Annotated in this window: 49 protein-coding genes and 5 pseudogenes (1 of these 54 running past the window's edge); 34 read left to right on the top strand and 20 right to left on the bottom strand. The window is 41.8% G+C overall.

Annotated features, from left to right (window positions below):
• Together F0226_RS13430 and F0226_RS13425 are read left to right on the top strand one after the other, a co-directional pair.
• Positions 1-414, top strand: partial view of an ATP-binding protein gene (locus tag F0226_RS13430; RefSeq protein ID WP_171736120.1) — the final stretch only. The gene continues 1014 nt to the left of window position 1, outside the view; the window shows 414 of its 1428 coding nt (coding positions 1015-1428); its start codon lies beyond the left edge, outside the window; its stop codon occupies positions 412-414.
• A 29-nt stretch (positions 415-443) separates the two neighbouring features.
• Positions 444-1148, top strand: coding sequence for a response regulator (locus F0226_RS13425; protein ID WP_171736119.1), 705 nt, complete (start codon positions 444-446; stop codon positions 1146-1148).
• A gap of 465 nt (positions 1149-1613) precedes the next feature.
• Here F0226_RS13425 and F0226_RS22685 read toward each other — a convergent pair.
• From F0226_RS22685 to F0226_RS13395, 7 genes and pseudogenes are all read right to left on the bottom strand, one after another.
• Positions 1614-1697: pseudogene (locus F0226_RS22685) on the bottom strand (integrase); the annotation flags it as partial.
• 401 nt (positions 1698-2098) lie between these two features.
• The gene (locus F0226_RS13420) at positions 2099-2896 is read right to left on the bottom strand and encodes a hypothetical protein (protein ID WP_171736118.1); all 798 of its coding nucleotides are present in this window, start codon (positions 2894-2896) and stop codon (positions 2099-2101) included.
• 397 nt (positions 2897-3293) lie between these two features.
• The gene (locus F0226_RS13415; protein ID WP_171736117.1) at positions 3294-4184 is read right to left on the bottom strand and encodes a LysR family transcriptional regulator; all 891 of its coding nucleotides are present in this window, start codon (positions 4182-4184) and stop codon (positions 3294-3296) included.
• A 155-nt stretch (positions 4185-4339) separates the two neighbouring features.
• Entirely contained in the window at positions 4340-5704 is a 1365-nt protein-coding gene (locus tag F0226_RS13410; protein WP_171736116.1) for a serine hydrolase domain-containing protein, read from the bottom strand.
• A 179-nt stretch (positions 5705-5883) separates the two neighbouring features.
• Positions 5884-7044 (bottom strand): acetyl-CoA C-acyltransferase FadA, encoded by a 1161-nt coding sequence (fadA, locus tag F0226_RS13405; RefSeq protein ID WP_171736115.1) that lies wholly within the window; start codon positions 7042-7044, stop codon positions 5884-5886.
• 15 nt (positions 7045-7059) lie between these two features.
• Positions 7060-9216 carry a fatty acid oxidation complex subunit alpha FadB gene (fadB, locus tag F0226_RS13400; protein WP_171736114.1) on the bottom strand — a complete coding sequence of 719 codons (2157 nt, stop codon included), beginning with the start codon at positions 9214-9216 and terminating at the stop codon, positions 7060-7062.
• A 12-nt stretch (positions 9217-9228) separates the two neighbouring features.
• Entirely contained in the window at positions 9229-10536 is a 1308-nt protein-coding gene (locus tag F0226_RS13395) for an acetyl-CoA hydrolase/transferase C-terminal domain-containing protein (protein ID WP_171736113.1), read from the bottom strand.
• 233 nt (positions 10537-10769) lie between these two features.
• Between F0226_RS13395 and F0226_RS13390 the strand changes: the two genes are divergently transcribed.
• Positions 10770-11792 carry a helix-turn-helix transcriptional regulator gene (locus tag F0226_RS13390; RefSeq protein WP_171736112.1) on the top strand — a complete coding sequence of 341 codons (1023 nt, stop codon included), beginning with the start codon at positions 10770-10772 and terminating at the stop codon, positions 11790-11792.
• Between the two features lie 149 nt (positions 11793-11941).
• Positions 11942-13963, top strand: a complete 2022-nt coding sequence (locus F0226_RS13385; RefSeq protein WP_171736111.1) for an FAD-dependent oxidoreductase — start codon at positions 11942-11944, stop codon at positions 13961-13963.
• A gap of 30 nt (positions 13964-13993) precedes the next feature.
• On the opposite strand, the pseudogene F0226_RS13380 reads toward F0226_RS13385, so the two are convergent.
• Both F0226_RS13380 and F0226_RS13375 read right to left on the bottom strand, forming a co-directional pair.
• Positions 13994-15238, bottom strand: a pseudogene (locus F0226_RS13380) (IS3 family transposase).
• A 671-nt stretch (positions 15239-15909) separates the two neighbouring features.
• Positions 15910-16812 (bottom strand): LysR family transcriptional regulator, encoded by a 903-nt coding sequence (locus tag F0226_RS13375; protein ID WP_171736110.1) that lies wholly within the window; start codon positions 16810-16812, stop codon positions 15910-15912.
• A gap of 99 nt (positions 16813-16911) precedes the next feature.
• On the opposite strand from F0226_RS13375, the gene F0226_RS13370 reads away from it, so the two are divergent.
• The 5 genes from F0226_RS13370 (at position 16912) to F0226_RS13350 (ending at position 21625) form a co-directional block, all read left to right on the top strand.
• Positions 16912-17760, top strand: coding sequence for an NAD(P)H-binding protein (locus F0226_RS13370; protein WP_171736109.1), 849 nt, complete (start codon positions 16912-16914; stop codon positions 17758-17760).
• A gap of 187 nt (positions 17761-17947) precedes the next feature.
• Positions 17948-18820 (top strand): GyrI-like domain-containing protein, encoded by an 873-nt coding sequence (locus F0226_RS13365; RefSeq protein WP_171736108.1) that lies wholly within the window; start codon positions 17948-17950, stop codon positions 18818-18820.
• A gap of 91 nt (positions 18821-18911) precedes the next feature.
• Positions 18912-20291 (top strand): amidase, encoded by a 1380-nt coding sequence (locus tag F0226_RS13360; protein WP_171736107.1) that lies wholly within the window; start codon positions 18912-18914, stop codon positions 20289-20291.
• An 89-nt stretch (positions 20292-20380) separates the two neighbouring features.
• Positions 20381-20707, top strand: a complete 327-nt coding sequence (locus F0226_RS13355; RefSeq protein ID WP_171736106.1) for a hypothetical protein — start codon at positions 20381-20383, stop codon at positions 20705-20707.
• 261 nt (positions 20708-20968) lie between these two features.
• A complete protein-coding gene (locus F0226_RS13350) occupies positions 20969-21625 on the top strand; it encodes an SDR family oxidoreductase (RefSeq protein ID WP_216606626.1) in 657 nt (218 codons plus the stop codon).
• Positions 21626-21989: 364 nt separating this feature from the next.
• Here the strand turns inward: F0226_RS13350 and tyrS are convergent, their stop codons facing one another.
• Together tyrS and F0226_RS13340 are read right to left on the bottom strand one after the other, a co-directional pair.
• A complete protein-coding gene (gene tyrS / locus F0226_RS13345) occupies positions 21990-23246 on the bottom strand; it encodes a tyrosine--tRNA ligase (protein WP_171736105.1) in 1257 nt (418 codons plus the stop codon).
• A gap of 81 nt (positions 23247-23327) precedes the next feature.
• Positions 23328-24149: a LuxR family transcriptional regulator gene (locus F0226_RS13340; protein ID WP_171736104.1), complete on the bottom strand. Its 822-nt coding sequence runs from the start codon at positions 24147-24149 to the stop codon at positions 23328-23330.
• Positions 24150-24457: 308 nt separating this feature from the next.
• Here F0226_RS13340 and F0226_RS13335 point away from each other — a divergent pair.
• The 3 genes and pseudogenes from F0226_RS13335 (at position 24458) to F0226_RS13325 (ending at position 26670) form a co-directional block, all read left to right on the top strand.
• Positions 24458-24777, top strand: a pseudogene (locus F0226_RS13335) (IS66 family insertion sequence element accessory protein TnpB).
• Complete coding sequence (gene tnpB, locus F0226_RS13330) at positions 24774-25040, top strand: IS66 family insertion sequence element accessory protein TnpB (protein ID WP_171736103.1); 267 nt, start codon at positions 24774-24776, stop codon at positions 25038-25040. The pseudogene F0226_RS13335 and the gene tnpB overlap by 4 nt, the downstream one beginning before the upstream one ends.
• Before the next feature lie 145 nt (positions 25041-25185).
• Positions 25186-26670 (top strand): annotated as a pseudogene (locus F0226_RS13325) (IS66 family transposase).
• A 167-nt stretch (positions 26671-26837) separates the two neighbouring features.
• On the opposite strand, the gene F0226_RS13320 reads toward F0226_RS13325, so the two are convergent.
• The 5 genes from F0226_RS13320 to F0226_RS13300 all read right to left on the bottom strand — a co-directional run bounded on the left by F0226_RS13320 (position 26838) and on the right by F0226_RS13300 (position 33261).
• Positions 26838-28088, bottom strand: coding sequence for a hypothetical protein (locus F0226_RS13320; RefSeq protein ID WP_171736102.1), 1251 nt, complete (start codon positions 28086-28088; stop codon positions 26838-26840).
• Positions 28089-28694: 606 nt separating this feature from the next.
• Positions 28695-30266, bottom strand: coding sequence for a hypothetical protein (locus tag F0226_RS13315; protein ID WP_171736101.1), 1572 nt, complete (start codon positions 30264-30266; stop codon positions 28695-28697).
• Positions 30263-31189 (bottom strand): hypothetical protein, encoded by a 927-nt coding sequence (locus tag F0226_RS13310; protein ID WP_171736100.1) that lies wholly within the window; start codon positions 31187-31189, stop codon positions 30263-30265. The genes F0226_RS13315 and F0226_RS13310 overlap by 4 nt, the downstream gene beginning before the upstream one ends.
• A 446-nt stretch (positions 31190-31635) precedes the next feature.
• Positions 31636-32688, bottom strand: coding sequence for a hypothetical protein (locus F0226_RS13305; protein WP_171736099.1), 1053 nt, complete (start codon positions 32686-32688; stop codon positions 31636-31638).
• Positions 32689-32961: 273 nt separating this feature from the next.
• The gene (locus F0226_RS13300) at positions 32962-33261 is read right to left on the bottom strand and encodes a hypothetical protein (RefSeq protein WP_171736098.1); all 300 of its coding nucleotides are present in this window, start codon (positions 33259-33261) and stop codon (positions 32962-32964) included.
• 294 nt (positions 33262-33555) lie between these two features.
• On the opposite strand from F0226_RS13300, the pseudogene tdh reads away from it, so the two are divergent.
• From tdh to F0226_RS13230, 14 genes and pseudogenes are all read left to right on the top strand, one after another.
• Positions 33556-33717 (top strand): annotated as a pseudogene (gene tdh / locus F0226_RS13295) (L-threonine 3-dehydrogenase); the annotation flags it as partial.
• 214 nt (positions 33718-33931) lie between these two features.
• Positions 33932-35917 (top strand): DUF262 domain-containing protein, encoded by a 1986-nt coding sequence (locus F0226_RS13290; RefSeq protein ID WP_171736097.1) that lies wholly within the window; start codon positions 33932-33934, stop codon positions 35915-35917.
• Entirely contained in the window at positions 35914-36645 is a 732-nt protein-coding gene (locus F0226_RS13285) for a DUF262 domain-containing protein (RefSeq protein WP_171736096.1), read from the top strand. Before F0226_RS13290 ends, F0226_RS13285 begins: the two co-directional genes overlap by 4 nt.
• Positions 36646-36660: 15 nt before the next feature.
• Positions 36661-38160 (top strand): hypothetical protein, encoded by a 1500-nt coding sequence (locus F0226_RS13280; RefSeq protein WP_171736095.1) that lies wholly within the window; start codon positions 36661-36663, stop codon positions 38158-38160.
• A gap of 33 nt (positions 38161-38193) precedes the next feature.
• Positions 38194-38679, top strand: a complete 486-nt coding sequence (locus F0226_RS13275) for a GNAT family N-acetyltransferase (RefSeq protein WP_171736094.1) — start codon at positions 38194-38196, stop codon at positions 38677-38679.
• A 152-nt stretch (positions 38680-38831) separates the two neighbouring features.
• On the top strand, positions 38832-39428 hold the full coding sequence (locus tag F0226_RS13270; protein ID WP_171736093.1) for a class I SAM-dependent methyltransferase: 597 nt from the start codon (positions 38832-38834) through the stop codon (positions 39426-39428).
• Positions 39429-39470: 42 nt separating this feature from the next.
• Positions 39471-39761: a hypothetical protein gene (locus tag F0226_RS13265; protein ID WP_171736092.1), complete on the top strand. Its 291-nt coding sequence runs from the start codon at positions 39471-39473 to the stop codon at positions 39759-39761.
• A 127-nt stretch (positions 39762-39888) separates the two neighbouring features.
• A complete protein-coding gene (locus F0226_RS13260) occupies positions 39889-40098 on the top strand; it encodes a DUF6434 domain-containing protein (RefSeq protein WP_171736091.1) in 210 nt (69 codons plus the stop codon).
• A 44-nt stretch (positions 40099-40142) separates the two neighbouring features.
• On the top strand, positions 40143-40562 hold the full coding sequence (locus tag F0226_RS13255) for a gamma-glutamylcyclotransferase family protein (protein WP_171736090.1): 420 nt from the start codon (positions 40143-40145) through the stop codon (positions 40560-40562).
• Between the two features lie 173 nt (positions 40563-40735).
• Positions 40736-41212: a GNAT family N-acetyltransferase gene (locus F0226_RS13250; protein WP_171736089.1), complete on the top strand. Its 477-nt coding sequence runs from the start codon at positions 40736-40738 to the stop codon at positions 41210-41212.
• A 126-nt stretch (positions 41213-41338) separates the two neighbouring features.
• The gene (locus F0226_RS13245) at positions 41339-41671 is read left to right on the top strand and encodes a hypothetical protein (protein WP_171736088.1); all 333 of its coding nucleotides are present in this window, start codon (positions 41339-41341) and stop codon (positions 41669-41671) included.
• A 75-nt stretch (positions 41672-41746) separates the two neighbouring features.
• A complete protein-coding gene (locus F0226_RS13240) occupies positions 41747-42214 on the top strand; it encodes an RDD family protein (protein WP_171736087.1) in 468 nt (155 codons plus the stop codon).
• A gap of 306 nt (positions 42215-42520) precedes the next feature.
• Entirely contained in the window at positions 42521-42871 is a 351-nt protein-coding gene (locus F0226_RS13235; RefSeq protein WP_171736086.1) for a hypothetical protein, read from the top strand.
• 85 nt (positions 42872-42956) lie between these two features.
• Positions 42957-43985: a hypothetical protein gene (locus tag F0226_RS13230; RefSeq protein WP_171736085.1), complete on the top strand. Its 1029-nt coding sequence runs from the start codon at positions 42957-42959 to the stop codon at positions 43983-43985.
• 352 nt (positions 43986-44337) lie between these two features.
• On the opposite strand, the gene F0226_RS13225 is transcribed toward F0226_RS13230, so the two are convergent.
• The gene (locus F0226_RS13225; protein WP_171736084.1) at positions 44338-45966 is read right to left on the bottom strand and encodes a methyl-accepting chemotaxis protein; all 1629 of its coding nucleotides are present in this window, start codon (positions 45964-45966) and stop codon (positions 44338-44340) included.
• 289 nt (positions 45967-46255) lie between these two features.
• Between F0226_RS13225 and F0226_RS13220 the strand changes: the two genes are divergently transcribed.
• From F0226_RS13220 to F0226_RS13200, 5 genes are all read left to right on the top strand, one after another.
• Positions 46256-47167, top strand: coding sequence for a LysR family transcriptional regulator (locus F0226_RS13220; protein WP_171736083.1), 912 nt, complete (start codon positions 46256-46258; stop codon positions 47165-47167).
• Positions 47168-47616: 449 nt separating this feature from the next.
• The gene (locus F0226_RS13215; RefSeq protein WP_171736082.1) at positions 47617-48384 is read left to right on the top strand and encodes a helix-turn-helix transcriptional regulator; all 768 of its coding nucleotides are present in this window, start codon (positions 47617-47619) and stop codon (positions 48382-48384) included.
• Between the two features lie 26 nt (positions 48385-48410).
• Positions 48411-49142: a GGDEF domain-containing protein gene (locus tag F0226_RS13210; RefSeq protein WP_171736081.1), complete on the top strand. Its 732-nt coding sequence runs from the start codon at positions 48411-48413 to the stop codon at positions 49140-49142.
• 349 nt (positions 49143-49491) lie between these two features.
• The gene (locus tag F0226_RS13205; RefSeq protein WP_171736080.1) at positions 49492-49962 is read left to right on the top strand and encodes a GNAT family N-acetyltransferase; all 471 of its coding nucleotides are present in this window, start codon (positions 49492-49494) and stop codon (positions 49960-49962) included.
• 127 nt (positions 49963-50089) lie between these two features.
• Positions 50090-50554 (top strand): GNAT family N-acetyltransferase, encoded by a 465-nt coding sequence (locus tag F0226_RS13200; RefSeq protein WP_171736079.1) that lies wholly within the window; start codon positions 50090-50092, stop codon positions 50552-50554.
• A 95-nt stretch (positions 50555-50649) separates the two neighbouring features.
• Here F0226_RS13200 and F0226_RS13195 read toward each other — a convergent pair whose 3' ends face one another.
• The gene (locus F0226_RS13195; RefSeq protein WP_171736078.1) at positions 50650-52497 is read right to left on the bottom strand and encodes a M3 family metallopeptidase; all 1848 of its coding nucleotides are present in this window, start codon (positions 52495-52497) and stop codon (positions 50650-50652) included.
• Positions 52498-52978: 481 nt separating this feature from the next.
• Between F0226_RS13195 and F0226_RS13190 the strand changes: the two genes are divergently transcribed.
• A complete protein-coding gene (locus tag F0226_RS13190; protein WP_171736077.1) occupies positions 52979-53638 on the top strand; it encodes a hypothetical protein in 660 nt (219 codons plus the stop codon).
• A gap of 130 nt (positions 53639-53768) precedes the next feature.
• On the top strand, positions 53769-54677 hold the full coding sequence (locus F0226_RS13185) for an aldo/keto reductase family oxidoreductase (RefSeq protein WP_171736076.1): 909 nt from the start codon (positions 53769-53771) through the stop codon (positions 54675-54677).
• A 99-nt stretch (positions 54678-54776) separates the two neighbouring features.
• Here F0226_RS13185 and F0226_RS22680 read toward each other — a convergent pair whose 3' ends face one another.
• Positions 54777-55460 (bottom strand): prepilin-type N-terminal cleavage/methylation domain-containing protein, encoded by a 684-nt coding sequence (locus F0226_RS22680; protein WP_171736075.1) that lies wholly within the window; start codon positions 55458-55460, stop codon positions 54777-54779.
• Positions 55461-55657: 197 nt separating this feature from the next.
• On the opposite strand from F0226_RS22680, the gene dbpA reads away from it, so the two are divergent.
• Positions 55658-57037, top strand: a complete 1380-nt coding sequence (gene dbpA / locus F0226_RS13175) for an ATP-dependent RNA helicase DbpA (protein ID WP_171736074.1) — start codon at positions 55658-55660, stop codon at positions 57035-57037.
• 123 nt (positions 57038-57160) lie between these two features.
• On the opposite strand, the gene F0226_RS13170 is transcribed toward dbpA, so the two are convergent.
• On the bottom strand, positions 57161-57334 hold the full coding sequence (locus F0226_RS13170) for an RNA helicase (protein ID WP_137373762.1): 174 nt from the start codon (positions 57332-57334) through the stop codon (positions 57161-57163).
• Positions 57335-57671 lie beyond the last annotated feature (337 nt).

Genomic DNA, 57671 nt, shown 5'->3' with positions numbered 1-57671 from the left:
TTTGGGTTGGCATTACATTGTGAAGCGTTGTATTTGAGAGAAAATGCTGAGTGCTTCGTCATCGCAGATAGAGATCGTTTGACGCAGTTGTTTATCAATATAATGGAAAATAGTTTCCGTTATACCGATGCACCGGGAGGTATTGTTTTATCACTTCGCAAAGATAAAAATAATGTTGAGGTGATTATCGAAGATACATCGCCATCGATACCTGAAGGCGATTTCACTCAAGTATTTGAACGCTTTTATCGAGTAGAACAATCTCGCAGCCGAGAGCATGGCGGATCCGGTATTGGTTTGGCATTGTGTCAGCAAATTATCGAGGCACATCAAGGCACTATTTGCGCTAAAAAATCAGATATGGGCGGTGTTAAAATGATGATAACCCTACCAATCCATCGCCATACTACCTAACAATAAGACTTCGATAGAGGAAGAAGAGAATGAAAACGCATATTTTGATTGTGGAAGACGAAGAACACATTGCCGAAGTCTTGATTGCGTATTGCCAAAATAGCGGTTTTGAAGTGACCCATCTTGCGTCGGGTGCAGAAGTCGTGGCGACGGTGAAATCGCAGACGTTTGACTTAATGCTGCTTGATCTAATGTTGCCAGATATGGACGGTATCGAGATATGCAAACAGGTACGCCAGTTCTCTCAGTTGCCCATTATTATGGTGACCGCAAAAAGTGAAGAGATCGACCGATTGATTGGTTTAGAGCTCGGAGCCGATGATTATATTTGCAAGCCGTTTAGCCCTAGAGAGGTGATTGCGAGGATCAAAACGGTACTGCGCCGAACTTTGGCGATTCAACCGAATCCTGCCATACATAGCCCTGAGTTAGTTTTAGGACAATTTGTATTGAAGCCTGACGAGTATGAGGCTCGATTTAGCGGCTGCTTTCTCGACTTAACGCCCAAAGAATTTATGTTACTTCGTCTGTTGGTTGAGCATCCGGGGCGAGTGTATAGTCGTGACGATATTCTCAATGCGCTTTACAGTGATCTTGCGGATGTATCAGACAGAAATATTGATACCCACATTAAGAACATCCGTAAAAAAATACATGCCGTTGCACCAACAGCGAACCCTATCCGTTCGGTTTATGGGGTGGGCTACAAATTGTTGTATGAAACACTTAAATAATCTGTGTATAGCCAGTTAGCGAGATGACGATTGGGTGTGTAGTGGATGATAAAAATTGGCTACTCGATCCGAAGTTTTGCCATACCCCTGATACTTCGTCAGAAGCTAAATTAGCAAATTCACTGACACAAAAATGTCCAGGAATGTGTTTGAAGATTTATTGGTTAAAAATAAATTTTAAGCTTGCCTAGACTGGTGTGATGAAAGTAACTTTCTTACTGCTGTAGTTTGGCGAAAATGTATAATTCACAAAATTATCAACTTATGGTTGTTTTGGTCGATATCAACATATGGTTGTTTTTTGGTAACTTTCTGAAATGAAAGGAATTACATTTATCACTTTATGGTTGTTTCAACATTAAAATTTTAAGAATTGAGCCACTTTAGAGTGGCTCTTTTTTTGTCTAAAACTTGGTAAGTGGCAGCAAAGTGGCAGCAGACAAATTGTTTTTTGATGTTCATAAGCTACAGGTTGGAGATCGGATTATGCGTAATAGCTTCAGAAAGGTGGTCGGGAGCGAAGTGAGCATAGCGCATTGTCATGCTGATACCGTCGTCCCTAACATGAGCAATAATTTCCTGAAATAGCGTGACAAAATCTGTCAGTACAGGACGTTTTATGATCATGGTTTTCGTATTGTCTGTTGGATTAATTATGTTTACCTGAGTAGTGCGAGAGCAATGATGCTCAACGCTCGGACAGTAAGGTGTAAATATGGTTTAACTCGGTCTGGCTCAATTCTCTTTCAATATCGGTTGGGTTTACGGGGTGTGGAATCAGTCGGGAAAATGTAATTGGTGTTGATAGCACAAGAATAAAAACGACTAAAATGGCGATATAGGTATGGAGCATCGCTGAATGTACCTTATTGTGGAGAAAGAGTGTGACCCGAAATAAGCGCAGAGCTTTGTACACTGATCTTATTAGAGCCACTCTCTTTTGCCGCTAACTAGAAGAACCACTTCATGCCGATTTCGACACGTAGCTCAGGATCATTGTTAATTTCAGTACCATCAGGCAAAACGACATCGGCTGAGCCGTATTCAAAACGCGTCATTAACCATTGAGTACGGTCAGAGCGAGTCGGTGCGCTGACAAAGAAATTGAGCTTACTTGACTCCATAGAGACCACATCACCTTCTGCTTTGAAGTACTCTGGTGAAAACTGAATGAAGCTGCCTGAGTCGCCAATTTCTTTCGTCAGAAACATGTTTAGCATGTAACCATCTGCACTTTCACCAAACACGTTACCTGTGGTGTAAGCGATGTTCGGAAACACTTTAGCGCCAAAGGTGTAGGCAGGATTGATCAGACCGATGACACCTGCTGAAAACAACGTTGTATCTTTTAGTCCTGAATTTTTAGCGGTTCCAGCTTCGCCATTTTGGTGGATTAAATCGGTCGAGAAGCCAACGCGCGGCATTAAATGATTGTCTAGCGCATGAACTTGAAAGTATTGCACACGACCTTTTTGGTAGTCTGTACCAACCTTATGTTTCCCATCAACTTTAGCGTCATCGTTGCCAATTGTGCCTTCTGCAAAGCCAGCAAATTGAATGTCGTCAGACCATGCGCCAGACATCATTCCTGACATTCGAACGTCAGCATTGGAGTCGAGAAATACAGCGGCTTGGGTATAAACGCGTGTTAGGTCGGAAGGGTTGATGACTTCGCTTTCTTGTTCTTCGGCAATAGCGGTACTCGAAAGCATGACTAGTAACGTTGCAGCAATTGTTGTTTTCTTCATGGGTTCACCTCGGATTAATAACCTTTTTACTTCATTAATGGACAAAGGTGCTTCCTTGCATGACCAATGTTTAAATATGGAATGGTGACAGGCGTATATGAAAAATTATGGGAATAGGTTCTTACCTTCATACGCGTTGTGTCACTCAATTCGTAGGGTCATTAAAGCAAGTGAACATGTTTTTCGCTTTGCATTTTGGGTCAGTGGGTTGGCCAGCTAGGACAAAGGATAAATTGTTGATACAGGTCATATTTTCTAAAAACTCAGTTCGCGATCTACGTGGAGATAATGAAAAGGTTGAGAAAATAGTGAAGCGATTGCTGCTAAAAAGCAGGCAGGAGAGTGTTGTTGTATGGAAAAGTGCAAAAATGCCGGCTGAATGGGCCGGCATTTGTATTTACATTAAGTACGGGTGAGCATGACGATTAAAGCAATCTAGCGAAAAACGAATTTCTTCTCGATTATTGCTGGATAAGCCAAAAAAAAGACAAACTCCTCGCATGTAATTACGTGTTGCTTCATTAAGCAAGAGCGGTTGTAGAAGATTCTGTTGAACGAACGACTCTGCTAATGGGCAAGATAGCGCTATCCAACCTCCTTGAGTGAGCAGAGCACTTGCAAGAGTGAGTGAGCTGACTTTCTCAATAGTATTTGAGACGCGAAAGCAGCCCAAGTCGCCTTCTTTCGTTTGCGACAGTTCAAATTGGGTTTCGAGCCTGAGTTGCTCAATTGATACGATATCTTGTGCAGCGAGAAGTGAGTCTGGGCTGACATAGGCCCCAAGGGCTAAGTTACCAATATAGTGAGTGTCAATTCGAGCTTGAGTTCTGGGTGAGTTTTCGGTAGCCATGATTGCTATGTGGCATTCGCTCTTTTCAAGGCAGTCATAAGCATGCTTTCTTGATGCGCAGATGATGTCAATAGTCAGTTGAGGGAACTGCTGCTTAATCTCCATAATGGCAGAACTTATCCAGCCACTTGGGATCTGGTCATCATGCATTACGATCAGTTTTTCTAGTGGATCATCGAGTAAGGAGAAAGCGGTGAGCTCAAAATCTTTGGCTTGTTTGCTTAAGTTGGTTGCCCGAGAGATGAGCTGGTGGGCCGCATCGGTTGGCTTTGCTTTTCGTCCTTCAATTTGGAACAGCTCAACACCGACAATATCTTCTAAGGTAACAACTTGCTCCCTTATTGTACTGCGCTCCTTGTTTGCTGCGCGTGCCGCTGCACTGTATGAGCCATGTTGGTAAACCAGAGTAAATGCGTGAATCTGTTCAATTGAGAGCATAGAGAAACCTTGTCGAGGTATTTTTATATAAGATACTGGTTTCTTGGTGGATTGTCATGGCTACAACTCAGGCTGAAAGGGAACCCAAAATGAGTCGAAAAAAAGCCTAAACGTTTCCGCTTAGGCTTTGGTCTTATCCCGATAAATTGGTGTGCTTACTTTGCGTTAGCTAGCTGCTTTGCAACTTTGCGGAAGTAAGCTGGCGCTTTAATTTCACCGTAAGGTGTCACATAAGGTGTTGCTCCGAAGTAAACGGCTGCGAAGTCACGCGCTGGGTCAACGTAGATACCTTGACCAGTGTTACCATGTTTGTACATCGCACCGTCTTCAAAAATAAAGTCGAACTGGTACGCTCCTTTAACCGGCTTTTCTGCAAATAGCCCCATGGCTTGATTTTCTTTATGACCGCCAGCAAAAGCTTCAGCACTGCCTGCAGAGCGAATACGTTCAAGTAGATCTGGAGTTACAACTTGTTCATGTGCCACTTTGTCCCAACTTGGTGTGAACATTGTCGCGAATTTGGCGAAGTCTTCTAAGGTGGAAGATATAATGGCTAGGTTTAATGGCGTACCATCAGGGGTTAAGTGAACCATTAGCGGCATACGAGCGCCTAGTTTGCCCCAAATATTTTCTTCAGCAACATCAGTCCAACGTTTGTTTGTCACATTTTGAATAACTTGACCAAGTACATGAGTGTTAATCGAAGAGTAGCGGAAACGCTCGCCTGGCTGTTCATTTTCTAAAGGTTGAACATCTTTTAGGACATCACGCCATGTTTCGCCTGTTGCACAGCGTTCGGTTGTACCAAGTGCAGAGCTTACGAAGCGAACAAAAACGCCTTCTGGATCGAGGATGGATTGATTGTTTTCCTCGTGATCCAGACCAGCAGTGTGATTAACTAAGTCGAGAATGGTCACCTTTTCCCAAGCTGTGCCTTTAAGTTCTGGCACATACTGAGCTGCTGAAGCATTCATGTCGAGCTTGCCTTCTTCAGCTAAGATAGCGGTGATTAAGCCTGTCAGTGTTTTAGACGCCGACATCCATATATGGGAATCGGTTGGCTGCATACCAGGGTACGCTTCGTATACGACTTCACCTTTGTGAATCATCATGACACCTTGGTGGCGGAATGTTGGGTGAACGAAGTAATCATCCATCTTCAACTCGCCTTCACTGTCAGTTGTTACTGTGATATTACCGATCTCTGAGTTGATATTACGTGACAATATTTTTTGTTCTGTTGCTGGATTGACCATATCAGTGCGCATAACTGAGCTGAAGTTTGTCAGATAGTACAGAGTATGATCACCACCCATTTGAGCATGAAAGCTCTCAAAGCTGTCGTATGCACCCTGAACAAAGTTGAGATCAAACGGTTGTTTAGCAGCAGACACTGGCAAGGTTACTGTTGCGCCAGGCGCTTTAAGGTACTTAGCTAGTGGATGCTCTGCTGGTACATTTGCGTGAGCAGATGCTGATAGGAGTGCGAATGTGAGTGTGGTTAAGGTAAATTTTTTCATAATTTTCACCGAAGGTGGTTATTTATAGGAACAGAATGTTTGTTTCGATAATGATAATAACGCGAATTCCAAAACAAAAAATTCAATTATGTAGGGTCTTTCCTTCCAAGTTAACTAGTGGCGGAAAAAGAGCTCAGGGTAGGACAGAGCTCTTTGGCTTTGGTTAACTTCAGTCTTCTTTATTCAATGCGTTCAATAATGGTCGTTATGCCTTGACCCATACCAATACACATGGTCGCAAGGCCGTAGCGCCCGCCATGTTGCTCCATGATGTTGATCAGAGAGCCGACAATGCGCGCGCCAGAACAACCGAGTGGGTGACCCAGTGAAATCGCACCACCATGCAGGTTGACTTTGTCATCACGTTGTTCCCACAACCCAAGGTCTTTTAGACAAGGAATCGCTTGAGCAGCAAACGCTTCGTTGACTTCAGCAAAATCGATTTGGTCAATGTTTAATTCTGCTTTCATCAGCGCTTTTTGTGTTGCTGGAACTGGGCCATAACCCATGATCGCAGCAGGAACACCTGCGCTGGTCGCAGCAATTACGCGTGCTCTTGCTTTTAATCCAAGTTTGATGGCTTTTTCTTCGCTCATCACTAGTAGACATGACGCGCCGTCAGACAAGGCAGAGGAAGTACCCGCAGTGACTGTGCCGCGTGGGTCGAATACAGGGCGAAGAGTAGACAGTGACTCCGCCGTGGTTTCAGGTCGAATAACTTCATCGTGTTTGACTAAAATCGGCAGCCCCTCAGCATCGTGGCCTAGTGTTGGGACAATCTCGTTATCAAAGCGACCTTCAAGGGTGGCTTGATGAGCAAGACGATGAGAACGAGCGCCTAGCTCATCTTGTTCTTCACGCGATACTTTATGCATCTTGCCAAGGGCTTCTGCAGTCAGTCCCATCATCGCAGAGGCTTGCGCCATGTTGCGATTATATGGGTTCATGCTGATGCCTTTTGTCATTGGCACGTGGCCCATGTGTTCAACACCACCGACAAGCACTACATCTGAGTCGCCAGCTTTAATGGCACGTGTTGCCATGTGTAATGCATCCATTGATGATCCACACAATCTGTTGACTGTGGTTGCGGGTACTGTCTCAGGAAGGCCAGCTTGCAGAGCCGCGATGCGAGCTAGATTCGCACCTTGCTCTTCAGTTTGTTGCACACAGCCCCAAATGACGTCGTCGATAAGCGTTGCATCAAGGTTAGGTTGACGCTTAATCATGCTTTTCATGAGGTGTGCAGATAGATCGTCAGCACGGATGTGGCGGAACACACCATTTTTTGATTTACCCATAGGAGTACGGATAGCATCAACAATCACTACATTTTTCATTTTTGTTTCTCCCAATTAGGCGTAAAAGCTTTGGTTGTTGTTCGCACGTTCAAGCAGACTTTGAGGTATCGTGTAGAGTGAACCCAATGCTTCGTGTTTTTGCGCGAGTTCTACTAAGTTATCGAGACCAAGGCTGTCCATGTAGTAGAAAATGCCACCGCGGAATGGAGGGAAGCCCGTACCATAAACAAACGCGATATCGCCCTCTTGAGGAGAACTGATGATGCCTTCATCTAGACAGCGAATTGCTTCAAACATCATTGGTAGCATCATGCGCATGGTCACATCTTCATCGCTAAATACCGCAGGAGTAGCACATTCGCTATCAAGTAGTACTTGAGTATCAATGCTGAGTGCCGGCTGTAGACGACCTCTACGATCTTTTTGGTAGCTATAGAAGCCGTGTTCAGATTTTTGGCCAAGCTGTCCACTTTCACATAGCATTTCAATCAGGTTGACTTGAGGTTTACCTAGGCGAGCTGGGAAGGCTTCATCCATGACATCCATACAGTGTTTAGCTGTATCAAGGCCAATTACATCCGCGAGGTGTGCCGGACCCATTGGCCATCCAAAGCCTTTGCTCATGACTTTGTCTGCTTGCGCGACGCTGCCACCATCAACTAGTAGCTGGTTGAATGCTAGGAAGTAAGGGGTTAAACAACGGTTTACCAAGAAGCCAGCACAATCATTGACCACAACAGGCACTTTGCCTAATTGGAGAACGTAGTTGACGGCTTTGCTGATAGTTTCAGTTGACGTTTTCTCACCACGAATCACTTCGACTAGTGGCATACGGTGTACAGGGTTGAAGAAGTGGATACCACAGAAGTTTTCTGGCTTTTTCAGTGCCTGAGCTAGCCCACTGATCATCAGCGTTGATGTATTTGATGCGATGATGGCGTTAGGTGCCGTCTCTTCAAGTTGAGCCAGAACTTTCTCTTTCACCATTGGGTTTTCAACCACAGCTTCGATGACCAGGTCGTTGTCTGCCAGTGTCGCGTCGTGCAGTGTCGGCACGATGCGATTTAGGACATTACCCATCTCGAGTGGGGTTTTCTTCTTACGTTCGACTTGCTTGGTTAAAAGGTTGTTCGCTTCTGATAGACCAAGATCGAGACCTTGCTTGTTGATGTCTTTCATTACCACATCAATGCCACGGTCGGCACTCACATAGGCAATGCCGCCACCCATGATGCCTGCGCCGATCACGCCGACTTGTGCTGTTTTTTTCACATCAGACTGTTCAGCGTGCTTTTTCGCCGCCGCTTTTACCGCCATATCGCTTAGGAAAACATTCACCAGTGCATCAGCTACCCCGCTTTCTGCACAAGCCACGATGCCTTTTGCTTCAACTTTCAACGCTTCATCACGAGTGCAACGCGCGGCGTTGAATACGGTATCGAGAATAATGCCAGGGGCAGGGTAGTGAGGGCCTGCCACTTTTGCCACCATGCCACGAGCGACATTAACTGACATCGCTAGCTCTAGGTCATTGATTGGCAGGGCTTGGCGTTTTTCTGATTGACGTGCCTGCCAGTCCAGTTCACCGCGCTGCGCACGCTCGATTACGCGCAGCGCTTGCTCTACCTGATTTTCTTGGTTTGGTTCAATGATGCCGTCAACCACGTGATCACTTAGCGCTTTTTCAGCTGAGAAATTTTTGCCTGTAGTCAGCCAAGCCAGAGCTGTATCAACGCCAACGATACGTGGAAGACGCGTAACACCGCCCCAACCAGGCATAATGCCAAGTTTCACTTCTGGTAAACTGATTTTCGCATCGGCAGTTGCTAAGCGGTAGTCAGCTAATAAAGACAGCTCAACACCGCCGCCCGCCGCTACACCATTGATGATTGCTACTTTTGGGCAATCGAGATCTTCAATGCGGTTGTAGATAGAGTGTACCCAATCTAGGAAAGGTGTAATCGCCGCGTCACCGTCTTTAAATAGATCGCGGAAGGCTTTCACATCAGCACCTGCACTGAATAGCTTTTTTCCAGAACGAATGATGAGGCCTTTTGGCTTATCTTGTTCAAGAAGAGTAATACACGCTTCAAGCTCTGTTAGCGCGGCATTACGTAGTGTATTGACTGGATCTTTTTCAGCGTTGAAGACTAGTTCAACCGATTGCTTGTCGCCCAGCGTATTTAGGGTGAAAAATTGACCTTTGTACATAATCTGGGCTCCTTATTTAGCCAAACCAAGTTTTGTCGCTTGCTCTAGAAGCTCATCTCTAAACTCTGGGTGAGCAATGTTGATGAGGGTTTTCACGCGTTGTGGCGTCGTCAAACCACGTAGGTCGGCTGCGCCGTATTCGGTGACAACAACTTGCGTGTCGTTGCGAGGCGTAGTGATAGGTGTTCCTGTTGGAAGTGCAATGCGGATGTTTGACTCCAGACCTTCTTTACCATCACGTGTTGAAGATAGGGCCAGAATGCTGACGCCGCCTTTCGACATGCCTGCTGCGCGAACGAAGTCAAGTTGACCGCCAGAGCCAGAAATTTGTGAGAAGCCGACGCCTTCAGACGCGACTTGACCAACCACATCAACCATGACACAGGTGTTGATTGAAACGAAGTTGTCGTTTTTGGCTACTTCGTAAGCGTCGACCACATCGGCCATACCACCCATTTCAATGGCGTCGTTGTTGTGTAGGAAGTCCATCACTTCTTGAGGACCGGCTGCAAACGCAGTGATGATTTTGTTCGGCTTGTAGTTTTTTAGCTTGCCGCTCACCGCGCCCGCTTTACACATTTCCATTAGAGATTCGGTAAACATTTCAGTGTGGATACCCAAGTCTTTGCGGTCTCGTAGCGCCATGCCCATTGCATTAGAAATGGTGCCAATACCAATTTGTACCGTCATGCCGTCTTTAATGTATGGACTAACGTGCTCGGCGATTTGTTGCTCTAGTTCGCTTGATTCGCCCGCTTTTGGCGTGGCAACACTGTGGTGGCCTTCAATAATGAAGTCAGCGTAGTCAATATGAATAAGGTTATCCTTGTTGCCGATGAATGGCTGTTGGTCGTTCACCACGAAAAGGACTTTTTCTGCGTACTTCAGGGCTTCTTTGCTGCCAACACCGCCACACGCGCCTAGGCTTACGTAACCATCAGCATTTGGTGGAGTCACCTCAATAATGACTGTGTTTGGTTGTAGTTTTGCGAACGTTTGCTTGAAGTTTGAGAAGTGGAAGTTCATGACTTCAATGTTACCGCCATGCTGGCACTTGCGCTCTAGCGGGCCCATGAAAAGGCTGATGTGTTTGAAGTTCTCTTTATATTGAGGTTTTAGGAACTCGTATGGGTAAGTCATTAGACCTGTGTATAGCTCACAGCCTTGAAATTGGTTCAGGTGTTTGTCGAGTTCCTGTAGAAAAATAACTGGCATCGACAGCAAGCCACCAGCCCAGATTTTATCGCCCGATTCAATTTTTCCTACTGCCGACTCCAACGAGATGATTTTTTCGGCGAATTGATTTTTCCAGTCAGTCATAGTGACGCTCTCTGTTTTCGTATATTGAACTATTTGACATCGACTTCTCAACCGTGAAAATGTCCGATGTATCCTGCTCAATTTGATTTATGTAGGGAAGAAAGTCCGTTTCACTACATACAGCTTACTCTGTTGATGGAGGTCAATATTTGGCTTTTTGAGACAGCTAGTATGCAAGTTGAGACAGTATTTACCTTTGTGTATTGAGTCACAAATTTAGGGTGTTAAGTGATATGAATCATAAAAAATCAGTTTTTGACAACGCGCTTTCTGTCCATGCTGGATGGGTAAAGTTGTTGAAGCCGATAGGAGAGGAGTCGTTGATTCAAGCAATTCGTTGCAATGACGAAGCTAGGGTCAATGTGCAGGATTTACGCTCTGCGCTTTATCACGCGTATCAGAAAAATGAGACACCAATCATGTTGGCTAACATTGCCGAGACTGTAGAATCATTGACGTTTGGCAGCTTTTCGACTGCGCTATGGACGGCGCGAGATCTTGATAGCTTGCTGAGAGTGCTGCAGGAGTACGTGATCGTGTTGAGTGCGCCAGTGCGCTTGGTTTATAAACGTGATCGCCAAGGCAATGCCGAGCTTTGGGTGATGGATACGGAGTCGCTGGGTAACGATTCAAAAGTCAGTTACCTTGGGATCACCTTGTTTATCGCCGTGGTGATTAAAATCATTCACAAGGTGTTAAGCGATAGCAAAGTGATGCTGGATGTTTGCTTGATAGAGCATCGCTATCGCGAGGAAGAAAACGCGCTACTAGAGCAGGCAATGTGCTGCACAATAGTGGAAGGGTCACCGATCCGTAAGCTGGTTATACCTAAGCGTTTTCTTCATATTCCCCTCACCCATAGTGACAAAAATCTTCACTTTTCTTGTGTGAACCTATTGCGAGAAGAGGCGGAACGGCTGAAAAAAGATGATTTAATTCTTCAAATTTATCACTTCCTCAATAAACAGAGCAACTTAGTTGATGTAAATGGCCGTGTGATTGCCGATGCGCTGAATATGAACTTACGCACCTTAAATCGACACCTTTCACAGCAAAATACCAGTTATCGAGGGGTTATCGAAAAGTATAAGCTTGAAAAAGCGCTACACCTTCTTGATGCCGGAAAAGTCAATATGACCGAAATCGCCTACCAAATAGGCTTTTCAGACTTGAGCACTTTTTCGCGTGCGTTTAAGAGATGGACGGGCGTATCGCCAATGTCAATAAGGCAAGACACTAAGATGAAGGACGCCTGATTATGATTCATATCAAAAAAAATTGGGATGTCTTGAACGGTTAATAAGATGTCCTGTTTTGCCAAGTAATGAGCGTGGAGGGTTGTTTTAATACTCGCAGATTCTGTCACTAACTATTTTGGTGGCATACCAATAATGTGGAGTGTTATATGTTAAAACAACAGCACAAAATCCTTTTTGAGCCAATGCAGATTGGTTCATTAAAACTGAAAAATCGCTACTCTATGGCGCCAATGGGCACACTGGGTTGTGTCGATGGTGACGGCGCCTACAACCAGCGTGGTGTTGAATACTACGTAGCGCGCGCTCGTGGCGGCGTTGGCTTGATCATCACCGGCGTGCAAATGGTTGAAAACGAATTGGAACAGTTTCCAATGCCTTCTCTTCCTTGTCCTACCAACCACCCAACAGCGTACATTCGCAGTGCCAAAGAGATGACTGAACGTGTGCATACGTACGGTGCGAAAATCTTTGCTCAGTTGACCGCAGGTTGGGGACGCTCTTGTATCCCAGGTTTTACCCCAGAAGACAAATCTATTGCACCTTCTGATGCACCAAACCGTTTTGATCCTTCTATTCAGCATCGAGAGCTAACCACTGATGAAGTGAAGTACTTTATCGGCAAGTTTGTTGAATCGGCTGCGATTGCACAAAAAGCAGGCTTTGATGGGGTAGAAATTCATGCGGTGCATGAAGGCTACTTGCTTGATCAGTTTACGATGGAATTCTTTAATCAACGTACCGATCAATACGGCGGCAGTTTTGAAAACCGCTACCGTTTCGCAGTAGAAATCGTAAAAGGCATTAAAGCGATTTGTGGTGATGATTTCCCAGTATCACTTCGTTACTCAGTCAAAGGCAACATGAAGGGCTTTGGCCAAGGTATTCTTCCGGGTGAAGTGGCAGAGGAAGTCGGCCGCGATATGGAAGAGGGCCTGAAAGCCGCCAAGTACCTTCAAGATGCTGGCTTTGATGCGTTGAACGTGGATGCAGGCACTTATGACTCTTGGTACTGGAACCACCCGCCTAACTACTTTGCACCTGGCATGTACAAGCCTTACTGCAAGGCAGTGTCAGAGGTGGTCGATATTCCAGTCTTAATGGCAGGACGCATGGAGAATCCTGATTTAGCTGCGCATGCAGTCAACAATGGCATCTCTGATGGAATTTCACTTGGTCGCCCTCTGCTGGCAGACCCAGATACCGTTAACAAGATTCGTCGCGGTCGTTTTGAAGAGGTGCGGCCTTGTCTCTCGTGTCATTTAGGTTGTTTAGGCCGTATGGCAGAAGTGGGCAACTTGTCGTGCGCTGTGAACCCAAGCTGTGGCCGTGAAGAAGAGTTTCGCTTAGCGCCAACCCATCGTAGTCAGAACGTGGTTGTTGTTGGTGGCGGTGTCGCGGGAATGGAAGCAGCACGTATCGCTTCAGAACGAGGTCATAAAGTCACGTTACTCGAAAAGTCACAACAACTTGGTGGTAACGTGATCCCGGGTAGCCAACCACCGTTCAAACATGATGACAAGCTATTGATAGAATGGTTTTCTGGTGAGATGGAGCGTAAGAACGTGGATGTGCGTTTCGATACTACGGCAGATAAAGAGACCATTGAATCGTTCAATCCAGACAGCGTTATCTTTGCTACGGGTTCTCGTTCCGTGAAACCAAAATGGTTATCAGGTCAAGATAAGCCACATGTAATCGTTGCAGAAGACATGTTGATGAATCCTGACAAGATCACAGGAGACAAAGTCACCGTGATTGGTGGTGGTTTAGTTGGTGCTGAGGCAGCATTGTGGATGGCGCAACAGGGTAAAGCTGTGACGTTAATTGAAGCCAGTGACGACATCATCGGTGGTCCTCACGGAACTTGTTTCGCTAACTATCAAATGCTAAAAGAGCTACTGGTTAAAGAGCAAGTGACAGTGTTGACTTCAACTTTACTACAAACTATCACTGATGCAGGTGTGTTGGTTAAGAGTGACTACAAAGAGATGGAAATTCTTTCTGACCATGTAGTTTTAGCTTTAGGCTATAAGGCTGAAGATCACCTGCATGAGGCGTTGGCTAATGAGTTGGACGTGGACACTGTGTTTAACATTGGTGATAGCCAGAAAGCTCGTACCATCATGACCGCCATCTGGGATGGTTTTGAGGTTGCCAGAACACTTTAATTGTCTCGTCCTAAAATACGTTGACGATTTTTAGTAAGCCAGTAACGCAAGTTGCTGGCTTTTTTCATGCATCTCATTTGGCGTATTCATACCTAGGCTGAGATGTGGCCTCATTTCGTTATACGTATATATCGACTCTTCAACAAGCGTTTTTAACTCATTAAGATCTTTGCACTGAGTAAACAAGAACTCTTGTTTGAGGATACCATTGACTCGCTCCGCTAACGCGTTTTGATAACAGTCCTACCCATCCGTCATTGATGGGGTTATATCATGCTTTTTAAGCTTCTCTTGGTAAAGGCTAGAGCAATACTGGAGCCCTCTATCTGAATGATGGATTGTCGCATGACAATAACATCGAGTTTTTACCGTCATATCTAAAGCCTTTACAACGTCGCTCGCTTTCATTTCATTACTCACTTCATACCCCATGATTTTACGACTGAAGGCATCAGTAACCAATGACAAGTAATGAACGCCTTCGTTCGACTGAACATAAGTGATGTCACTCACTAGAACCTCTTCTGGTTTAGAAGGAACGACTTCTTTTAGTAAGTTCGGATGCTTTTTCATCCAGTGCCTACTGTTCGTTGTTTTCGTGTAACTCCGTTTCGGCTTAACGAGTAAGCGCTCCTCCCTGAGGTAATCAAACAGAGCATCACGCCCAAGTTTTATTCCCTCAGCTATCAGCTTAGGTTTCAATAAAAAATAGAGCTTACGAGTGCCTAGCCGGGCCATGAAGCGCCTTAGTTCAAGTACCATTCCTTTCACAGGAGCAAGCTCAGCCTGACGAGCTGTCTCGCGCTTTTCTCTCTGATAGACACATTGACGAGATATATCGAGTAATGAGCAAGCTTTACTTAAGCTTACTTTTCTCTCTTTTTGAAGGCTTCTTGCTCCTTCGCTATATACTTTTTTCTTAGCGATATCCCATGTTCAGCGTCAAGAATATCAACAACTCTGTTGAGAAGAAGGCATCTGAGACGTTCATCTTCGAGCTCTTTTTCAAGTCGCTTTATTTTTTGGGCGGGCGTTTCATTCGCTCTCGGTGATTTAGGCATCGTGTTCTTCCTTGGACTGGTAGTCCAATCCATTTTGCCATGCTTTCTTAACCAAGTAAGAACGGTCGAACGACCTTGTATGCCATAAATTGATTGGGCTTGTTTTATAGGTCATGTCGCCTTTTTCGATGGCATCGACAACCTGTAATTTAAAGCCTAGTGTGTAATCACGCTGAGTGCGCTTAACGTAGTGTTTATTTGGAATGGTCATCATTAGTCCTCAATGTGTAAACACATTTCAGGACGGGACAAATCATTAAATAAAAGACAGAAGCAGCACTAGGCTGCTTCTTTTTTGATTTCGAGTTCCAATTTAAGTAATGCAAGAGCCTACCTAAGCAAATCGGCTAAATAAAATTACCCATATTTGAAAGTGGCTTTCTTTCAGGTGTTGGTTGAGCAAAACTGTGCTTTCACAAAAATATCAACATATGGTTATTTTTTGGTAACTTTATGAAATTAAAGGAATTACATATCTCACTTTATGGTTGTTTCAACAGATGCTTTTGGCTGAGGGTTAAATTGCCCTCTGTTCATTTTGACTCGCTGGAAAGTAAGAAGGCAGCTGTTACCAATGCTTGATAAGCATAACCTTAAGATCGGAAGTTAAACCTCTGGGCGTTACAGTATAAGTAGGACTGAGAGGGTCTTCTTTGACAAAAAAAAGCCACTTAATGTAAAAAGTGGCTTTTTTAGTTTTCTAAAATGTACATACTATTTCTTTCTTTTACAATGTTACATGTTACATGTTACATGTTACGTGTTACGTTGAAACTTGTTCATGTATCTACTGATGATGTTCTATCAGTTATTAAAGAGTAGTCTAATTGCTAGTCTTGTCAATAAATGGACTGCACTAACAATACGAGCAGCTCTTTGCATTGATTAACGGATGCCTGGCAGTGTTTGCAGTTGCTGCTGTTTTTCGAAGATAAACTCAATAAACGTTGATAGTTTTTTTGATTTAGTTCTCGCTTCATGAAACACAAGATAAAAACCGATCCAATCCGGCCACAGCACCTTACAAACAGGCACAATTTCTTCATTGCTAATGGCTGAATTCGCATCAAAGCAAGGGACGTAAATCATTCCTAACCCGGCTTTCGCGGCTTTCACGGCCTGCTGTGGGGATTCAAGTAACAAGTCGGAATTAGGGTAAATTGCCAGCGGTTTATTATCATGGCTAACTAACCAGGGTAGCCCTTTGCCTTTCACACCAATGTTAACTACCTTATGTGTTTGTAACCACGCTAAATCGTTAGTACCACTGTGCTCTTCTAACCACGTGGGAGAGGCATAAATGCCGTATTGCAACTCGAACAATCGTCGCTGCTTCAAGTCTGAATTAGATAGTGGCCCTTGGCGAAACGCGATATCTATCCCGTCATCGTAAAAATCTAGATTTTCATTGCTACCAACCAATTCGATATTGAGTTTTGGGTAAAGGGATTTAAATTCAATGACCCAGTCACTGAGTGGCCAATCAACAAATTGTAATGGAGCGGTGATGCGTAACGTTCCAGAGACCTGTGACTGGTTATCTTGCCAATCTTTTAGGGATTGATAACCCAACTCGAGTGGCTTTGTTAGAGCTAAATACTCAGTCCCAGATTGAGTTAACTGCATACTTCGCGTGTTCCTAACCAATAATGTGACACCCAACTGAGCCTCAAGATTGGCAATACGTCGACTGACGGTACTTGTTGGCACTCCCAACACGATAGCAGCTTTCGAGAAAGAACCCGTTTTAACAACGGTTGAAAACCATAAGCTAGCTTCAAGATCCATTTTTATCCCATTTTTGGCAAGCAGATGCTTACTTTATCCTACTAATGCTTTTAATCAATGACATCTATGATTAGTGACTCATTCAGAAGGAGTATTACTATGTTCAAAACAATTGCTGTAATTGGTGCCACTGGCATGCTGGGTTTACCGGTAGCAAAAGCATTCGCTCATGCTGGTTATACGGTTCGTATCATTGCCAGAGACTTATCTAAAGCTCGTGAGTTGTTTCACGGTTCGCAATTTGAATTTATGGAAGCAGATCTATTTGATCATGATAGCTTGAGTGAAGCACTGGATCAGGTAGAAGCTATTCATATCAACCTTAGTGGTAATAGCCCTGAGACATACCGCCGTAATCACATTGAAGGAACAAAGCATATTCTTCGCGCTGTGGATAGATCGTCCATACAGTTAATCACGATGATTTCAACCGCAACAGCGTACCCCCAAAATAGTTTTAGAATCGATACGTTGGCAAAGCTAGAAGCAGAAAACTTATTAAAGAACAGTGGCATTCCTTACATGGCATATTTGCCAAGTTGGTTCTTCGAGACTCTACACTTACTGGTTGATCAAGATACAGTGACCACAATGTGCAACTCAACGAAACCAATTCATTGGTTAGGCGCAGATGATTATGCAAAGGCTGTTGTTCAAAGTTACGCATTACCTAATTTATACAATAAGCGTTTAACGCTGCTGGGGCAGGAAGCCATGACAATAATCGAGGCTGCTGATATATATGCACAATCAAAAAGCCTGGCTAGGCACCATATGCTTGAAAGTGATGCTTGGGCTTATGCCAAAGAATTGGGTGATGACACTCTACTTGATGCCGTTGATTTATTATCGTACACCGAAAAAGTTGGAGAAGAACCAGACCTTGTTACTCTGGATCATCCATTGACTGCCTCAACCAGCCTATCTGAGTGGTTAATGGTAAATTAAATTTCGGCGAAAAAGGCTCCTAACCATTAGATCTTTCATTTAGGAGCCTTCATTGTTAAATAGAAAAATTTCTTGCACCATAAACATCAATAAAGAGCTATACAGTTCATTTCCATTTTAGACATGGGTTGCTTCATTGCCCTAGCTTCATTCCATGTTTTATTCTGATTGAAGGCACTATGATTGTATGAGTGATAGAACACGAAACAAACTAGAGAAAGCTCTACTGTTTATAGAAAAAAATATAGAAGAGAAAATATCGGCAGAACAAATAGCTGAGCATGCCATGTTGTCACCTTTCCATTTTCAACGTCTCTTCAGTGCTCATTTAGGTGAGTCTGTTGGTCAGTATGTATTACACCGTCGTTTAGAATTGGCTGCAAATAGTCTATCAACACAACCAACACTTGGTGTACTCGATATTGCACTGAAATCAGGCTTTGAAACTCACAGTGCATTCTCGCGAGCATTTCGTCAGCACTTTCAGGTGAGCCCTAGTGAGTTTCGTTCTCACCCTGAGCATATTCGAATAGGGTTGGATGAATCACGTCCTTTCCTAAATACTATTGCCGCAAAGAATTTAGCACCAAAGGTTGAGCTTAAAACTTTACCGACCTTGTTTTATCAATACAGTGCAACGTCAGGAACGATCAATGGGACGTTTCTGACCCAAGCTCTACAAGATGTTTCGAAGGAATTCCAGCGATTAAGCCAAGAGTCACAGCTGTATGGTTTAGTGAGTGCTTTTCCTTCCAGCCCACAAAGTCTTAACGATGAACATGCCCAAGTCCTGTACGGAGCACTTTTTTATGAACCGAAGGATCATTTGCATACCCCATATTCAAGTCGAATTGAGCAGGGGTTATGGGCTGTGTTTGAACACATCGGTCACTACGATTACCTTTATCAGACGTGGAACCATGCTTTTCGCTCTTGGCTACCAAGCTCAGGCTATGAGCTCAGAGAAGCTCTTCCTTTCGAGCTATATTTGACCTCACCAGAAAATACGCCCCCAAAAAACTGGGTAACACACATATATGTGCCGCTAAAAGCTAGCTGAGATTAAACGGCGAAAAGATAGCAGAGATTGAACAGCGAAAAAGTGCGAATGCTGGTGCAATAGATCGTAGATAACACACAAGGGAGTATCTATGACTATTCACCATATGACGGCTAGTGAGGCTTGCAAAGCGCTAAAGAAAAGAAGTATTACCGCTCAAGAAATCAAGACACACTTACTAAGTCGAATTTCTTTACTCGATGATGAAATGGGCGCTTTTATTTATCAAGATCAAACCGCAGCGTTAGATAACACCGAGTTACTAGCCGGTCTTCCCATAAGTTTTAAAGACCAATTTCATATAGAAAACCGACCTTGTAGTTTTGGCCTTAATAAAACCATACACAGTGATATCACTGCGCCTATTGCAGAAAAGCTGTTTTCCCAAGGTGCGACTTTGCTTGGTAAAACTAGCCTTCCGCCTTTAGCCATGGATTTTCAAACGAATAACCCAATACGTGGTTTTTGTAAAAACCCATGGAACCCTGATTACACGGTTGGAGGCAGTAGTGGAGGTGGTGCTGCCGCAGTCGCAAGCGGAATGAGCTTTGTTGATATTGGTACTGATTTGTCTGGTTCGTTAAGGATACCTGCAAGCTTCTGTGGTGTTTATAGTTTATTACCGAGTGAAGGTGCAGTAAGCAGCGACGGAATGCTGTTAACCCCAACATTGTCTCTAAATCATTTTGCACGGCCAGGCCCAATTGCTAGGCAAGCAAAAGACTTAGCTTTAATGTGGCGAGCACTCAGTGGTGAACATGAATCTAGTATTCCAAAAAGTTTGAATTTGGCGTATTGGCTCGAAGCTGATGACGTGCCGCTGGATACTGATATTCAGGATCTAATCACTCAAGTGATGACCTGCTGGCAACAAAAAGGTCATCAATGCGTGAAAGCTAAACCCAAGAATTTCTGCTTCAAAAAGTCTTGGGAAACATTCGGACGTATAATGGGTGATGAGACGTCGGCACTTATGAATCCTTTTACACGATGGTTGAGCTTACTCTTCGGAAACCAGAGTCGAAAACGTTCCCCGAACTTTCTTAATAATGTAATGAAGGGTTATCGTCGAGACCCAAATGAATATACAAGCGCACTGAAAGACAGAGAAGAAACGCTTCTAGATTGTCATGATTTTTTTAAAAATATTGATGCTTGGATATTACCTGTCACCTGCTGTACCGCGTTTAAACACATGGCACCTACATCTGAGCATGGTCCTAGTCGTGATTATAGAGAACCAATAATGGTCAATGGTTTAGAGGTGAATTATTTTGATGCTCTCACCGCTTTTACTACACCAGTCAGTCTGATAGGTCATCCTGTTGTAACCATCCCAATAGGTTTAGACCGGAATGGGCTCCCCATCGGAATTCAGATTGTCGGGCGCATGAATAAAGAATCAGAATTGATATCAATTGCAGAAGAGCTATCAAAGCATACCCAAATTCCTGACTGTCCGGCCTTCTGATATGCCTTCTATTAAATAAAGGTTATTAAGAATCATGAATTCACAGTGGTGTGATTTTTATTGTTAAACAACAACTAACAGGTATTTATATGCAGTATGAGATTGATGTTCAGTCGGAACATAGCGCATTGTTTTTATTGTTGAGAAAAATACTAATTGAAGACTTTAAGCTGATCGAAATAAGAAAACCGAGAATATCCACCTATTCAGATCCTTGTGGTGGAATTTGCCATATGAGGACCACAAAAAATGGCGTTGATATCGGTTTCTTAAAAGGCATCCACATGGTTGATACCTATAATCAACTGACAGGTACTGGAAAGGTGATGCGAGTTCTACCTATCAAAACGGTGGAGCTAAAAGTAATTACTCACTACCTTACTCAAGCTATAGACATCAATAGAGCAACTCGGTGATGTTCGCTGGTTGATTAGTAATGAGCTGCTATAAGCCAAGTTATCAGCCTATGTTCATGGGGACATGCTAATGGATCTATGCTCATGGTTTGTGTGCGTAGACCAATTTCTATAGATCAGTGTTCAATGTTATAGACCTATATTTTATAGGTCTTTGAATTTTTATCACTGGCGCTGTTGAGCTAGTTTTTAGTCAGACCATTTTGTTTAGAACTAAACATCTAGACTCAGTCAGCGAGCAAGGTTGCGAATGGGAGAGGCGTGCGTTGCAATAAAAGGACGTGGGGAGAAGGGCTAATAAAAGCAAAGCAGGAGTTAGGGGATAGTACAATCTTCATTCAAAATGATTCTTCTGATGTCCATCAGCAACACAAGTTAGCCGAAACGATTAAATCTGTATTTCCGAGGATTGATGTACATTATATCAATGCTGGCGATGTAACACACAAATCACTGGACGAGTGGGATGAGGAAGGTTTTGATCGTGTAATCAATACAAACTTAAAAGGTCCTTTCTTTCTAATTCTCTCATTATTACCGATATTATCTGACTCAGCCTCTATCATCCTATGTGGAAGCGTTTCAGCCCAAATAGGTCTACCGAAAAGTAGTGTTTATTCTGCAAGTAAAGCCGGACTGATCTCCCTTGCCAGAACATTATCTGGGGAACTGAAACATCTAGGTATTCGAGTTAATACGCTGAGTCCAGGACCAACGCAGACAGAGGCTTTTGATAAATTTGGTTTGCCTGATTGTGAGAAAGTAGCTTTGATTAACCAAGTTAAAGAGTTAGTCCCGCTAAAGCGTTTGGGAACACCACTAGAATTGGCAAAAGCGGCCGTTTTTCTCGCTTCTGATGAATCCGCTTATATGCTTGGTTCTGAATTACTGATTGATGGCGGCGTAGGGAATTTATAAGTGTTTTGTGGTGAAATCTTCTTGTGAAAAATAGATTTGACCACAGCTTTCGATGCTTCCCATACGCATTCTTATCCCACAATAGCCTGACTTTTACCTGTGGCACTTTCCAGTTCGAAAGTGCCCCTTTCTGAGTTGCGAGCGTTTAGCTATTTGGTTCTCTAAAGCGTAATTTGATCTCCTCTTCCTTATACCTAGATCTCTAACTCTCTAACTCTCTAACTAAATTTGCTAATCCACTACAAACTGCTGTGTAAGGTTAGGCCTATAAATATCACGAAATTATCGGCGTCATTATTTTGCCATTGCAATGTTCAATGGCAAATAATGATCTGAGGTGGGGTGTGCCCCTAACTGAAGTGTGTTAACCCACTATACGTCTCACCAAGTAAAAGTGTTTTTTACCGCGTTGAAGTAACCAGTACTGGTCGAACAACGGGAAGTTCAAGTTTGGGTTTTCTGCATCAACTTTCTCGCCATTCACACTGATGGCGTTGCTGCCAATTAGTTCTCGGGCAATGCGTTTTGATTTGGCTAAGCCTGACTCAACTAGAAGCTCGACCAAATCTTGCTCAGCACTTTGCATGCTTGGTAAGCCATCGAGCTCCAACTGTTCCAGCTCGTTCAAGCTTAATTGCTGCACGTTACCGCTAAATAACGCTTGAGTGATTCGCTTTGCACTTGCTAAGCCTTCTTCACCGTGGACAAAGCGCGTCATTTGCTCTGCTAAGATACTCTGTGCTTGCGGTTTGCCTTTGCTCTCTTTGTCTTGTACTTCAATCGCAGTAATCTCATCGCAGCTCAAGAAGGTGTAGTAGCGCAGGAAGTGGTAAACATCGGCATCTTCCGCAGATAACCAGAATTGGTAGAAGGCGTAAGGTGAAGTTTTACTTGGATCCAACCACACTGCACCACCTTCGGTTTTACCAAACTTAGTACCATCAGATTTGGTGATTAAAGGTAAGGTTAAGCCAAAGACTTGCTCACCATTTTGACGGCGAGTAAGGTCAATGCCACTAACAATGTTACCCCATTGGTCATTACCACCGATTTGAAGACGGCAGCCGTACTGACGGTTTAATTCTGCGAAGTCGTAAGATTGCAGCAGTGCGTAACTGAATTCGGTAAATGAGATACCTTGATCTGGGCGTTGTAAGCGTTGTTTAACTGACTCGCGGCTGATCATAGTATTCACGGAGAAATGTTTACCTACATCACGGAAGAAGTCGATCACGTTAATCTGCTTCATCCAATCCGCATTATTTACCATGATCATTGGCTTGCTGACTTGGTTATTCATCAACTGTTGAATTTGGTTCGATAGATCTTGCACCCAACCCGTGACGGTCTTTTCTGAATTCAAGCTTCGCTCTGTGGCTTTAAAGCTCGGGTCACCAATCATACCGGTCGCACCACCTATCAGAGCGATTGCTTGGTGTCCTGCATCTTGAAAGCGCTTGAGCATAATCAGTGGCACAAGGTGACCGATGTGTAAGCTACCAGCTGTGGGGTCGAAGCCGCAGTACAAGGTTTGTGGCTCAGATAGCAGTTGTTGAACTTTGTCTAAATCGCTCGCTTGGGCAATCAAACCGCGAGCTTGTAAATCTTTAATCAGTGTCATCGTCTTATCTTTATCTGGTTTGGTTGTATTCAGAATAAAAGGCGATGCGGAATCGAGATATATCCCTAAAGGGATAGTTTGTTATCTTGCTTGAGTGATTAGGTGGTTGAGAAACAACTGAAAGAACTCGCTTAACGACGAGACATTCAATTGCGTGTAGATGCGTTTACGGTGGTTTTTCACCGTGCCTTCTACTACATCTAACTGCGTAGCAATTTCTTTGCTGTCATAGCCTTGCGCGATTAATGCGGCAATTTCTTGTTCTCTATTAGTGAGGACTGTTTGTCCAAAAGATGCCAATGCAGATTTAATTGCTGCACGCATTTGTCCTGAATAAGCGTTAGGGCTGAATACTGGCTCGGCGAGTGTAAACTCGGTCTGTTTCCAGTGCTGTTGGCACAAAGACTGGATAATGGCGAAGTAAGATTTAAGCTTGGTTACTTGAGGTTTAATGAAGCGTTTATCGTCTTGCATAAATCCCAAGTAGAGCATCACCCAGCGTGTCGGTTCGATTTCGATCAGCATGCTGATTTCGTCCTTCCAACCAGTTTGATGGTAGAACTGCTCACAGTAGGCTTGGTAATCGAGATCGTTACGCGCGACATCTTTGCCCACCACATCTTTGAGTGTAAAGATGCCTTGTTCTTTGTTCGCGTCCAGTTTCTGATAAAACGGGTCGTTTTGAAAAGATGTGGTGAGATAACGTTGGAACAGTAGCTCGCGTTCATTTTCAATCGAATCAAACAGATAGATAGGGTGTTTACCTTCGCGGTAGCCGAGGATCACCGCGCAATCAAAACTCAATACTGAAGCAATAACGCGCATGAGTTTAGGTGTAAAGCTTGGTGAGTTAAGAGCAGAAATTGTTTCTGAAAGTTGAGTGTTGAATGCGTCGTTAGGCATGGTGATTCGGGAGTTCGGTATAGGTGAGATAAGCATAACGCAACAGGCTGTTACCCCCAAGTTATCTGTATTGGATAAATGAATCTGGCCCCTTGCATGTCATGCTGAGTGCATGGTCGCAATACTTGAGGTAATCCGAAAAGTTAGATTGTGTTGTGGTTCGTAACGCGTTTCTGTCCAGAAACGTGTTGGAATCATCCTATTTTATGTGTGATCAGTTAGTGATTCGTAAGCGCACCACAACCCCCAAATTCTAATCGCCGAGTATGAATAATAAGATCAACTCTCCAACCAATAGGAGAGTTGAAATGGCCAAACGACACACCAATCAAGAATGGCAAGCCCTGTTTGAACAATATGAAAGCAGCAATATTACCCAGCGCGTTTTTTGCGAACAAAATGGACTGAGTTTATCCACGTTCTTTGCAAAGCGGCGCCTGCTTCAAGTTGCAACCCCGTCGGCGTCAGTCGGCTTTCTCAAAGCCGAAGTCGTCGAAAAGACAACAAAATATCAGGCAGTCCAGACACCAACACCCAACATGACACTACTTGTAAACGATATTGAGTGAGTATTCCGCAAGGCACGCCCGCGGCCTATCTTGTTGAACTCATTGGAGCATTGTCATGAAACGCATGATCAGCGCCCCAGAGGTTTACCTTTATCGTGAAAGCGTCGACTTCAGAAAGTCCATCAACGGACTCGCAGCGATTATCGAAAGTGACACCAACTTACTTTTGGGAAGTGGTGCGCTGTTCCTATTTACCAATAAACAGCGCGACAAAATCAAGGTGTTGTATTGGGATAAAACAGGCTTCGCCCTTTGGTATAAACGCCTTGAGAAGCCAAATATAAGTGGCCTTCAAAGGCGAAAAATCAGGTATTTACCCTAACTCAATTTGAACTCGACAGGCTGCTTTCTGGTTTCACGATTATCGGCCACAAACCCGTTGGAATAAACGATTTTACAATGACTTAAACGATAATAAAGCCTTATGCACCAAGCGTTAATGGCATGATTTTAGTATAATAAATGCCATGAAAAAGACGCCTAATATCAACCCGGAAAGTCAAGATATTGCCGAGCTACAAGCGATGGTTGAGCAAACACAAAAGGAATCGCTATGGAAACAAGAGCGTCAATCCTTACTAGAACAACTTAAGCTTGCCTTCGACCGCCAGTTCGCGAAACGCTCGGAGGCGTTAAAGCCTTATGATGAATCTCAAGGTGATCTCTTCAACGAAGTGGAATGTGAAGCAGCTGAGGAAAAAGAGGTTGAGGTGACGACAACCACCACAACGAAGAAACGCTCTTGCTGCAATCACAGTCTGCATAAAATCCGCGAAGGCCGTAGTGAGAAACTTGAGTTCACGCCAGCGGTACTTAAAGTGTTGGAATATGTTCGTCCCAAATATGCTTGCCGCCAGTGCGAGAAAACCAAGGACAACAGCCATATCGTTCAAAAGCCAGCACCACCGTGCATCATTCCTAAAAGCTTCGCGACAGAAAGCTTGTTGGCCAACATCTTCCTTGGCAAATACCAATACGCGATGCCACTTTATCGCCAAGAATCCCTGTTTCCGCAGTCGGGTATTGAGTTATCACGAACCACCATGGCAAGGTGGGTTATCCAAGTCAGCGACAAGTTCACTCCACTTTATGAAGCCTTGAAAGAGCACCTACTTAAATAAGTGGTGGTTCAGGGGATGAAACGTCACTCAATGTGCTTAAGGAAGATAAACAGTGTTACATGTGGCTTTACTGCTCGGGGGCGGACTCACCTGAAGCGGCACTACCGAATGTAAAAAACATCGCCTTGTACGACTATCAAAACAGTCGAGCGAGGGCGTGCCCTATTGCTTTCTTAGGTGACTATAATGGTTATTTACAAACGGATGGGTATGCGACTTATGATGGTCTTCACCACGTAACGAATGTGGGTTGTCTCGCTCATGCTCGGCGCAAGTTCATGGATGCGAAAAAGCTTCAAGGCAATGGAAAGAGAGGTAAAGCTGATAAGGCACTATCAAAAATCCAGAAGCTCTACGGGATAGAATCACGCTTAAAAGGTACGTCTGCCGAAAAGAGAAAAGCAGAGCGTCAAGCGTATGCTAAACCGATACTGGATGAGTTTTATGAATGGATGACGACCCAGAAAGTGATAGCGTCTAGCGCACTGGGTAAAGCGATAAAGTACACGATAGGGCAATGGCCAAAGCTCATTGTTTATATCGACGATGGTCACATATCTATCGACAATAATCGCGCTGAACGCGCAACTAAGCCACTGGTCATTGGCAAAAAACTGGTTGTTCTCGGCTACTCAAAATGGTGCTGACGCGAGCACGATGCTTTACAGCATCGTCGAAATCGCGAAAGCCAACGGCCTTATCCTATACGATTATATGGTCAAGTGCATGAAAGAGTTGGCGAAAGCAGAGCCACTGCTACCTTGGAACTTCAAACACAAGCAATATCACCCCGTGGGTTCATGGGGCGGATACAGTGATTCTGTCGTATAGCTGACTTGTAGCACGTTAAAATTATCTGCGTACGGTAAGTTGTTTATATAATTTTCCGATTTTGGGCGATATAACTCTGTTTGGGCTTTGCTGTTATAATATCCACGTTCAAAAGATAGCCAATGGAACAAACAAAAAAGCAGTACTTTGTAGTAGAATTTAGTTTTTTATTCTTCCTTTAACTGTAAAACAAAGTGTTTTCGACGGGCATCGTCTGTAAAAATGATGCGACTGTTCTTGGTATCAAAATACCACCTAACTTTTCCATCAGAACTGTCCAAGAGAGAGGCCAAAGACCATAAGCTTAAAGATATGGGGGTTGTTAGTGTATTAGGTGGAATTGGCATTGGGTAATTAATGGATGAATGTACGTGATCTTGCGTAAGACTAAGAGTTGTGAACTCAGATCCGACATGTTGTTTGATATGTAATCGAGCCTTTTTTACATCATTGGCAACATTGAGGCTTTCCAGTGTAGCTTTCAGATTGTGCGCACTAAATGAGTGGAAATACTCATCGTCCAATGAACGAAATTGCTCGGCAAAGCTTGAAGCATCCCAATGCGGCTGTGTTTGTCTAAAGGCACATTGCCATTGACCTCGAGAAAATGATAAGTGGGATTGACATATATCAATACGAACTAAACCTGAAATCTGACTGAGCAGACCAGTTAATTTGCTAAGGGCAGACAGATTAACGTGTGCCAAGACCCCGTTACATACGCCTTTTTGTGTGTCGTATTGGATATCAATATCTTGGGTTGAAAACCACTGATATTTCCGTGAGTACAAACTTATGTAATTGAGTGAATCCGTTATTTTAGGTTCTAAAGTCAACTCTCTGTCATTCGATGTGATGTCACTGCCTTCCTTAGCCAGTTGCTCAATTAATCTGAGCTCTTTGAAGAGCGCCACAGCGTCCACCTGAAATGAACACTCATCACCATAAAATATAAAGTCATATTCATTGAGTTTTCGATGCTCGATAACTTGAATGCTGTAACGTGTCGCCGCCATATTTGTGATCTTAGGTGTGTATATTATTTCCTCAAAAATTGACATTTGCGATGGGTGATCTTCTTCGTAGGCTGCAATATATATTTCCTTTTCATTTGGCAGTCCTAACCACACAGGTTCTTTGACGCCTACCTTGTTTAATATTGACACCAATCCTTTTCCAGGTAGCTCTAAATAGCGGTTTTCTTGAAGAGTCGATTGTAAGATTGGCCATCGATAAGTGGCATAGATACCGGATTGCACAGATAAGTGTGTGTTGATTTCAAAAATTTGTTTTTTAACATCGATACGCACACCAAAATATATGTGGGTAGAATCACTCCCGATAATAGCGCTGACCATGAACTCTAATAATTTAATTCTTGCATTGGCTTCTAATACGAGACTGTTACGACATTCCATCAGTGCTCCTTATTCTTTACGAAAATTAGGAAGTCAAAATAATCAATAATGTGTTTAATAATAAGTTCAAGGTGGAGCCATAACGGCCACCTAAGCCGATAAGGGCGTATTGCAGCAGATAGCTTTTCACTGGTTTGGACGTCAAAAATGCCTGCGTTAAATTTTTGTATTAATTTTTCCCACTGAGCCCAAGGTGTTGAGTGAGAGTTCCCCGTCAATTTTATTGTATTTGGCAGAAGATTGAGTGAATGGTAAACACCCAACGCGTTATGTAACTCTCGATATTGGGTAATATCGTCCTTGTGGGTGAGTAAACTGAGAAACTTTTTGTATCGGTTTTGCATTCTTTTAATGCTGTTGAGAGGCTCGGTGTGCCATGTGTCTAAATGCAACGACAATGCTAGCCAGGCGCTTGATTGATTGGCTTGGGGGATAAATATGGTTGGAGTCTTTTGTGTGGATTGTAACCACGCAATCAAAGTATTGTTGCAGTCTTTATCGTCGGCGTGACAATGCATTTTGACTAGTTCAGCCGTGTAAACTGAAAACGGTAGGCTACTTCCAAAAGGAGGAGCATTGTCGATGAAAGTTGGCAAAATATCGTAATTAGTGCCCGTATCCCAATGGTGTTTGACCCAGTGTCGAAGAGAGTCTAGATGAATAATACCCGTTAGGCTTCTGCCATTTTCTGACTGAAATAATTGCTTTTGACGCTCGAAACCATAATTTGAACCTGAGGTCCAATAGCGAAGCGCTGCTTTGTTGATGGTACATGGTTTTGAGTTGATTACGATGGAAGTCATCGAAATGGCGACAGAAAATGAGGAATCGAATTACGGTACATTGATCATCGATGTTATTGAGTGCATCGAGAGCATATTGGCATCTGGCTTCAAACTCATGAATGGGTAAGTTTAATACTCCATCGCTAAATCCAGCGATTTCAATAAAACGACGAATGGCCGAATGATAAGTGAGAAGTGAACCCACTGCGAGTGCGCGCTTCCAAGGGGATCCATGTAGAAAAAGGGTCGTGATCCAGTGAACGGGTAGTGCAAATGTCCAGTGGTGCTTTTCACTCTGTAATTGTGTTAATGCAGACTTACAGTGATTAGCAGCGGCACTCCTCCTATCTTGAGTTGGAGATTGCAGTGCAAATTGGTTCAATATTCTTCTAAGCCGTTGATGAGCGTTTTTTATTTCAGTCGTATTTTCAATGGTGAGAGTGGTATCCCAAATGATTTTATCTGTATTTAGGAATGTAGACGATGGGACGCTAGGCTTAGGGTTTTCGGTCACTCTTCCTGTAAAAGCTCTCAAAAAAGTATGTGACTTTACTGAGTGATGCTTTGACCAAAGGTGGTGAATTCCTGCACTTCGGTCTAATAGGAACAAATTCTGTACCATCGTCTCGATGGATAGTACCTCAATGTGTGTTGCAATGTGAGGCGAACATTGATGTTGAGCGAACCTTTTCCAGTCAGTTAGATTTTCTCTAAGATACTTTCTTCGACGTGAGGAGCCTAATTGTTTCATGGTTAATTGTACGCGCCTTAAAGCGAGAATTGCCTCTTCAACCACATAGATACGCCGAGTTGAGTTGGGGAGTAACGCACTGACGACTGGGTATGTGCCGATGATAGTTTGCCATGCATCATGAGGCAGTAAAATGAGTGATTCTAACTCCTGTATCGAGCTCAATTCACATCGATAGGCCACGGTCAATATCGCTTGACCTAGGCTGGCACTCTCGATATTGATAAAGCGTGAATTAGTGGCATTGGATGTTGGGTGAAAGTTAAGAAGACTCTCTTTTAACGCCTCAATAAGCCCGATGGGTGGGGTAGTGTCATTGATTAGCGGTTTTTCATCTCGAAGAGGCATAGAGACCGTTGCTCTTAATAGGTCTGGGTGTTGCTGCTGATGACATTCATACAAAGTATCGAGTACATGACCGGTGGCATGTAGTTCGTGCGCAGTTTCCGCTTGCATAGCCAGCGGCTTTGCGACTTTTTTTAAAAGGTTTTTGGGCAATTTGATATTCTTGGAAAATAGGCGTGATTCCATTTTATGCGCGCGATGAATGACAATAATGAGTGCATCTCTGATCTCTACAGGCTCAGCCGCCGGTAGCCCAGCATCAACTTTGACAATCCACTCATTTAGGCTCTCTATCATGTGTAACCCTCACTGCGGTATTGACGCATTTTTTCAGTGACAATAGCATCCCATTTTTCTACGCATTGCCAAAATCCAGTGGTCCTTGAGGTTGCATTGCAATGCTTGACTCTTTTTTGCATACGCCTTTGTATCTCTACCGAAGAGCTTATAGAACACAATGAAAACTCGCCCAAGGTGTTCTGTCCGCGTTTGTAGTGATTCATTTTCTGATTGAGTTCACTTTGTTGAAACTCACTGTGGGTTTTTAGTGCTGTTTGAATTATGTGATGAGCACACAAGTGGCGAAGGCTGCCTGGGTCAATAGTCGCGAGGTATTTTTTACTTAACTGGCTAATGACTTGGGGAGACATCGCTTGCCAAAGATCATCAATCAGCACAGACAAACAGGGGTCCTGAGAAAGGCGATAATGGGGGCTGAGAGTTTGAGAAAAATACTGATAGTCCTGCAGCAGCACTGATAACTCTTCAGATAACACAAGTAGCCTTCTTTCCTCATTGTGGTGTACCCGTTTATCTTGCACTACCATGAGACCTGTACTCCACGCGCAGTCTTTTCCAAGTGGGTATGGGGCGTTGATGGGGCGTAGCGCGAGTTCAGTCGCAGTGCGGATATGCAAATACAATCCAAGCCGTTGGGAGTATTCTGCGTCGGAGATCGGCCTATTTCTGCTTATTATTGGTGAGAGCAACTCTTCAAATAATTCACCAAAAAGCGTATCTCTGAGAGTAATCGCACTTCCGAATTGTTGATGAAAGGTGTCACCAAGAGTCGAACCGCTATCTGTTTGTGAAGACCAGTCAAGCTCGTTGGGGACGCCAACGAGTGTAATAAAATGAAACCAATGGCGGTTCAGCAATGATGAGAACGCGGATGTTTCAACATTTATGTAGTGCATAAGCACGCTGCCATTTTGACTCAAGTAGTCTCCCCAGACCGAAGGCAAAGATTGTGCGCAAAAGTGTTGAAAGGCATGGAAGAGAGCATTTGGGGTCACTTTAAAAGGAAAGAGTGTTTTGCTTCCTTTTAGTAACGTTGAGATCCATTGGTTTTGTCTACTAGTAGACATCGCTAGCGCTGATTCAAGTGGGACGTTGTGTCGTTTGATAGGTGGTAACGCTCGTAAAATAAGATTCAACAGTGTCCCTATTGGCCAAGGGAGTTTGAGTTCAATGTAACTTTGAGTCGAGTAATACTGTTTGGCTCCTAGCAGAGCTTGCTTACCTTTGAATAAGTGGCGAGTAGATAATCGAAGCGAGGATACGCAGTCTCCTTTTTTATCAAGAACATAGGTAATACAGGAGTTTTCTGGGGAGCTGCCCAGTTTATTAGCTTGATTGAATAATATAGGGCTGCAATTGATGCTCCCTAAAAACAAACGTAAGAAAAAAGAAACCAATGAACACGATCTTCCTCAGAAAGTCGATTGAGTTGATTACCAAAAAGTTCGGGGCAGTAATGATTTAGCCAGCATTGCACTTCAGTCGGTGTCAGTACTAACATACTCATTGGCAGTTTTTGGTTATTTCGTGTAATAGCATTTTCTACGCCCACTCGACTAAATTGATATTGTCTCTTTGCTTGATCGTGGGTTAATGAAGGTGAGACGTTGAATGTGGGGTCTTCTAATTCATAAAAAGCACTTTTTTCATTGCCATCAGTATCCACTGGGGTACAAACGGTGATTGATTGCCCACGCACTGACGTCATGATGTCTTTGTATTCATTGTCACTCTGGTATGGTCGGTATGGCTTTCGCTTTCGAATAGAGTGAGTTGGGGTAATAAAGTAGTGACTGAACTGACGTAACTCTGCGTATGAGAGGCATAAATTAGATAGTTCAATTAGAGAGCACTTTTCAATGTCCTTAAATGTAAATGGTTTCTCTTTAGATAATGCTCGTCTTGCATTATCAAAGTTCAATAACTGTTCATAAGTAAAATTCTCAATGCAGAGTTGCAATCGTGCTAGAAGGTAAAGCCAAGTATGTATTTGCTCTTCGTCAGGCATCGAATCGATAAAAAGCAGTGTGCTGTAGAGTGGGTAGTCGGTGAGGTAAGTGTTTAATTCAGACCGTTTTGCATTACATGGGATCGTCCTGATATTTTGATTGTTAATAGGCACACTATAAGTTAGTTCATCAATGCACTCTTTCAGTCTAGATATCTGATTTCGCTGTAGTTGGTTAGGGTGGGGTGTAAGCTCAACATGAATGTCTAACCAGTGATGAATGATGCTGTGGTACGAATCGACAAACAAAATGTTTGCTGGGGTAGGGCACAATTGCCACAAGTGATTGAGGCTTACCCGCCTATGTTCAATGAGCTGAGTGCTTGATAACTCGGGAGATAGGAAACATAGATAGGCACCGGATTGGATTAAATGGGTTGGAAATACGTCAGGTTGTTGCAGAAACCACATATGAACCTCCCTGTCACTCGATAGCGTCATTTTCAGGTATTTGTCGCGTCGCGTTTTCCCATGTGAAGCCATTGGGTGGAGTAAGTTCCTACGGAAACGTCTCGTGTGATTTTATTAATTGTTTACGATGCCGAAGTAACAAACTACGCTCACAATTTAGCAGCTGGGTCCACTGCTTTTGGGTTAACCTAGGAAGGTAGCGACCATTACTTTGCTCTTTCCACTTCTGTTCGAGTCCGTGGAGATCTTTATTATTCATAGAAGAGAGATGTTTCAGAATGAGGCGCGAATAGATATGTTGCTCAACGTCAGCAATAGTTTTTGCTGATTCAATGGTGAACGAGGTGATGAGTACCTCCGGAAAGTGAGAGCGAAGCCAGAGAACTTCATCAAGGTACTCGACAGGATAGAGTTTCCTTTTGTATTTAACGACTTTAATTGGGCTGATGTGGGCGATAGGAAGTCTAAAACGTCTGCATGCTCAGTGAGGCGATTCAAGTGACGAGCGATTTCATCATTTGGGTATATCGCAGCTTGGATTTCTAATGTTTGAACTGAGACTGTCTTAAGCATAAATGCCTTTACTTAACAGTGATTTGTAATATTGATACTATCAGACTTATTAATGAGACATGAGTGGTGTTGATTGAATTGTGACCATGATGGAAAAAATTTGTTGGTAGAATAGAAAATGGTAAGCTTTATGTGCTACATCGCCACCAAAAGTGCGGCATAAATGCAGCGTAGAAAGTCAGGATTTTGCTTAAACCTGATAATTATTGTTTTTATTTTAAAGCCCTAATTTCGCCCCAAACAGTCATAAATGCTTTATAACTTGTTGAAATGTAATGTTTTGTCGTTGTGCTTCGTGAAATGTTCGAAACGTGGTACAAGATGGCTTCACTGATCCAATCGGGTTTAGATCTAACGCCAATCATTACTCACCACTACAAAGTGGATGATTTCCAGAAAGGCTTCGACATGATGCGATCTGGTATGTCTGGTAAGGTAATTTTAGATTGGGAATAGTAGACATAGCTCTGTCTTACACCGTAAAGCCCTCTAGTTTTCTCCGATAAAATAAAAGGACGCCTCGACTAAAATCGAGGCGTCCTTTTATTTACTCAATAGAAGATTTTTTTAGAGGCTTCACGATTAACTCACACTGACTTTTCAACGCTTCTTAACCAGTACAGTTAAAAGCACAATGCGACTAATAAATTTCGTTAGGAAATAGAATGTAATGAAAAACACGACTAACGACTCAATGGTGAAAATAGAAAACCTCATTGAACGCTATCAACCAGAATTTGAGAATGTGGACTCTTCTGAAATGCAGGCGTTCTTGAAGGAAATTCAGAACCTTGTCGCAAGCAATAACACCTTGATCCTTAAAAGTGTTGAGGATGTATTGCCACTGCATTTTTTCGTTGATGACTACCAACGTGGCTACAAATGGTTGCCGCAGCAGGTGACGGAATTACTAAACGACATCAATGAATTTGATAGCAGTAAGGGTGAGTTTTATTGCCTTCAGCCTGTTGTCGTTAAGCATCATAGTGCCTTGAATACAGGTGAGAAAGGACGCTGGGAATTGATCGATGGTCAGCAGCGTATGACTACAATTTTTATGATCTTGTCATACCTTGAATATAACGATAAATACACCATTGAATATCGAACTCGTAAGAGCAGCAGTGTGTTTCTTAATGAGTACCTACCAAGCACATTGGCATTTGAGCAATGGGATGACTTTATTGCCAGTCAATCATCCGACAACACTGCTGACGAATCTCTGCATGCGGCTGATCTTGATAACGTCGATAACTACCACTTTTATACTGCTTATAAAACCATCGCGGCATGGTTTACGCAGCCAGGCGTAGAGAAAACCGTATGGCGCAATAAGCTGCTCAAACACACTAAGTTCATTTGGTATGCAGCACGTGAAGAAAACGAGTCGGTAGATCGTTTACAGTCGATTGATATCTTCATGCGAATTAATAGCGGTAAGATCCCGCTAACCAATGCCGAGCTTATTAAGGCGTTATTTTTGAACAACGTCGTAAAGCAAGGCAAGAGTGAGATAGCATTGTTCCGCCAGTCTGAGCTGGGTTTACAGTGGGATATGATCGAACATGGTTTACAAGATGAAGAGTTTTGGGCGTTCTTAAGTCCATCGAGTCAATCAAGTGATCATACAACGCGAATCGACTTATTGTTTGAGTTGCGTAGCCAAGCAATCCAATCTGGTAAACATAACAAACACAGTGAAGCGGATGAGTTCACTTCATTTCGTTTTTACAATGACAAATTACTTGCAGCAATTGACAAAGAAAAAACCGTTTACGATCTATGGCATGAGGTGAAGCAGGACTATTACCGCCTGCTTGAGTGGTATAAAAATGACGATTTGTATCATTTAGTAGGCTTTATCGTTAGTCGAGATATTTGTAGTGTCCAAGACCTGTGGCTACTAGCGGATCGCAAGAGTAAGTCAGACTTTAAGCGTGAATTGAAAAAGATCATCGCAAAAGAACTGTACGGCTATTTTGAGAATAAAGAATTGGGGCAGTTTGATTTTGATTCATTGCATTATAACTCTAAGCGAAAGAATGTTATCTCGATCTTTATCTTGTTCAATATTTCAGTTCACCGTACTAACAAGACGCGTTTTTCATTCAAGACTTATCGTGATATGTCTTGGGATATCGAGCATATTCATGCTCAGCAATCAAAAGAGTTGGATGCGGTTAAACAATATCAAGCGTGGTACAGCGATCAGCAAACCTTGCTTGCGACCAACCATATTCCCGAGGCTCAAAAGCAACAATTGATTGAGGCACTCGAACATTGGTATTCGCAGAGTCAAAACGATCTTACTAGCCATCGTGAACTTCGAAATGTTTATATCGAACTGCTAGAAAGCGTCGTTGGGGAGATCCCTGATGATGAAGTGCATGGGATTGATAACCTTTGCCTGCTACCAAGCCGTGTCAACCGTAGTATTGGTAATGAGGTGTTTGCGATAAAGCGTGAACGTATCATCAACTATGAGCGCAAGCAGAACCTTTTTATCCCAATCGGCACAAAGAATGTGTTCTCAAAGTTTTATAGTGACAGTGTCTCTCAGATGTACAAATGGTCAGAGAGTGACAAGCAAGGTTACCGCAATGCATTAAAAGGTTGCCTTAATTACTATCTCGATGTGGAAGGTAACGAAGAATGAGCGTGAAGCAGACGTTTTGGCAACTCTTAGACAAGTATCAAGTTGAGATTCCAATTATCCAGCGCGATTATGCGCAGGGACGTGAGGACAGCAAAGCGAAGCAGATCCGTGTGGGTTTTGTGAAAAGTCTTTATTCTGTGGTCACTGAGCCTAATAGCAGTCAAGATCTTGACTTTATTTATGGTTCCGTCCACGACGATACGCTGACCCTGCTCGATGGTCAGCAGCGCTTAACGACCCTATTTCTACTTCATTGGTACATTGCTGCAGGTTGTGGACGCTTGGATAGTGCAGAAAGTAAGTTAAGGCGCTTTAGCTATAAAACTCGGGTAAGTTCACGCGAATTTGTCGATTCGCTATTGTCCTTTGGCAGCGAAATCAACGTTCTTGAATGTGAAAGTAGCTTGTCTTCTTCAATCATTGATTCCCACTGGTTCTTCTCTGTTTGGCGCAATGACCCAACTGTGCAATCAATGCTTACCATGCTTGATGAGATTCACCGTATATTCATTTGTGATTTCATTGCAGATAACGAGCTTTGGGATTCGCTGATCTCAGAAACTAACCCGCCGATTACCTTCCACTTTCTTGAAATGAAAGAGTTTTCTCTGACTGATGAGTTGTACATCAAAATGAATGCTCGTGGTCGTCCTCTCACAGAGTTTGAAAACTTCAAAGCTTGGTTACAAAGCTATGTGGATGAGCGCTCTGATCTTCAATTGAGTTAAGGCTTCTGGGAGTTGATGGATAAAGAGTGGACGGATGTATTTTGGAAGCTTCGCGACACTGGAGAATACGAAGTTGATAATCTGTTCTTGAGCACCTTTAAAAATGTAGCGCAATTAAATAGCGCATTATTGCTTAAGCCATCCCAAGGCAACTTAGAAAGTCTGGACAACGCTTGGCTGCTTGCTTGTCGCGATAATGTATTTATTCCGACTCAAGCTTACAAAGATCGTCACTGCTTTGAGAAGCAAACCTTAAATAAGGTTGGCATGATGCTGTCACTTTGTCATCAGTTGCAATTAGATCCGGCAGGCAGTCAGTCTGCGAGTGTTTGGCAGCAATGTAAAAGTATTTTTGCCGGAATACTACGTGACCGAAGCCTCCAAGACCAAGCTCGCTTTTCGGCACTTTATCTGTTTGTGCAAAAAGTGTTTGAGCTAAAGCTGGTGGAGGGCCCATGGAGTGATGAACTGATAGGTGAATTAGCAGATTGGTTAGCTGTTACTACGCGACTAAGCCTCAATGTCGCATACGACATTACCATGAACTACGTGAGCTCATCACACGCACTTAAGAGTATTCTTGATGATGTTGACGTGACCAATGTATTGGCAAGCATTGCTAAGTTAGATAGCTCAGAAATGCGATTTTTCAACGAAAATCAACGTAGTGAAGAGATTGTAAAAGCGAAGCTAATTGTTGAAGATAGTGCGTGGCGAGAGCGTCTAGCTAAGTATGAAAATCACAGCTACTTCTATTATCAAATTGGTTTTCTATTACGTGGAGCTAAACTCGAAGATGGAAGCTATGACGCAGTAAGGTTTGAAGAGCTAGCTAGCAATGCAGCCGTACTTTTTGAAGACTACTTAGAAACATCAGATTTCTTGATGCAGCGAGCGTTATTGGCGACGGGCTTGTATTTGGTCAAGCCATCGCACCGAAATCATAGCTTTTGTCGCAACACTACAGGTAATGCACGTGCTCGTTATGAGAATTGGCGTCGTGTGTTTAATAATGAATCCCTCTGTGCAATTCTATTTGGACTACTTGATAAGCTTGAGAATGGCAGTGAAGAGCTGGGGATGCGAGCGATCATCGAGAGTGCAGATTGCCATGATTGGCGTAAATACGTATTTCAGTACCCAGAAATCATCCGTTATTCAAGCGAGCGTCAGGTTCGCCTAGGTGGTGGCGAAATATACCTGTTGAAAGGCAAGGTGATGTCTGGTCGCTATGCGGGGCTAAGAACATACACGCTTTATTTGGAGCTGCAGAATCACACTTCTGCGTTTACTCACGAGGTTGAGTACAGTGATGGCATAGGCAAGCAAAAGCAACCTGCTGTGGTGTTACATGGGTGGCAAGATGCAGACTTGTATATTGAGTACCAAGACTGCGAGTTCACGTACTACCTGCGTGATGAAGACAATGAAGTGCTAGATATTGAGGTTGTGGAAACAGAGTTGCTTCTTGAATTAAAGCGCATTGCTGGATTTGTTGTAGGGATAGGGAACTAATTAAGCGATAGTTACCAACTCATCGTTTCAGGTATGGAGAGGCAAGTGATCGTAAGGACTGCGACAGAGAAAGACTCAAAGACTTTACTCAGGCTTATTGAGCAAAAAGCTGAATTTGACCGAAGTATGAAAGGCTTTACAGGTGAGATATTAACAACGGTAGAAAAAATTGAACGCACGTTATTTGGAGATTACCCATTCGCACATGCTCTATTGTTAGAGCAGGACAGTGACGTTTTAGGTTTCGCTTTGTTCCACTATCGATATTCCTCTTTTAGCGGTGAGCCTTCAATTTGGCTTGATGACCTTTTAGTCATAGGAAAACAAAGATCGAAAGGTTATGGTCATCAACTTATGCTGGCTTTAAAGTCACAAGCTAAATTAGCATCTGCTTCGCACATCTCATGGACAGCGAGTCCCCACAACAGCAAAGCCCACGACTTCTATAAAAGGCTGGGTGCTGAGGTTGAACGTATGGATGGTCAAAGACCTTATTTTCGTTGGACCGCGAACGGTTAGACTATTAATCTATTTTGCAGGTTTGCAGGTTTGCAGGTTTGCAGGTTTGCAGGTTTGCAGGTTTGCAGACTGGCAACGCTAACTTTGGCTGGGCGGCATTGTTCCTCGCGATGTAACGGACCTAAGTGTAGTTTTAAGGGAAATCAAAAATTATGGATAAAAACACTCAAATTTGGCGTCAGTATTATGATAAGGCGTTATCCCGCCCACACTCAAAACGGACTGAGTTTGCAGCTAGGGTTAATGAATCTAACCTTAAAGTCGCCATTGATTGCGGGTGCGGTACAGGCAGTGATATTCAATTTTTAGAGCAACAAGGTTTTAAAGTTCATGGCTTTGATATTAACCCTGACTCTGTCGCTATTTGCAAAGACAGGTTTTCGTCGAAGTTTTTAGTGGAAATATCGGAATCATCCTTTGAATCTTTTAACTATCCAAAGTCAGGTGTTGTAATTGCAAACGCAAGCTTGTTCTTTGCTGATCCTGATAAGTTTGAATCAACTTGGAGAAACATTAAGTCCTCTATTGAAATCGGTGGAGTGTTTGCTGGTGACTTTATGGGTTTCAAAGACAGTTGGGCTAAAAATTATCGCAGTCCAACCACACCGTTATCGGAATCCGACGTAAAGGCTTTGTTCTGTGATTTTGAAATAGTTAGGTTCTTTGAACGTGACGAAAAAGCCAAAACCTCATTGGGTAGAGTAAAGCATTGGCATACCTATTCCGTTGTTGCGGTGAAACGAAAATAGCCAGCTTAGTGTTTTCTTAGTAAACAGTTACATGAGATATTGATGATTAAAATAGATTACTTAGTCCAAGTGGTTAGTGTTCCTCACGATTTAATTAAAGCATCGAGGAATGCTAAATCTGATTTGTATGTGACTCATAAGCTCTATCAATTTCTGGTTCAATCCAATCTTTTATGGCGAGTTTGGTACATAGATGAATTTGGAAAAGTTTGGCTTGAAGTTAACCTAATCAATGATATGGGTGAACCAGAGTTCCACACAGTAGCCTTAGATACAGGTACTTATTTGACGATAAATACAGACAGTTATGAAGTTTTGAATGAACTCAAATAGCTTTAAACATAGATAACAATTCCATCAATCTATCAATGCTCGTTATTTTTAGGTTACGATGGTTTTTTGGATGATTCACAACATTCGGTATTATTGTTTACTTAGAATCAAAGGAAACCTGATACCCATGGAAAAGGTTGATTGGCATAAAAACCTGATAGATGACAAAACAATCATCACTGATACCTACAAAACCACCCAAAATGTCCGTAGATACTTTAAATCAAAATTTGGTGAGCAGTTTAGATTTGATCGTTCTTTTATGGAGTGGATGAAGAATGCAACAGGGCTGACAATGGGGCAAGCTGCAAAAGAATGGATGAGTCGTCAACATTAAACCGGTTCATTTTCTATTATTCGACTAGGAGGTTAGGGCTGTTTATGTATCAAGTCTTTGTTTTTGGCACTCTGAAAGAGGGCTTTCCTAATCATAAAACCAATAAAGGTGTTCGCCTTGGTTCTGATTATTTAACCAAAGAAGCCTTTCCTCTGTTATTAGTCGGTGAGCGTCATTCGCCATGGTTAGTCTTAGACGAGGGTAAAGGTCAGCCTGTTAAAGGTCAGGTTTTTACTGTTTCTGAGAATGCTTTAGTACAAATGGATAGGCTAGAGCGCATAAACGAACCAGACGGTTATCGAAGAGTGACTATTCCCGTTATTTGTGCGGAAACAAACAATGAGCTGGAAGTTTTTGTTTATGGCAAGCCTAAAGAGATGACAGCAAAGTCAGATATTCGCATGGAACTTTCTGGTGAATACCTTCTAGAACATGCCAATATGTATCGCAGTAGAGCTTCTTAACTAGGCTTTTAAGGTTAAGCTGCAAACTTCAACTCTGGTACATGTCGTTTGAACCGTTGGCTAAGGCTGATTCGTTTATAGTTTGAAGTTTATAGCGACAAGCTTGATTAGCAGCAGCTTAATGAATTCTGTGCTTTGCCTTACTCATTATTTACTTAGCGTATAGAGGGAAAATGGAACTTAGAACATTTGAAAAGGAAGACTATAACCTGTTAATAGGTTGGATTGATTCAGATAAATTGAATTATCAATGGGGAGGTCCAAACTTCAAGTTTCCCTTAGATTCAACCCAAATTTGTAAACATTGCTCGCAACCTGAAGTATCCCCTTTTATCTTTGTGGTATCAGGTCAGAACGCTGGCTATGTTGAACTTTTCAAAGTGTCAGAGTCTCATTTTAGAATTTGTCGAGTGTTTGTCTCAGACCATTTTCGAGGACAAGGCATTTCAAAATTGATGCTTAGCCAGCTAACTGAATTAGCAGAAGAAAAATACAATGCTAATTTATTGTCCCTTGCAGTCTTTGAACGAAATACAGTTGCAAGAAATTGCTATGAATCACTCGGCTTTGTAATAACTTCTTCTGAAAGCGGTACCCGGATCTTTGAAGGTGAGACTTGGTCTCTCCTACATATGGAAAAGCGTTTATAGTGAAGCACCGTCAGACTGCCAAACTCGCTCAATGTTTTAGTCGTTCTAGTGTTTAAGACACAGTTCCTATGATCTGGTGTTGATTGTGCTCCCAACACTGACATGATCATTATTTAATGAGGGAATATGAAGTATTTATCTATGATAGCCACCATGTTATTGGTTGGCTGTACCACAACTCCTAGCTTTCAAATCGAAGTCGATAATTATCAGTTAAAGCAGAATGTTTTTCTGCTGGTTCATGCTTTTGAAGGAGAGTGGGAGTGTGATTACAATTCAAGTAAAGCCGCATTTAGAAAAGAAGCAGAGGCTGTGTGCTCTGAAGATTACTATTTTAGTAGCCCAAAGGTAACTGACTCAGAAACTAAAGAGTGGGCTAATGATTTGCTAAGACGTTCGGTTGCTCAATGCAGTATCGACAAGGTCTGCGGGTGTTTTGTTGAAGTAACTTGCAGATAAATATAGCAAAGAATTTAAAGTAGGTTATTAAACGCGACAGTAGTCTGCTAATCATTTTTAATAAAGGAGGTTGTAATGGAAGGTATTCAAGAAAGTTATTCGTATTTAGCATCGAGATGGACACGAGTAGGTGCAGCATTTATTGACTCCCTCATCCTAAGTGTTGTGATGATACCTTTAGCTTATTACAGTGGAGGCTTTGATGACCTTAGCCAGAACCCGCCAGTTGAAGCGCCATTTTCATATCAAATTCTAATGGCAGTTCTTGGTTTTGGATTGTATTGTGCGGTCAATTGGAAGTTTCTTTCTGAGTCTGGTCAAACAGTAGGCAAGAAAATACTAAAAATTAAAGTTGTTTATTTAGATGGCTCTCAAGTCACAGTTCAAGATTTAGTTTTTAAACGTTATGTATTTATGATCACACTTGGTTATCTACCTTGGATTGGCGGCATTCTTACCATGGCAAATGTTCTAATGGTTTTTGGTAAGCAAAAGCGAGCAATTCATGATCGTATCGCGAAGACAAAAGTAGTCATCTGCTAATTGTTTGATTCTTAAGTGCTGTCCTAAATTAACAATTCATGGAAGCACATTTGAGTTCATATTCCATACGAAGATGAGAACAAACGTTAAGTGGCTAATGTGCTTTTTTACAGTGTTACATTTGCCTTTTTCGTTAACAGGTAGCTCTAAATAAAACGGTCTCCAAATAGGTAATTTTTAAAGCATTCGATACTGAATCTTAATGCTTGGCATTTAGGCTGGTTTTTAAATGGATTTTTTAGTAGCTTCGAGCATCTTTTAGCTTAGCTCGTTATTAAAATGTGTACTGCACACATCAGGATATATATGAATTTTGAAACGTTATCAGAACAGCAAATTCTAGACATCGCAACCCCTATCATGGACAACTTAATGGAAGCATCTACTAAGATTGATCATGAAAATCATGTTCGAGACTTTACTGATCGAATGAAGAAAATTGTGTCTAAAGAATACCTTCAAGCGGTTTGTGAACAATATCAAGCTGAAAAAGGGTTCTTTAGTGACCGAGAAGTAGTGGCAGTGTTTAAGCGTCCTGATTCAGCGGCAATTGTCTGGAAACAGTCATTTACTAAAGCAAAAGGAGAGTTTGTTGCCGAAATGGTCTTGGTAGAAGTGAATGGGAAGTACCTTTGTGACCACGTTATGGTGTTCTAAATGTGCTTCAGGATAAACGACTACTAGCAGTGAGAAGTGTTTATATAAAAAGCGTCATTCATACAGCATTTAGAGGAAATGATTTGTGCAAAACTCAGTCGATATACAAGAGCAAGTTGTCTTCTCAATTAGAGAGTTTGTGAACTCATTTAGCGCAAAAGATAACGTTGTGGCTGATATGACGACACTCGTCAATGTGACTGACCAATTACCGCTGGCACATTTTGATTTTTGGGAAAGGCTAATCCGTTCTGAATTTTCGAATGCTATTGAGCAAGCTCCTCGATATCAATGGATGTTTCGGTTTAAGCCCCAGCCAAGAAAAATACTGACTTGGTTAGATGTAATTAGTTGGGATGGACATGAACGAGAAAAAGCGTTGAGAACCATTTCTTGCGCTGCTCCGAATGCGTTTTTCTTTACTATGGTTCTTAGAAGGCTTAATGACTGGGTTCCTCAAGTTCGTCAAGCTGCTAGGGAGCAAATTCTAAAGATAGCCGAGCAAACTTCTCCTCAAGTTGTTGCTGATGCGATAGCTATTACCATTGTAAATTGGAGTTCTTGGGAGCGAATTGAAAAAGCTGATAGGCAAGCGTTATTACAATTAACTAATAGGAAAGAAGTAGTTGAGATTCTAACTAGAAAATTAATAGAAACTACTTCTGGTCCAATGCCTTCTCTGTTTTCTCAGTTAGGTCGAACTAGCGCTTTTGATGAAAGTCTTTCTACTATTGCTCAGAATGCTATTCAACCACCTCTAAGAGCTAAAGCTTATCGTAGCTTGTTTGAAAGGAGGCTCGTATGGAGTGAAGGTCATCGATGGGTATGGACTGACATTCGTTATTGTGAAGGTAGAAAAAAACCAGCTGTTTTTGAACGAGAATTGAAAGTATCGCTGCCATTTATCGAAATATTAAATCAATCAGCAAATGATCGTTCACCTACTGTTCGTAAAGTAGCAGCTGAGTTTTTAATCAAAGAGTTGGAGAACCTTGGAAGTGTATCAAAATATTACGCACTTCAATTCGAGGCTGATGAATCTGAATCTGTCGCAGAGAGAGGAAGATTTGCATTGAAAAAGCTGGATGATGCTTCTGGTAACGTTCTCTCTTAATTATCAGACTAAAAACGGTTTATAATTTTGGGGTAGATTATTAAGTTGACGGTTCTTTAAATTATTTGGTGCGGCGATTGTTAATAGCGAAGAATTTGATGATGAGGATAAATATGGCTTTATCGACGAGGAGTTGCAGGGCTCATTGGTGCAGGTTTACCAGATTAATCTAATTTGTGGCAAGAAGAATAGGCAGCCAACGAAAGAGAGCCGAGGCTTAATTCAGGCGTGCTTTGATAGTTTAAAATAGATAAAGTGTCCCAAGCTTGTTGGGACACTTTATCTTTAAGCGTATTGAAATGCTTTATGGGGCGCTAAGTTTTAATAATTGACCGTAACTTTAAAAACTAAGCTAAACCTTAAACTTGTTGACCTGGTCGCTGAGTATTTGGCTTTCTTTAGCCATAACAGCAAAAGACTCAGTTGCTTGGTTAACCGTAGCGACTATGCTTTCACTGCTATCAGCGATAGTTTGTACATTTTGAGTAATATCATCACTTACACTACTTTGCTCTTGAGCTGCAGTAGCAATGATGTCTGTTTTTTCTGAAATTGAAGTGATGGCTTTTTCAATCAGAGTTAAGCTATCACCAGCTTTACCTGCACTTTCAATGGTAGCGTTAGAGCTTGCGACACTTTGGTTCATTACGACAACAGCTTTCTTTGCACCAGCTTCTAAGCGCTCGATCATAGCATTGATTTCGCCAGTACTTTCTTGAGTGCGACTTGCTAAAGAGCGCACTTCATCAGCGACAACGGCAAAGCCTCTACCTTGCTCTCCTGCACGTGCCGCTTCAATAGCTGCGTTTAGTGCGAGTAGATTGGTTTGCTCTGCAATCCCTCTAATGACTTCAAGAACGCTACTGATCTGATTGACGTCTTCATTCAATTTTGAGATCACATCTTCAGCAGTATTCACATCATTAGACAGCTCTGAAATTTGATCAATGGTGTTATTAATCGTGGATGATGCCGAACGTATTTGTTCATTGGCGAGCGTAGAAGAGTCCGCGGTGTCTGTCGTGCTTTCACTTACAGCATGCGCAGCATGTTGCATCTCTTGAACTGCAGTCGCTACGGCTTGGGAATCACGTTGTTGGCTGCTAGTGGCGGTAGAGATTTGTTGTGTTAAACCTCGAACCTGATTGAGCTCGAAATCTAAAGCGTCACTGGTTTTTATAACAAGAGAGACAGTACCTTGTATCTGCGAAACAAAGGTATTGAATGAATCGGTCATTTCACCCAGCTCATCGTTGGATACCTTAGTCACACGTTGAGAAAGATCTCCTTCACCAGAGGCGATATCTCTAAGTGCTAATTTAAGCTTATCGATTGGGTTGATTACCGTTTTGGTATAGAAAGCGAGAGTCGCTAATGAAATGATAAGAATCAACGCAATACTGGATTCTAATGTGCGTTCTGCTGTAAGTCTCGCCTCTTCTATTTCGACTTCAGTAGCCGATATTTGAGCCTCAATAGCATCATTTACTTTGTTTAGATCTTTTCTTGCTTGTACGAAAAGGTTGAATGCTTTGTCACTATTACGCTGAAATTCGGAAGCCCATTCAGACTTATTTAGCATACGAATATTCTCGTAGTTACTGAGCCACTTTTTGCCTGAACTCACTAAATTTGATACATCGTTTTGATATTGATTGGGCATCAATGACGATATTGCACGCGTTTTTTCAAAGCGAGGAACCGCCTTGAGTGCATTATCAGTGAACTCATAGTCATGAATGGCAAACTCTTTATCAGATCGAGAAAGAATGATGCCTGATACAGCGTAACTGGCTTGATACATATCTCGATATGCATCGTTCAAAACAACACTGGCTCCAAATAGTTGAGCCAACTCCTCACTGAGATCAGACTGTTTCCAAGAATATTTTATGTTGAAAGCTGAGCTTATGCAGAACACAGTAAAAATGATGATCAGGGGGAATCTAAGCTTATTTTTTATGGTGATATTATTTAACATGATTATGCTTCCTTATGCTCGTTGCAGCATAAATAAGAGTTGCATAATGCAAACCGAAATAATATCTATTTGGGATGCATATCACTAAGATAACCATATAAAACATGGGTTTAATCTCAATCGATCAAAAAATGATCGGTCGATCCAGCTTGAGTCATATTATTATTTGAACTACTTACTTCTGTGTAGCCAGAAGTAGGTAGTGTAAATTGTATGATGTGCATAACAATGGATACATGCTTGTTATAAGATAGCTTATATAAATTGATTTCTTGGTTATTAAATACTTATGCGTCACTCAGACTTTAGCTTGATCCCAACATTTATTGCCATTTATGAGCAAGGAAGCTATACGGCAGCAGCAAAAAAAATGAATTTGAGCCAGTCAGCTGTCAGTCAAAGTGTTGTGCGATTACGAGATTTATTTCAAGATCCCCTTTTTGTTATCGATAATAGAAAGGTTACTCCAACACCTTATGCTATTGATATTTATCCTGAACTATCTAAAGCGGTCGATGTGATTAAACTGACGACACCGCAGCATCGTCAGTTTGACCCTGCTACTTTCTCACATCATTTTTCTATTTCATCTTTAAGTGTTTTTGGCTTAAATTTATTACCTTCGTTATCCAAGCTTTGGCTTAAAACTGCTCCTAATGCAAAATTACGTATTTCTCCACTTGTCAGTAATAACCAAGATGTAATTTTGAGGAACAAAGATTTTGATGTGTTATTAGATATTGAGCACAAGCAGTACCCGCATTTATGTTCAAAAGTACTTATTGAAACAAAGGTAGCGGTGATCTGCCGTGAAGATCATCCAAGGCTAACGGGTGACAGCATAACGCTCGATCAGTACCTTACAGAAAAGCATGTTGTACATAGTTCTGAAGCACAAAAAGAGGCTTACTTGGTTGGTAAAGGAGTGCAGTCAGAAGACATTCTAAAACAAAGAGATGTTGCTTGGTATGCAAGTAACATTCATGAATTTCTGCCTATAATTGAACAAACCGATTGCCTAGGAAGTATCCCCATAAATTTTATTTCAGATCGGTATTTGCAGTTACATGGGCTTAAAGTTCTCTCTTCTGATTTATTTCCTGAGATTTTTAGAGGGAGCATGTATTGGCATAAGGCAAGGGATAAAGATATTAAGCACCGTTGGTTGCGTGAAATGCTTATTAAAGCGTCAAAGCTATAAAGGAAAGTATAATTTTATAGGGTTAATTATATTTGCATGTTATCGGTTGCAACTTATTTATATGTAATATTTATTTTAGTTTGTGATAATTATTATTAATTTTAAAGTAAATGATTATTCTAGTTTCTTATCTTAATAAATAAACCGCCATTAACAGGTTTAATTCCTTCATCTAACATTAATGGTAATAGTTTAATTGTGTTAGTTGATTAATTTTTGAACATGTCTGATTTTTAGTCAATTTTATTTTTTATCATTTCAATTTTATTTCTTATTTTAGCTATAAGTAAACTACCGTTGTTGATAGAAGCTATCTGCATGAATATAAGTGATATCTTTATAACTAAAGTTTTACTCAGTACCCTATATGGGTGATGAAACCATACAGCTATTAAGGTTAATATTTTATTAAATGAATGTAGAAATGCTTGCCCTATCTAGCAGGTTCCATGGAAGCAGGGAATGAAATGACAATGAGTACGTATCCTATAGAAATAACAAGAACGTTAGGAATACCATTCAAGCAGTTCGAAGAACAAATACGGAAAGATCTCGGTGCAGTAGGGATAGAAAACATTGTAATTGTGATATTTTCAGATTCGAATAACCCAGAACTTAAAGTCATTGAATCCATATCAGGGCGAATAAATATTAGTGCTTGTATAAACAAACACCTTCAAAAATATTTAAATACGAGCCTAATTCAAAGGTGTAAAGAAATTAAAAAATATGAAGATAAGTTCGTTAAACAACCTATTTTCGACCATGAACAATTAACTATCAGTCACAGTCTTAGAACTTATATGCTTAGAGACATTGTGGCTTATGGCTTCCAATTTACCTTCATCATGCATAGTTTACGAGAGCTGACTTCAATAGAGCTTGATAAGTTACGAACCATCTGTGACATCTCCACTGCCTGGGCAAATTCATGGTCCGCTCACCATATGTTACTGCATATATGGGACAACTTAATAACCAGTAGTGATGTAGTTGCACAACCGGACTTAACGCCTTCAGAATTAGAAGTCCTGAAGTTAATTCTACAAGGTTGGAGTAGTACTGAAGTCGCTAATATCAGGCAAGTATCAAAAGAAACAGTAAGAAGTCAGATTAAAAGCATCCTGAATAAATCTCAGTGTAATAGTCAAAACCAGCTTATTGCCTGCTATGGGCATAATAAGTGGCTTGGGTCAGCACCATTTGAATCAATATGACTATTTTCTTAGGATAGGAGGAATATATGAAGCATGTAAGAAGATTTATTAAATATAAACATCAAGTTATGCTTATATTAGGTGTATATATAGTGTTCTTACAATTTGATGAACAGCATAACCAGGTTGTTATCGATAATACTTTCATCCACGACTATCATGCATCTATCTTCTTTTTTATATCTCTATTTTTTTGGCTGATTGTTTACTATTTAATGATCCAGTTTTCTCAGTATTATCAAAATTCTAAAGTGCAACTTGAAAATGATCCTCTTACTGATTTGAAGAATCGAAATTTTCTGAAAGGAGCAGACTTTAGGATTCAGAAGGATCTAAAGACCAAAGGCTTCCACTGCATTGGTGTGATAGCTTTGGACATCGATTATTTTAAGCAGATCAATGATTCATTAGGACATTACATTGGTGACTTGGTATTGATTCGTATTGGGGAGATTTTGAAGACGAATGTTAGGCAGTATGATGAGTGTTATCGTGTTGGTGGGGATGAGTTTATCTTGATCATAAGAGCACATCATTATGTTGAACTCGTTGATCTAGTGAACCGCCTGCAAAACTGCATTTTGAAGGATGCTTATATGTGTGATATTTGTCTTCAGTCAGTAACCGTATCTGGTGGGTTAATTTATTTAGAGCCCCATGAAGAAATTCATAATGCGATGCTTAGAGCTGATGACCTTCTTTATGTTGCTAAGAGATCAGGACGCGGTCAGATACATCATGATCCAATTAATATTTAAGTCACGCAGCTAAATGGCTAACAGTAGTGAACAACTCTTGTTCGTAGATCTAGTTTAGGAAAAATTTAGACCTTACTAGTTTATACTTAGAGTGTTACGTCACTGGATACGAACTTAAAATACCAACATTACTATTGAATGACCTCATTTCTAGATTTTATAGCTTTTGGTAATATGCTTAGCTTTAAGATTAAATTCTGCTGTAACAATGGATCCGTTGTCTTTATTTTCCTGCGTTTGGAATAGAAATTGCTTTTTAAACGAAAGCTATTTTCTACTTTTAAATACGCACTTGAATATCGCATGTTTGAGGGGCAGTATTACCCATTGATCGATTGATGGAGCAATCATGATAATTATCGAAAAGCTCAAAAACACACATTTTGATTCAGTGAAATCTATCCAATTAGAGGAAGGACAAGTCAAGTTTGCAGGCACGGCAAACGAATTCTTACTGGATGGAAGTGAGACTACTCATCTGCATGTCATTAAATTTAATCATGAGGTTGTTGGCTTCTTTAAGTTAGATACTGCCTATTCGGGAAACTATGAATTTTGTCCAGAAAATAGCCTTGGATTAAGAGCATTTGCGCTTGATAAAAACCAACAAGGGAAAGGCTTGGGTACTGGATCGGTTAAGGCTTTGTTTCCTTATCTAAAAGCTCATTACGCACAATATGACGCTATATATTTAACCGTTAATTGCAAAAATCCGATAGCGTTCAGTTGCTATGAAAAAGGTGGTTTTGAGTATGTTAATGAGAAGTATTTAGGCGGTGCGGCAGGTCCTCAATTTATTATGCGCGGCAACATTTTATGATAAGTGGTTGATCTTATTGGCGAATATTTGGACTCGGTAATGGTTATAGATACACGCTGGCAATTCGATAAGTCAATGAGCTCTGGTTCAAACATCACTGTATGGTGGTGAGTAATGGAGAAATAAAGTGGTCACTATTAGGCAATACCAAGAATCAGATGCTGAAACGCTCTGGAACATTCACTTTCGCACGATTCGAAATATTAATATTCAAGATTACTCACAAGATCAAGTAGAAGCTTGGGCACCAGAGCGATTTGATTTATCAATTTGGATGAATAAAGTGACAAGCTTATCTCCATTTGTCGCTGAAATTAACGGGGACATTGTTGGGTATACCGATTTACAATCTAGTGGACTTATTGATCACTTTTTTTGCCATCATGAATATCAAGGACAAGGTGTCGGTAAGGCTTTAATGGAGTATGTACTGAAAACGGGGAAGCAACGAGGATTAAAACGTTTCTATTCTGAAGTCAGTATTACCGCTCGTCCTTTCTATGAACACTTCGGTTTTAGAGTCGTTAAAGAACAAGAGGTTGAAGTGCGTGGGCAGACATTAAGAAACTTTGTGATGGAGAAGCGCACTTAGATCATAATCAAGATTCTTAACTCTTGGCATAAAATAAAAGGCTAACACATGAATGTTAGCCTTTTTGAACGCGAATTATTTCTAGGTACTTCTAATTAACAACCGTATTTATCGAAAATATAGCTTTCAAATTGTTGGCACATCTCGTCGTTCGATTGTGTGTTACTTGCCAATTCGGTGCTGCCATCCACAATGGTAATTGAAGCTTGAAGAGGAGAGATTTCAGAGCGTTTTCTAGAGTTTAACAGCTCAATTTTCTGTTGTTCAACTGCCCAAGCTTGCTCCGCAGAAAGGTTACATTCATCCGCTAAGTATTTAGCGTTGAACCCTTCCCCTGTAAGGCGTTGAATGGTTCCATTATGATTTATGCTATTACCCGCATGCCAGTAATGCTCCGCCAGCAATGGACCAATCTCAGGGTTGTCAGTAAGGTAACCAAACTTCTTAGTGAAGTAAGAACGGGTTTGGTAAACCGCCATATGAGCCAGTAAATACCCTTGATAAGCGCAAGACGCTTCGTCAGATAATAAGTGAGGAATCGCCATTAATGGGCGAGGGCTGCACTCTAACGCTAAGATCTGTTGCTCTGTATCACGAGCAAGTTTCGTTACACGTTCAGGAGTTAACTCGTCATCGCTGAGCAAGTACAATGCACGCTCGAAGTAAGGCACTACCAGAATGCTGCGTTCTTGGAAAGCTTGGAACGGTTGTTTACTGTCGATCATCGCTTTGATGATTTCATCAGGAACCGCTTCACCTTCTGAGTTAATTGCGTATTGTTTCAGCCAATCCGCATCGTTTAAAAGGCTATCACAGAACATTGATTGCGTTTCTGCGTATGCCATAGATGTAGGTGCAAACTCTTGAGAGAAGCATGGTGCATTCATTTTTACGTTAGCAAAGTGCGCGGCATGGCCACCTTCGTGGAATAGGGTGTTGATACCGTCATACCCACTGCCAACTTGGTCTGGTTTAGCATTACTCGTAAAGTTAACTTTTGCAGCAACCCATTCACCTTGATCGTAAAAAGACGGGATAGGTCCATGGCAGAACCCATTTGGATACTTACCTTTACGGTCAAGCAAATCTAGAGTCAGTTCCGCATCAGAATACGTAATGTTTAGACGACCAAACGACTCAACCCAACGGCGTAATGATTTAGAAAACGGAACGTAAGGGTCGAGATCACGCATCACGTCTCCTGCAAATGAAAAGACAAAGTTATGCCCTTTCAGTGCAGCATCGCCTTTGCTTTGCGCTAAGTTATTCAAGCTATTTTGGTGGCTATCGCGAGTGCGTTCTTCAAAGTCGTCCAAAATAGTGAACAGCTCAGCAGTGGTCATTTGTTCTGTTTTGACGATTGAATAATCGAAGAAAGTCTTGTATCCCAGTGAACGTGCAAATTCATTACGGCGTTTTACAAGTTCAAGGAAACCGTTTTGAAGTAACCATTGCTCTAAATCTAAGAAAGCTTGATGTGCAGACTCTCTAACTGATTCATTAGAATTGGTACGAATTGCTGAACTAAGTACTGGCAAAGAGCCTTCAACTGACTGACCTTCCTCATTGGTGTAGGTCATGATGTGGTTTTGTTTTTTCTCGAACAATTCAGCTTCAAATTTGATGAGTTCTGCTTTCAGTGTTTGAGACTCTTCTGATTCGATTGCGTGAGCCTGAAATGTCGCTAACCAACCTTGCAGACCTACTAAAGTACTTTGTTTTTCAGCTTCGTCTTGAAGTTGTTCTGCTTGTTCAATTTGATGCTTAATTTCTTTTATTTGGCTAGCAGCACTTAAAAATTCTGTCCATTTGGTTTGGGCTTGGGTAGAGCCATCATGGTCATCGCTGATGCCCATATACGTTTCCCAGAAGAAGTTTTCTTTGGTTCTGTGGATTGATAAATAACGTTGATTGAGATCGTTTAGGTATGCAGTAGCAGTCATCTTGTTCCCTGTAAATTGACGCTTAATATTGTCTCCATTATGTCATATTAAATAATAATGATGAGTGAGAAAGTGAAAGTTGTTGTGAATGCAATTGTAAAGAGGTTTTTACTGGGTTTATGTACATAGCTTTACATTCGGTATCACCGAGAAAATGTCTATTTAAATGATAATCTCAATTTAATAGGCTCGATATTTTTCACCTCAATAATTTCATTCATCTTGAGTTTTTGCGTATTGCATACGGATTTGGCGAATGTTATTCTATTCGAATAATGGTTCTCAACGTGACGGAATACGTTATTCGGGATTTAACCATCGATTAGATTGATTAATCTTTGGGTATAAATCAAGCGGGCATGTATGCCCGTTTTTTTTATCTGTAATTATCTGTGACTTATTTATTGAAATTGAGCGCGGGACTATCCAATAGGCTTTTCGAAAGAATATAATCAGTGTATCGCCCCTTTAGTTTTCCATTATGAAATCTTCCTTGTTGCAAGCCTTCTTTTCTGTAAATAGCCGTTGTCTATCTTTGCTATTACTTTGTTTTTCTTCATCACTACCTGCTGCCGAGATAGAGCCTTGGTGGCTTCGCCATGTCTTTAACACTGCCCAAGCTCTACCCGAAGCCAACAGTTTGCTTAATGAAGTTGGGCTATTCGATTGTGGGGAAGAAGAAGCGACCTTATTGTGCAGTGATGAAATTAAATACTACAACGAAAAAGTTTATGTTGAGCTAGAACTTACAGATACTAAACAGACCGGAAAAACTGATGAAATTACTGTAACTGAAGAGAAGTTGTCTACCAAGTTTGTCAGTGTCGTACGCTTTAATACGATTTTTAATGCTCATACTTATACGATGCTTCAAGCAAACTTACGACGAGATGGTTTTGTTATTCAATCCATCGTTATTGGAAACGAAGTGTTCGATGTGGTCAAAGAACTTGCCGCTGCGAAACAGCAGAATGAAAGCCCTCAATCGGTAGATACAAAATTAATCACATTTATGAATCAACGTAGGCTTGTTAGTGATCAAGCGAGCACTTGGATGACAGGAAAAGATAGCTCGCCTAAAGTTAGATTATTAAGGGAAGGATCAACATTAACTCTGGAATTGTTTCGAGAAGCGCTTTAATTCCGAGAGCTGCTTTTAATAAAGCGAGATTCACATTTTTCATGAAGGATTCCTAGTGACATCTTTTATACGTTGAGCCTTCGGTAAAACAAGCATAGGATAATTGCATTATTGATAAAGGAGACAACCGATGGTTGCAAAAGTAACGACAGCACCGCAAGGTCCTGAGCTGTCTGAATTAGTCCAAGGTTATTGGCGAACAGAAGAATGGAATATGACGTCTCAAGAGCGTCTTACTTTTCTTAAGCAACATATTGATCTTGGTATCACTACGGTTGATCACGCTGATATCTATGGTAACTACCAATGTGAAAAGTTATTTGGTGAAGCATTAGCGCTTGAGCCTAGTATCCGCGAGCAAATTCAAATCATCACCAAGTGCGACATCAATTTATGCGGTGATCATACGCCAGATCGTAAGATTAACCATTATGATACGAGTGCTCAGCATATCTACCAATCAGTGAATAACTCGCTTGAGCGTCTTGGTGTGAATGAAGTGGATGTACTGCTTATTCACCGCCCAGACGTTTTAATGAATGCTGATGAAGTTGCTGAAGCTTTTACTGAGTTACACAAAGTCGGGAAAGTGAAGCATTTCGGTGTGTCTAACTTTTCACCTCGCCAATTTGAGCTTTTACAGTCACGTTTAGGTAAACCATTAGTCACTAACCAGGTTGAAATCAACCCTCTGAACTTTGAAGTAGCTCATGACGGTACATTAGATCAACTCCAAATGAATCGTATCCGCCCGATGGCCTGGTCTTGTCTAGGTGGCGGAAGCATTTTCACTGGCACTACTGAACAAGCGGTGCGCGTTCGTGAAGAATTAGAAGCAATTCGAATCGAAATCGGCGCAGACAGCACTGATCAAGTGATTTACGCTTGGGTGAGACGTTTGCCTTCAAATCCATTGGCGATTGTTGGCTCTGGGAAAATTAAACGTGTCCAAGCTGCTGTTGATTCTTTAAAAGTAGAGTTAACTCGAGAGCAGTGGTACCGCGTGTGGGTGGCTTCGAAAGGTCACGGTGTGCCATAAACTGAAGTTTATTTGAATGTAAATAAAGCCAGCAATTGCTGGCTTTATGCATTATGACCTTTGTTTATTACGAGCTCTATTTATTATGTGCTTTGCTTATTATGAATAGGGTGGCCCAGTTGCAATAAGATATTCAAGTAGTTCATCTGGCCAATTCACACCATTAGTTAAGTCTTTTGTTCCTGAGACCATTTCACCATCGACAGCGTTATAGAGTAAATATGCAGCGTTTTCTAAGCTGCCTTCAATGCTGTAAAAGTGGCAATAAGAAAAGTAGTCGCGCGACTGGTGGATCAGAAACTCATAACCGGCATCTTTCGCAGTTTGAAAGTTATCACCAGAGACATTTCCTCGGCTATTACTCCCTCCAGATCTTGGGTTATTCCCATAGGTTTTATCTTCATAATGATCGGAGTTAGTTATCTCTTGTAACAATACGTAGCAAGATCTGACATTGTTTATATCGCGGCGACTCCCTCCTCGGCTATTTTTTACCGGGAAGCAAGAGCCAGAGAAGTTGGAATAGATACCATCAATATTAAATGAGGATGTGTTTTCCCCTTGAGGCTCTGCAGTATCTCCACCTCTCGCTAAACAAGCCGCTTGGAATAGGTTAGTACCGGTTCTAAAATTGCTTAATAAGCCTGTAGCAGCGGTCTCATTTGCTTCATTTGAGTAGGATAAAAATCGAGGCGCAGCAACAACGCCTAACACACCTAAAATAAGAATAACGATGATTAACTCAAGTAACGTAAAGCCGGAGTTATGCTTGGGTAGCTTCATGGTAACCTCCGTTAATGTTTATTATATAGTATGAAATCCCGTTTGAATTTTATCATGTCTATAACATATTGAAACCGGTAATTGATGGTTTTTGAATTACCTAAAATTTACGGTTAAATATTAAGCAGCTTTATGGGTGGAATATTTTTAAAAAACACTCATAATGCACTCTGTTTTTTATCTGTTGGACATTTCCATTGAGCACTTCTAAATTTTCTTCTATTGACCTTAAGCCTGAGCTTCTAACAACCTTAGACGCATTAGGCTATGCCCAAATGACACCTATTCAAGCATTGAGCTTACCTTCTATTTTAGCGGGTAAAGATGTAATTGGTCAGGGTAAAACTGGTTCAGGTAAAACTGCCGCTTTCGGTCTTGGTGTACTGCAAAACTTGCGAGTAAAACGCTTTCGTGTGCAGTCATTAGTTCTCTGTCCAACACGTGAACTAGCAGACCAAGTAGCAAAAGAAATTCGCACATTGGCTCGTGGTATCCACAATATTAAAGTATTGACGCTTTGTGGCGGAATGCCAATGGGACCACAGATTGGTTCATTAGAGCATGGTGCTCATATTCTAGTAGGTACACCAGGTCGTATTTTGGATCACCTTGAAAGAGGTCGCATTGATTTATCTGAACTGAATACGCTTGTATTAGATGAAGCCGATCGCATGCTTGAAATGGGCTTCCAAGATGCTTTGGATGCGGTAATTGAAGCAGCACCGAAACAGCGCCAAACGCTATTATTCAGTGCGACATTCCCAAAACAGATCAAATCTGTTGCTGATCGCATTATGCTAAACCCTGAGATGGTGAAGGTAGAATCCACTCACGATCATTCAAGTATTCAACAGCACTTCTACAAGCTGGAAGGCACAGAAGCGCGTGATGATGCACTAGAACTTCTTTTACTTCATCATCAGCCAGAGTCTGCTGTTGTGTTCTGTAATACTAAGAAAGAAGTTCAGAACGTGAATGATGAATTAAGCCACCGTGGTTTCAGCGTAACTGAACTGCATGGAGATATGGAGCAGCGTGAACGTGACCAAGCTTTGGTTCAATTCTCAAACAAGACTATTTCTATTTTAGTCGCGACAGACGTAGCTGCTCGTGGTCTGGATGTTGATAACCTTGATGCCGTGTTCAACTTTGAACTGTCTCGTGATCCTGAAGTGCATGTTCACCGAATTGGTCGTACTGGTCGAGCTGGTGGAAAAGGCGTTGCTTGCAGCTTCTTCAGCGAGAAAGAAATGCACCGTGTTGCTCAAATTGATGAGTACATGGATATGCCGATTGAGCCATCTACACTACCAGAGAAGCCAAATTCTAAACCATATCAATCGAATATGGTTACTATCCAAATTGATGGTGGTAAGAAAGCTAAATTGCGTGCGGGTGATATTTTAGGTGCGCTAACAGGCCAAGGCGGTATTGATGGTAAGTCTGTAGGTAAGATCAATTTATCAGCAATGCGTGCATACGTTGCGATTGAAAAATCATTAGCGAAAAAAGCATTGAACAAAATTGAGTCAGGCAAGATGAAAGGGCGTCAATTCCGTGCTCGTATTTTGAAGTAACGCACTCAGAATTTATCGGTCTTAAAATTGATCAAAGGTTTGACCTAGGCAACTAAGCTTAGGTTAAACCTTTCATGATCTTATAAATATCTAAAATGAAAAGTCTAAACTGAGAGTTCAGCTCTATTCATCTGGTCTGATTGAGTAGAGGTCATTCATGTGCTTTCCTGCCCCCAAGTACCAATCCATAGCCTCCTGGCGATTTGTTGCCATAATTCTTGTTGTTGTTATTTTGCCATTTTCGAAGTAGCAGACTTCATATTCAATTTCGCATTCATAATGAGGAATAGCGGCCATAACTTACCCCCCTGTGGTAATTACGAGAATTAATGCAAATTTCATACCGTAAATTGTATTATTGATCGCATTTAATAATTATATTTTAGGTTTTCCTAGTGTCATTCCTTTTATCACTTTTTTCAGTAAGCTGACTTGAGTGCTTTATCTAAAGGGTCTACTTTGGAATAGTGAAGAACAAGGATGAGAAATAGAATTCTATCGGTTTTGGTGAATATATAAGTTATTGATATTTAATAACTGTATTTAGAGTTTCAAAAAGGAAGTAGATGAAAATGAAATTACTAAGGTGGTGGCAACTTGTAACCGTATGCTTGTTATTGTCAGGGTGTGGAAC

Origin of the sequence: Vibrio sp. 99-70-13A1 (genome assembly GCF_013114625.1) — a bacterium.
GTDB lineage: Bacteria > Pseudomonadota > Gammaproteobacteria > Enterobacterales > Vibrionaceae > Vibrio.
The sequence above is the reverse complement of the archived record's forward strand: the minus strand, read 5'-3'. Positions and strand labels throughout refer to the sequence as shown.

What these genes read in the sequence shown, in the direction of transcription:
- F0226_RS13425 (WP_171736119.1), top strand. Translation starts at nt 444, where the DNA reads ATGAAAACGCATATTTTGATTGTGGAAGACGAAGAACACATTGCCGAA.
- F0226_RS13420 (WP_171736118.1), bottom strand. Translation starts at nt 2,896, where the DNA reads ATGAAGAAAACAACAATTGCTGCAACGTTACTAGTCATGCTTTCGAGT.
- F0226_RS13415 (WP_171736117.1), bottom strand. Translation starts at nt 4,184, where the DNA reads ATGCTCTCAATTGAACAGATTCACGCATTTACTCTGGTTTACCAACAT.
- F0226_RS13410 (WP_171736116.1), bottom strand. Translation starts at nt 5,704, where the DNA reads ATGAAAAAATTTACCTTAACCACACTCACATTCGCACTCCTATCAGCA.
- fadA (WP_171736115.1), bottom strand. Translation starts at nt 7,044, where the DNA reads ATGAAAAATGTAGTGATTGTTGATGCTATCCGTACTCCTATGGGTAAA.
- fadB (WP_171736114.1), bottom strand. Translation starts at nt 9,216, where the DNA reads ATGTACAAAGGTCAATTTTTCACCCTAAATACGCTGGGCGACAAGCAA.
- F0226_RS13395 (WP_171736113.1), bottom strand. Translation starts at nt 10,536, where the DNA reads ATGACTGACTGGAAAAATCAATTCGCCGAAAAAATCATCTCGTTGGAG.
- F0226_RS13390 (WP_171736112.1), top strand. Translation starts at nt 10,770, where the DNA reads ATGAATCATAAAAAATCAGTTTTTGACAACGCGCTTTCTGTCCATGCT.
- F0226_RS13385 (WP_171736111.1), top strand. Translation starts at nt 11,942, where the DNA reads ATGTTAAAACAACAGCACAAAATCCTTTTTGAGCCAATGCAGATTGGT.
- F0226_RS13375 (WP_171736110.1), bottom strand. Translation starts at nt 16,812, where the DNA reads ATGGATCTTGAAGCTAGCTTATGGTTTTCAACCGTTGTTAAAACGGGT.
- F0226_RS13370 (WP_171736109.1), top strand. Translation starts at nt 16,912, where the DNA reads ATGTTCAAAACAATTGCTGTAATTGGTGCCACTGGCATGCTGGGTTTA.
- F0226_RS13365 (WP_171736108.1), top strand. Translation starts at nt 17,948, where the DNA reads ATGAGTGATAGAACACGAAACAAACTAGAGAAAGCTCTACTGTTTATA.
- F0226_RS13360 (WP_171736107.1), top strand. Translation starts at nt 18,912, where the DNA reads ATGACTATTCACCATATGACGGCTAGTGAGGCTTGCAAAGCGCTAAAG.
- F0226_RS13355 (WP_171736106.1), top strand. Translation starts at nt 20,381, where the DNA reads ATGCAGTATGAGATTGATGTTCAGTCGGAACATAGCGCATTGTTTTTA.
- tyrS (WP_171736105.1), bottom strand. Translation starts at nt 23,246, where the DNA reads ATGACACTGATTAAAGATTTACAAGCTCGCGGTTTGATTGCCCAAGCG.
- F0226_RS13340 (WP_171736104.1), bottom strand. Translation starts at nt 24,149, where the DNA reads ATGCCTAACGACGCATTCAACACTCAACTTTCAGAAACAATTTCTGCT.
- tnpB (WP_171736103.1), top strand. Translation starts at nt 24,774, where the DNA reads ATGAAACGCATGATCAGCGCCCCAGAGGTTTACCTTTATCGTGAAAGC.
- F0226_RS13320 (WP_171736102.1), bottom strand. Translation starts at nt 28,088, where the DNA reads ATGGAATGTCGTAACAGTCTCGTATTAGAAGCCAATGCAAGAATTAAA.
- F0226_RS13315 (WP_171736101.1), bottom strand. Translation starts at nt 30,266, where the DNA reads ATGATAGAGAGCCTAAATGAGTGGATTGTCAAAGTTGATGCTGGGCTA.
- F0226_RS13305 (WP_171736099.1), bottom strand. Translation starts at nt 32,688, where the DNA reads ATGTGGTTTCTGCAACAACCTGACGTATTTCCAACCCATTTAATCCAA.
- F0226_RS13300 (WP_171736098.1), bottom strand. Translation starts at nt 33,261, where the DNA reads ATGCTTAAGACAGTCTCAGTTCAAACATTAGAAATCCAAGCTGCGATA.
- F0226_RS13290 (WP_171736097.1), top strand. Translation starts at nt 33,932, where the DNA reads ATGAAAAACACGACTAACGACTCAATGGTGAAAATAGAAAACCTCATT.
- F0226_RS13285 (WP_171736096.1), top strand. Translation starts at nt 35,914, where the DNA reads ATGAGCGTGAAGCAGACGTTTTGGCAACTCTTAGACAAGTATCAAGTT.
- F0226_RS13280 (WP_171736095.1), top strand. Translation starts at nt 36,661, where the DNA reads ATGGATAAAGAGTGGACGGATGTATTTTGGAAGCTTCGCGACACTGGA.
- F0226_RS13275 (WP_171736094.1), top strand. Translation starts at nt 38,194, where the DNA reads ATGGAGAGGCAAGTGATCGTAAGGACTGCGACAGAGAAAGACTCAAAG.
- F0226_RS13270 (WP_171736093.1), top strand. Translation starts at nt 38,832, where the DNA reads ATGGATAAAAACACTCAAATTTGGCGTCAGTATTATGATAAGGCGTTA.
- F0226_RS13265 (WP_171736092.1), top strand. Translation starts at nt 39,471, where the DNA reads ATGATTAAAATAGATTACTTAGTCCAAGTGGTTAGTGTTCCTCACGAT.
- F0226_RS13260 (WP_171736091.1), top strand. Translation starts at nt 39,889, where the DNA reads ATGGAAAAGGTTGATTGGCATAAAAACCTGATAGATGACAAAACAATC.
- F0226_RS13255 (WP_171736090.1), top strand. Translation starts at nt 40,143, where the DNA reads ATGTATCAAGTCTTTGTTTTTGGCACTCTGAAAGAGGGCTTTCCTAAT.
- F0226_RS13250 (WP_171736089.1), top strand. Translation starts at nt 40,736, where the DNA reads ATGGAACTTAGAACATTTGAAAAGGAAGACTATAACCTGTTAATAGGT.
- F0226_RS13245 (WP_171736088.1), top strand. Translation starts at nt 41,339, where the DNA reads ATGAAGTATTTATCTATGATAGCCACCATGTTATTGGTTGGCTGTACC.
- F0226_RS13240 (WP_171736087.1), top strand. Translation starts at nt 41,747, where the DNA reads ATGGAAGGTATTCAAGAAAGTTATTCGTATTTAGCATCGAGATGGACA.
- F0226_RS13235 (WP_171736086.1), top strand. Translation starts at nt 42,521, where the DNA reads ATGAATTTTGAAACGTTATCAGAACAGCAAATTCTAGACATCGCAACC.
- F0226_RS13225 (WP_171736084.1), bottom strand. Translation starts at nt 45,966, where the DNA reads ATGTTAAATAATATCACCATAAAAAATAAGCTTAGATTCCCCCTGATC.
- F0226_RS13220 (WP_171736083.1), top strand. Translation starts at nt 46,256, where the DNA reads ATGCGTCACTCAGACTTTAGCTTGATCCCAACATTTATTGCCATTTAT.
- F0226_RS13215 (WP_171736082.1), top strand. Translation starts at nt 47,617, where the DNA reads ATGGAAGCAGGGAATGAAATGACAATGAGTACGTATCCTATAGAAATA.
- F0226_RS13210 (WP_171736081.1), top strand. Translation starts at nt 48,411, where the DNA reads ATGAAGCATGTAAGAAGATTTATTAAATATAAACATCAAGTTATGCTT.
- F0226_RS13205 (WP_171736080.1), top strand. Translation starts at nt 49,492, where the DNA reads ATGATAATTATCGAAAAGCTCAAAAACACACATTTTGATTCAGTGAAA.
- F0226_RS13195 (WP_171736078.1), bottom strand. Translation starts at nt 52,497, where the DNA reads ATGACTGCTACTGCATACCTAAACGATCTCAATCAACGTTATTTATCA.
- F0226_RS13190 (WP_171736077.1), top strand. Translation starts at nt 52,979, where the DNA reads ATGAAATCTTCCTTGTTGCAAGCCTTCTTTTCTGTAAATAGCCGTTGT.
- F0226_RS13185 (WP_171736076.1), top strand. Translation starts at nt 53,769, where the DNA reads ATGGTTGCAAAAGTAACGACAGCACCGCAAGGTCCTGAGCTGTCTGAA.
- F0226_RS22680 (WP_171736075.1), bottom strand. Translation starts at nt 55,460, where the DNA reads ATGAAGCTACCCAAGCATAACTCCGGCTTTACGTTACTTGAGTTAATC.
- F0226_RS13170 (WP_137373762.1), bottom strand. Translation starts at nt 57,334, where the DNA reads ATGGCCGCTATTCCTCATTATGAATGCGAAATTGAATATGAAGTCTGC.